The 54,530-nt window shown below is 63.2% G+C and carries 56 protein-coding genes and 2 pseudogenes (1 of these 58 only partly in view); 30 read left to right on the top strand and 28 right to left on the bottom strand.

Annotated elements, in window-relative coordinates:
* Positions 1-168, bottom strand: partial view of a putative monovalent cation/H+ antiporter subunit A gene (locus ACT53S_RS06010; protein WP_476066278.1) — the 5' end (the start) only. The gene continues 2,235 nt to the left of window position 1, outside the view; only the first 168 of its 2,403 coding nucleotides appear in the window; the start codon lies at positions 166-168; its stop codon lies beyond the left edge, outside the window.
* Positions 169-462: 294 nt separating this feature from the next.
* Here ACT53S_RS06010 and msrB point away from each other — a divergent pair, with 294 nt between their 5' ends.
* Positions 463-876 carry a peptide-methionine (R)-S-oxide reductase MsrB gene (gene msrB / locus ACT53S_RS06005; RefSeq protein ID WP_113378778.1) on the top strand — a complete coding sequence of 138 codons (414 nt, stop codon included), beginning with the start codon at positions 463-465 and terminating at the stop codon, positions 874-876.
* A 141-nt stretch (positions 877-1,017) separates the two neighbouring features.
* On the opposite strand, the gene ACT53S_RS06000 is transcribed toward msrB, so the two are convergent.
* Entirely contained in the window at positions 1,018-2,307 is a 1,290-nt protein-coding gene (locus tag ACT53S_RS06000; RefSeq protein WP_476066277.1) for an MFS transporter, read from the bottom strand.
* 153 nt (positions 2,308-2,460) lie between these two features.
* Positions 2,461-3,033: a nucleoside 2-deoxyribosyltransferase gene (locus ACT53S_RS05995; protein WP_476066276.1), complete on the bottom strand. Its 573-nt coding sequence runs from the start codon at positions 3,031-3,033 to the stop codon at positions 2,461-2,463.
* 173 nt (positions 3,034-3,206) lie between these two features.
* On the opposite strand from ACT53S_RS05995, the gene ACT53S_RS05990 reads away from it, so the two are divergent.
* The 3 genes from ACT53S_RS05990 to recQ all read left to right on the top strand — a co-directional run bounded on the left by ACT53S_RS05990 (position 3,207) and on the right by recQ (position 5,977).
* The gene (locus ACT53S_RS05990; RefSeq protein ID WP_476066275.1) at positions 3,207-3,509 is read left to right on the top strand and encodes a type II toxin-antitoxin system MqsR family toxin; all 303 of its coding nucleotides are present in this window, start codon (positions 3,207-3,209) and stop codon (positions 3,507-3,509) included.
* A gap of 1 nt (position 3,510) precedes the next feature.
* Positions 3,511-3,918, top strand: a complete 408-nt coding sequence (locus ACT53S_RS05985; protein WP_476066274.1) for a type II toxin-antitoxin system MqsA family antitoxin — start codon at positions 3,511-3,513, stop codon at positions 3,916-3,918.
* Positions 3,919-4,108: 190 nt separating this feature from the next.
* On the top strand, positions 4,109-5,977 hold the full coding sequence (gene recQ, locus ACT53S_RS05980) for a DNA helicase RecQ (protein ID WP_476066273.1): 1,869 nt from the start codon (positions 4,109-4,111) through the stop codon (positions 5,975-5,977).
* Positions 5,978-6,112: 135 nt separating this feature from the next.
* Here the strand turns inward: recQ and ACT53S_RS05975 are convergent, their stop codons facing one another.
* A complete protein-coding gene (locus ACT53S_RS05975; protein WP_476066272.1) occupies positions 6,113-7,429 on the bottom strand; it encodes a helix-turn-helix domain-containing protein in 1,317 nt (438 codons plus the stop codon).
* Positions 7,430-7,446: 17 nt separating this feature from the next.
* Here ACT53S_RS05975 and ACT53S_RS05970 point away from each other — a divergent pair, with 17 nt between their 5' ends.
* The 3 genes from ACT53S_RS05970 (at position 7,447) to ACT53S_RS05960 (ending at position 10,382) form a co-directional block, all read left to right on the top strand.
* Complete coding sequence (locus ACT53S_RS05970; RefSeq protein WP_476066271.1) at positions 7,447-8,193, top strand: hypothetical protein; 747 nt, start codon at positions 7,447-7,449, stop codon at positions 8,191-8,193.
* A 432-nt stretch (positions 8,194-8,625) separates the two neighbouring features.
* A complete protein-coding gene (locus tag ACT53S_RS05965; RefSeq protein ID WP_476066270.1) occupies positions 8,626-9,663 on the top strand; it encodes an NADP-dependent oxidoreductase in 1,038 nt (345 codons plus the stop codon).
* A 44-nt stretch (positions 9,664-9,707) separates the two neighbouring features.
* Positions 9,708-10,382, top strand: coding sequence for a type 1 glutamine amidotransferase domain-containing protein (locus ACT53S_RS05960; protein ID WP_476066269.1), 675 nt, complete (start codon positions 9,708-9,710; stop codon positions 10,380-10,382).
* 66 nt (positions 10,383-10,448) lie between these two features.
* Here the strand turns inward: ACT53S_RS05960 and rhtA are convergent, their stop codons facing one another.
* Entirely contained in the window at positions 10,449-12,752 is a 2,304-nt protein-coding gene (gene rhtA / locus ACT53S_RS05955) for a TonB-dependent siderophore receptor RhtA (RefSeq protein WP_476066268.1), read from the bottom strand.
* Positions 12,753-12,920: 168 nt separating this feature from the next.
* Here rhtA and ACT53S_RS05950 point away from each other — a divergent pair, with 168 nt between their 5' ends.
* Positions 12,921-13,868 carry a helix-turn-helix transcriptional regulator gene (locus ACT53S_RS05950; protein WP_476066267.1) on the top strand — a complete coding sequence of 316 codons (948 nt, stop codon included), beginning with the start codon at positions 12,921-12,923 and terminating at the stop codon, positions 13,866-13,868.
* On the opposite strand, the gene ACT53S_RS05945 is transcribed toward ACT53S_RS05950, so the two are convergent.
* The 3 genes from ACT53S_RS05945 to ACT53S_RS05935 all read right to left on the bottom strand — a co-directional run bounded on the left by ACT53S_RS05945 (position 13,795) and on the right by ACT53S_RS05935 (position 16,679).
* On the bottom strand, positions 13,795-15,045 hold the full coding sequence (locus ACT53S_RS05945; RefSeq protein ID WP_476066651.1) for a RhtX/FptX family siderophore transporter: 1,251 nt from the start codon (positions 15,043-15,045) through the stop codon (positions 13,795-13,797). The genes ACT53S_RS05950 and ACT53S_RS05945 overlap by 74 nt on opposite strands.
* 207 nt (positions 15,046-15,252) lie before the next feature.
* Positions 15,253-15,876 (bottom strand): LysE family translocator, encoded by a 624-nt coding sequence (locus tag ACT53S_RS05940; protein WP_476066266.1) that lies wholly within the window; start codon positions 15,874-15,876, stop codon positions 15,253-15,255.
* Positions 15,877-16,175: 299 nt separating this feature from the next.
* Complete coding sequence (locus ACT53S_RS05935) at positions 16,176-16,679, bottom strand: N-acetyltransferase family protein (RefSeq protein ID WP_476066265.1); 504 nt, start codon at positions 16,677-16,679, stop codon at positions 16,176-16,178.
* Between the two features lie 141 nt (positions 16,680-16,820).
* On the opposite strand from ACT53S_RS05935, the gene ACT53S_RS05930 reads away from it, so the two are divergent.
* Positions 16,821-17,279, top strand: coding sequence for an ABZJ_00895 family protein (locus ACT53S_RS05930; RefSeq protein WP_142070078.1), 459 nt, complete (start codon positions 16,821-16,823; stop codon positions 17,277-17,279).
* A gap of 249 nt (positions 17,280-17,528) precedes the next feature.
* Here the strand turns inward: ACT53S_RS05930 and trhA are convergent, their stop codons facing one another.
* Positions 17,529-18,188, bottom strand: coding sequence for a PAQR family membrane homeostasis protein TrhA (gene trhA, locus ACT53S_RS05925; RefSeq protein WP_113379163.1), 660 nt, complete (start codon positions 18,186-18,188; stop codon positions 17,529-17,531).
* Between the two features lie 199 nt (positions 18,189-18,387).
* On the opposite strand from trhA, the gene ACT53S_RS05920 reads away from it, so the two are divergent.
* The gene (locus ACT53S_RS05920; protein ID WP_142070080.1) at positions 18,388-18,771 is read left to right on the top strand and encodes an MAPEG family protein; all 384 of its coding nucleotides are present in this window, start codon (positions 18,388-18,390) and stop codon (positions 18,769-18,771) included.
* Between the two features lie 361 nt (positions 18,772-19,132).
* Entirely contained in the window at positions 19,133-20,938 is a 1,806-nt protein-coding gene (locus tag ACT53S_RS05915; protein WP_476066264.1) for a HAMP domain-containing methyl-accepting chemotaxis protein, read from the top strand.
* 84 nt (positions 20,939-21,022) lie between these two features.
* Here ACT53S_RS05915 and ACT53S_RS05910 read toward each other — a convergent pair whose 3' ends face one another.
* Entirely contained in the window at positions 21,023-21,391 is a 369-nt protein-coding gene (locus ACT53S_RS05910; protein WP_476066263.1) for a DUF305 domain-containing protein, read from the bottom strand.
* Between the two features lie 10 nt (positions 21,392-21,401).
* Complete coding sequence (locus tag ACT53S_RS05905; RefSeq protein ID WP_476066262.1) at positions 21,402-21,530, bottom strand: hypothetical protein; 129 nt, start codon at positions 21,528-21,530, stop codon at positions 21,402-21,404.
* Here ACT53S_RS05905 and ACT53S_RS05900 point away from each other — a divergent pair.
* A complete protein-coding gene (locus tag ACT53S_RS05900; protein WP_476066261.1) occupies positions 21,529-22,362 on the top strand; it encodes a hypothetical protein in 834 nt (277 codons plus the stop codon). The two genes, ACT53S_RS05905 and ACT53S_RS05900, sit on opposite strands and share 2 nt — an antisense overlap.
* 126 nt (positions 22,363-22,488) lie before the next feature.
* On the opposite strand, the gene ACT53S_RS05895 is transcribed toward ACT53S_RS05900, so the two are convergent.
* The 4 genes from ACT53S_RS05895 to xylF form a co-directional block, all read right to left on the bottom strand.
* Positions 22,489-23,064: a hypothetical protein gene (locus ACT53S_RS05895; protein ID WP_476066260.1), complete on the bottom strand. Its 576-nt coding sequence runs from the start codon at positions 23,062-23,064 to the stop codon at positions 22,489-22,491.
* 282 nt (positions 23,065-23,346) lie between these two features.
* Positions 23,347-24,132, bottom strand: coding sequence for an ATP-binding cassette domain-containing protein (locus ACT53S_RS05890; protein ID WP_113379160.1), 786 nt, complete (start codon positions 24,130-24,132; stop codon positions 23,347-23,349).
* 15 nt (positions 24,133-24,147) lie between these two features.
* The gene (locus tag ACT53S_RS05885; protein WP_142070086.1) at positions 24,148-25,461 is read right to left on the bottom strand and encodes a sugar ABC transporter permease; all 1,314 of its coding nucleotides are present in this window, start codon (positions 25,459-25,461) and stop codon (positions 24,148-24,150) included.
* A gap of 238 nt (positions 25,462-25,699) precedes the next feature.
* Positions 25,700-26,740, bottom strand: coding sequence for a D-xylose ABC transporter substrate-binding protein (gene xylF / locus ACT53S_RS05880; RefSeq protein ID WP_113379158.1), 1,041 nt, complete (start codon positions 26,738-26,740; stop codon positions 25,700-25,702).
* A gap of 238 nt (positions 26,741-26,978) precedes the next feature.
* On the opposite strand from xylF, the gene ACT53S_RS05875 reads away from it, so the two are divergent.
* Positions 26,979-28,190, top strand: coding sequence for an ROK family protein (locus tag ACT53S_RS05875; protein WP_476066650.1), 1,212 nt, complete (start codon positions 26,979-26,981; stop codon positions 28,188-28,190).
* 459 nt (positions 28,191-28,649) lie between these two features.
* Positions 28,650-29,006, top strand: coding sequence for an endonuclease domain-containing protein (locus ACT53S_RS05870; RefSeq protein ID WP_476066259.1), 357 nt, complete (start codon positions 28,650-28,652; stop codon positions 29,004-29,006).
* A gap of 135 nt (positions 29,007-29,141) precedes the next feature.
* On the opposite strand, the gene ACT53S_RS05865 is transcribed toward ACT53S_RS05870, so the two are convergent.
* Positions 29,142-29,909 carry an SDR family oxidoreductase gene (locus ACT53S_RS05865; RefSeq protein ID WP_476066258.1) on the bottom strand — a complete coding sequence of 256 codons (768 nt, stop codon included), beginning with the start codon at positions 29,907-29,909 and terminating at the stop codon, positions 29,142-29,144.
* A 105-nt stretch (positions 29,910-30,014) separates the two neighbouring features.
* Between ACT53S_RS05865 and ACT53S_RS05860 the strand changes: the two genes are divergently transcribed.
* From ACT53S_RS05860 to tam, 3 genes are read left to right on the top strand one after another with little or no spacing between them, the layout of a single operon-like run.
* Complete coding sequence (locus ACT53S_RS05860; protein WP_476066257.1) at positions 30,015-30,446, top strand: winged helix-turn-helix transcriptional regulator; 432 nt, start codon at positions 30,015-30,017, stop codon at positions 30,444-30,446.
* A 46-nt stretch (positions 30,447-30,492) separates the two neighbouring features.
* Complete coding sequence (locus ACT53S_RS05855; protein ID WP_476066256.1) at positions 30,493-31,164, top strand: haloacid dehalogenase type II; 672 nt, start codon at positions 30,493-30,495, stop codon at positions 31,162-31,164.
* Positions 31,161-31,940 carry a trans-aconitate 2-methyltransferase gene (tam, locus tag ACT53S_RS05850; RefSeq protein ID WP_476066255.1) on the top strand — a complete coding sequence of 260 codons (780 nt, stop codon included), beginning with the start codon at positions 31,161-31,163 and terminating at the stop codon, positions 31,938-31,940. Before ACT53S_RS05855 ends, tam begins: the two co-directional genes overlap by 4 nt.
* Positions 31,941-32,211: 271 nt before the next feature.
* Here the strand turns inward: tam and ACT53S_RS05845 are convergent, their stop codons facing one another.
* A complete protein-coding gene (locus tag ACT53S_RS05845) occupies positions 32,212-32,817 on the bottom strand; it encodes a YceI family protein (RefSeq protein ID WP_476066254.1) in 606 nt (201 codons plus the stop codon).
* An 11-nt stretch (positions 32,818-32,828) separates the two neighbouring features.
* Positions 32,829-33,539, bottom strand: a complete 711-nt coding sequence (locus tag ACT53S_RS05840; RefSeq protein ID WP_476066253.1) for a hemerythrin domain-containing protein — start codon at positions 33,537-33,539, stop codon at positions 32,829-32,831.
* A gap of 165 nt (positions 33,540-33,704) precedes the next feature.
* On the opposite strand from ACT53S_RS05840, the gene ACT53S_RS05835 reads away from it, so the two are divergent.
* The gene (locus ACT53S_RS05835; protein ID WP_113379562.1) at positions 33,705-34,187 is read left to right on the top strand and encodes a hypothetical protein; all 483 of its coding nucleotides are present in this window, start codon (positions 33,705-33,707) and stop codon (positions 34,185-34,187) included.
* On the top strand, positions 34,184-35,518 hold the full coding sequence (locus ACT53S_RS05830) for a GAF domain-containing protein (RefSeq protein ID WP_476066252.1): 1,335 nt from the start codon (positions 34,184-34,186) through the stop codon (positions 35,516-35,518). The genes ACT53S_RS05835 and ACT53S_RS05830 overlap by 4 nt, the downstream gene beginning before the upstream one ends.
* 45 nt (positions 35,519-35,563) lie before the next feature.
* Here the strand turns inward: ACT53S_RS05830 and ACT53S_RS05825 are convergent, their stop codons facing one another.
* Positions 35,564-36,625 carry a magnesium transporter CorA family protein gene (locus ACT53S_RS05825; RefSeq protein WP_476066251.1) on the bottom strand — a complete coding sequence of 354 codons (1,062 nt, stop codon included), beginning with the start codon at positions 36,623-36,625 and terminating at the stop codon, positions 35,564-35,566.
* A 775-nt stretch (positions 36,626-37,400) separates the two neighbouring features.
* Between ACT53S_RS05825 and ACT53S_RS05820 the strand changes: the two are divergent.
* The 3 genes and pseudogenes from ACT53S_RS05820 to ACT53S_RS05810 all read left to right on the top strand — a co-directional run.
* Positions 37,401-37,874: pseudogene (locus tag ACT53S_RS05820) on the top strand (cache domain-containing protein); the annotation flags it as partial.
* 405 nt (positions 37,875-38,279) lie between these two features.
* A pseudogene (locus ACT53S_RS05815) lies at positions 38,280-39,590 on the top strand (methyl-accepting chemotaxis protein); the annotation flags it as partial.
* Positions 39,591-39,729: 139 nt separating this feature from the next.
* On the top strand, positions 39,730-39,951 hold the full coding sequence (locus ACT53S_RS05810; RefSeq protein WP_476066250.1) for a hypothetical protein: 222 nt from the start codon (positions 39,730-39,732) through the stop codon (positions 39,949-39,951).
* Between the two features lie 57 nt (positions 39,952-40,008).
* On the opposite strand, the gene ACT53S_RS05805 is transcribed toward ACT53S_RS05810, so the two are convergent.
* The gene (locus ACT53S_RS05805) at positions 40,009-41,199 is read right to left on the bottom strand and encodes a TCR/Tet family MFS transporter (RefSeq protein WP_476066249.1); all 1,191 of its coding nucleotides are present in this window, start codon (positions 41,197-41,199) and stop codon (positions 40,009-40,011) included.
* A 459-nt stretch (positions 41,200-41,658) separates the two neighbouring features.
* On the opposite strand from ACT53S_RS05805, the gene ACT53S_RS05800 reads away from it, so the two are divergent.
* A complete protein-coding gene (locus ACT53S_RS05800) occupies positions 41,659-41,907 on the top strand; it encodes a DUF982 domain-containing protein (RefSeq protein ID WP_113379583.1) in 249 nt (82 codons plus the stop codon).
* Between the two features lie 88 nt (positions 41,908-41,995).
* Here the strand turns inward: ACT53S_RS05800 and ACT53S_RS05795 are convergent, their stop codons facing one another.
* From ACT53S_RS05795 to ACT53S_RS05775, 5 genes are all read right to left on the bottom strand, one after another.
* Positions 41,996-42,433, bottom strand: coding sequence for a YqaA family protein (locus ACT53S_RS05795; protein ID WP_476066649.1), 438 nt, complete (start codon positions 42,431-42,433; stop codon positions 41,996-41,998).
* 235 nt (positions 42,434-42,668) lie between these two features.
* Entirely contained in the window at positions 42,669-42,962 is a 294-nt protein-coding gene (locus ACT53S_RS05790; protein WP_186347775.1) for a hypothetical protein, read from the bottom strand.
* 256 nt (positions 42,963-43,218) lie between these two features.
* Entirely contained in the window at positions 43,219-43,611 is a 393-nt protein-coding gene (locus ACT53S_RS05785) for a hypothetical protein (protein WP_476066248.1), read from the bottom strand.
* Between the two features lie 140 nt (positions 43,612-43,751).
* A complete protein-coding gene (locus tag ACT53S_RS05780) occupies positions 43,752-45,554 on the bottom strand; it encodes a hypothetical protein (protein WP_476066247.1) in 1,803 nt (600 codons plus the stop codon).
* Between the two features lie 179 nt (positions 45,555-45,733).
* Positions 45,734-46,126, bottom strand: a complete 393-nt coding sequence (locus tag ACT53S_RS05775; protein ID WP_113379548.1) for a DUF2780 domain-containing protein — start codon at positions 46,124-46,126, stop codon at positions 45,734-45,736.
* 408 nt (positions 46,127-46,534) lie between these two features.
* Between ACT53S_RS05775 and ACT53S_RS05770 the strand changes: the two genes are divergently transcribed.
* From ACT53S_RS05770 to ACT53S_RS05745, 6 genes are all read left to right on the top strand, one after another.
* A complete protein-coding gene (locus tag ACT53S_RS05770; protein ID WP_476066246.1) occupies positions 46,535-48,097 on the top strand; it encodes a helicase HerA-like C-terminal domain-containing protein in 1,563 nt (520 codons plus the stop codon).
* A gap of 200 nt (positions 48,098-48,297) precedes the next feature.
* A complete protein-coding gene (locus tag ACT53S_RS05765) occupies positions 48,298-49,104 on the top strand; it encodes an EAL domain-containing protein (protein ID WP_476066245.1) in 807 nt (268 codons plus the stop codon).
* Positions 49,105-49,153: 49 nt separating this feature from the next.
* Positions 49,154-49,474, top strand: a complete 321-nt coding sequence (locus tag ACT53S_RS05760) for a YnfA family protein (RefSeq protein WP_142070120.1) — start codon at positions 49,154-49,156, stop codon at positions 49,472-49,474.
* Positions 49,475-49,534: 60 nt separating this feature from the next.
* Positions 49,535-49,783 (top strand): BrnT family toxin, encoded by a 249-nt coding sequence (locus tag ACT53S_RS05755; RefSeq protein WP_476066244.1) that lies wholly within the window; start codon positions 49,535-49,537, stop codon positions 49,781-49,783.
* Positions 49,780-50,088 (top strand): BrnA antitoxin family protein, encoded by a 309-nt coding sequence (locus tag ACT53S_RS05750; RefSeq protein ID WP_476066243.1) that lies wholly within the window; start codon positions 49,780-49,782, stop codon positions 50,086-50,088. The genes ACT53S_RS05755 and ACT53S_RS05750 overlap by 4 nt, the downstream gene beginning before the upstream one ends.
* Before the next feature lie 62 nt (positions 50,089-50,150).
* Positions 50,151-50,639: a GNAT family N-acetyltransferase gene (locus ACT53S_RS05745; protein WP_476066242.1), complete on the top strand. Its 489-nt coding sequence runs from the start codon at positions 50,151-50,153 to the stop codon at positions 50,637-50,639.
* Here ACT53S_RS05745 and ACT53S_RS05740 read toward each other — a convergent pair.
* Positions 50,617-51,252, bottom strand: a complete 636-nt coding sequence (locus ACT53S_RS05740) for a LysE family translocator (RefSeq protein WP_476066241.1) — start codon at positions 51,250-51,252, stop codon at positions 50,617-50,619. The genes ACT53S_RS05745 and ACT53S_RS05740 overlap by 23 nt on opposite strands.
* A gap of 123 nt (positions 51,253-51,375) precedes the next feature.
* Here ACT53S_RS05740 and ACT53S_RS05735 point away from each other — a divergent pair, with 123 nt between their 5' ends.
* On the top strand, positions 51,376-52,092 hold the full coding sequence (locus ACT53S_RS05735) for a helix-turn-helix transcriptional regulator (RefSeq protein ID WP_476066240.1): 717 nt from the start codon (positions 51,376-51,378) through the stop codon (positions 52,090-52,092).
* 88 nt (positions 52,093-52,180) lie between these two features.
* Here the strand turns inward: ACT53S_RS05735 and ACT53S_RS05730 are convergent, their stop codons facing one another.
* Entirely contained in the window at positions 52,181-53,233 is a 1,053-nt protein-coding gene (locus ACT53S_RS05730) for a fatty acid desaturase (protein WP_476066239.1), read from the bottom strand.
* 507 nt (positions 53,234-53,740) lie between these two features.
* A complete protein-coding gene (locus ACT53S_RS05725; RefSeq protein ID WP_113379508.1) occupies positions 53,741-54,232 on the bottom strand; it encodes a histidine kinase in 492 nt (163 codons plus the stop codon).
* Positions 54,233-54,530 lie beyond the last annotated feature (298 nt).

Below are 54,530 nucleotides of genomic sequence, written 5' to 3'. Positions count from 1 at the left end.
AATCTCCGGCAGGAAGCCCAGGAAATGCACGAAGGCGAACGCGGGAAACAGCGCGATGAGCCAGGCGGCAGCGGCGCCCAGACGGGCGGTCAGCACGGGGGCGACAAGCGCCGCGACGAAGGGCAGCAATAGGGCGAGCCAGGTCAGGCCGCTCGGCAGGTCAGGCATTCCACCTCCTCGTGGGCGTACGACCGCGGGTGTCGGGACGATCAAGGAGGCTCCGTGTTAGGACATGGGTCCCGGCATTCCAAGCAAAAACGGCAAAAAACTCGATCACGGACGCGTCAGACGGCGATTAGCTGGGGATTTCGGAGGTATTTCGGCGTTGGCTTGAAAGGCCGGAAGATCAGAGGCGACCAAGGCAAAGTCAGGCGCAATTGCAGCAGCCACAGAGGCGCCCTATCTATAGTCCCAAACGGTCCCGGCGATGCTTGGGCTGTGTCATCCCCCAAGGAGAAAACCATGAGCTCCACACCCACCCTGCCGAAAGTTGTCAAATCGGATGCCGAATGGCGCGAACAGCTGACGCCGGAGCAATACCGCATTCTGCGCGAACACGGCACCGAGCGCGCCTTCACCGGCCCCTATTGGGACACGTTCCAGAAGGGCCTCTATCGCTGTGCGGCCTGCGACGAACCGCTGTTCGTCTCGGACACCAAGTTCGACGCCGGCTGCGGCTGGCCGAGCTATTTCGAACCGGTGAAGCCGGATGCCGTCACCGAGCATCGCGACATGTCCTTCGGCATGGTGCGGACCGAAATCCGCTGCGCCAATTGCGGCGGGCATCTCGGCCACGTGTTTCCGGATGGCCCAAAGCCGACGGGCCTGCGTTACTGCATCAACGGGCATTCGATGGTGTTTGAACCGATCGAGTGAGAGGATCGCTCTCGCCTTGAGGAGAAGGGTCGGACCGAAGGTCCGGGGTGGGGTGACGGGTGGCGGCACGCTGGTCGCCTGGCTCACCCCCACCCGCCGCTTTGCGGCGACCTCCCCCCTCAAGGGGGAGGTGGGAGGTGCTCACCGCCCGTCAAATGCCGCAAGTGCCTTGGGCGAAACGCGGGTCCAGAGGCCGGCGAGTAGCAAGACGGAGAGGATGGCGGCGAGGATGAAGGGCATGCCGAGGGCCTGGGGGCGCGGCATGACGTGTTCGGCCAGCGTGACGCTGACGCCCGCCAGGAAGACGCCGAGCGGCATGGTGCCGAGGCCGAAGAAGCGGTAGACGCTGTTGACCCGCCCGAGCAGATGCGGCGGGATGAGGCGCTGGCGCAGCGATACCGTGATGATGTTCCAGACCATGCCAGTCACGGCCGAGAGGGCGAGCGCTGCCCAGACCAGAATGGGCACGGGGACCAGGAGCACGACCAGCGCCCAGACGATGCAACAGGCGATGGTGGCGCGCAGGCAGGCAGATGCACCGAAGCGGCGGATGATCGGCTCGCCGAGCAGGCCCCCGATGACGCCGCCGACGGCAAGCCCTGTTAACAGCAAGCCATATTCGGCCGAATTCAGGCCCATGACCTCCTGCGCGTAGAGCACCAGCCCCATCAGCAGCATGACCTCAATGGCGTTGAGCACGCCGAGGCCCAGCGCCAGATCGCGCAGCAGCGGACGGGCGAAGAGATAGGCGGTGCCCTCGCGGATTTCCGCGATCCAATGGCGCGGCTCCGGCCGCTCCGTGCGGAATTCTCCCGGGATCGAGAGGATCAGCAGTCCGGCAAAGGCGAAGGCCAGGCCGTAGAGCCCGAAGGCGAGCGGCAGCGCCAGCCCGATGACGAGGCCGGCGAGCGGCGGGCCGATCATCATGTTCATCACCGTTTCCAGGCTGCCCATGCGGCCATTGGCGGTTTCGAGCCGCGCATGGGGGACGATCGAGGGCAGCAGCGTGACGGCAGAATTGTCGCGCAGGACTTCGGCGAAGCCGACGATGAGGGCGGACAGCAGCAACAGGGCGTAAAGCAGGTCGCGCGGGAAATCCTCAACCGGACTATCGGGCAGCATGCCGGGTGCCAGCATGACGAGGGAGAGCGTCATCAGGGTGATGAAACGCAAAAAATCCATCGCGATCACCAGACGGCGGCGATCGAAGCGATCGGTGATCACGCCCGAGGGAAGCGCGAAGAGGAACCAGGGCAGTTTTTGCGCCACGCCAACGAGCGCGATCGCTAGGGGATCGCGGGTGATCAGCGAGGCGAGCCACGGCCAGGCGACCACACCGATGCCATCGGCGAGATTGGCAAGGCCACTCGAGAGCAGAAGGCGGTGGAAACGGGAACCGAGGGCGGGCCGGTCGGCAATCGACTGAGTCATAGGGGAGCCTCTTTTGCGGCCCAAGAAGCACTGCCGTCTGCGAACCACAAGCCCCCGGTTTTGACAGGGTCATGCGGACGCGTCCCGAGAACGGTTGGTCCGCTGATCACCGCCGGGCGCGGGATCTGAGCTTTTCACGCCAAAGCGCTGAATTCAGACTCTTTCCGAGAGCGACTTCAAGCAAAACTCGAAGGCGGTGAGATCGGTCCAGAGGGTTTCAGACGTCGCGGCATGCACGGCCACCGGGCCACCACGGCGCTCGACGCCGCCATGCAGCATGAGGTTTTCGATCATCTCGAAGTCTTCCAGCATCGTGCCGTCGGGCGCGCGCTTGCGGCCGTCTTCGGCGATGTGGATTTCGCCGGCATAATAGTCGGCGGTGCGGTCATAGTGGCTGGCTGCGACATTGGTGTAGCAGGCGACCAGCTTGCCGGCGCCGCACATATAGCCGAGTTCGAAGACCGTGCCGGGATCGGCGGCAATGCCGCGAAACGGCGTCAGATTGGCGATGACGCCATCGGCGCGGTTCATGAAGCCCTCGTCGACCTCGGAGATGTTGAGGCCGAACTGGTGTTTGGTCGGGGCCGGCGGGATGGCGAGATCGCCGGGGCAGATGGGCTCGAAGCCGTAGGTGCGGGTGAGCGCCGCCTTGGCATCAAGGATGGCGCGGGCGTTAGGGAGGAAGACTTCGGGGCCGGCGAGATAAAGTTTGAGGGGGGTGGGCATGCGGGAGGCGATCCTTAGAGACTTGGGCGTGGGATCGATGAGGAGCAGCCAGCGGGCAGCAAGGCAATAGGGGATTGTTGCGGTGCACAGGGATTGCGGACCATAAAAGTGAACGGATCTAGGTATAGGAAGGACAGGCCTTGAATTTTTACCCCTTAAGGGTAATTTAGGTCATGGAGAAACGGATCGCGCATCATGATCTGGCCGCTGTCATCCTCTTGGTGCGGGCGCGCAAGGCTGCCGCTTTCACCAAGACCGCGATCGACGGCGGAAGGCAGATGGGACTGACCATGGCAGAGATGATCGATGCCGTCTGTACGCTCACGCCACGGCACTTCTTCAAGTCGATGACGACCTATGCCGACAGTCGCGTGTGGCAGGACGTCTACCATGCCGACACGCCGGTCGGGAAAGCCTATGTGAAGGTGACGATGCGCACGGATGGCGCGCCCGTCATTCAGTTCAAGGAGTTGTAAAATGGGCACGGATTGCATCAGTTGTGGTTCGGGCAGAGGGATGGTTCGCTTCGAGAACGAGGCGCATGATGTGGTGTTCCGCGATTCGAAGACGACGGTCGAAGGGCTGTCGGGATGGCGCTGCGAGAGCTGCAGCGAGATCGAATTCGACGCTGACAGCGCTGAGCGTTATGCCGCCGCCGGGGACGCGCTTGTGCTGCATGCGAGACGCAGCGTCGGTGAGGAATTGCGGCGTATCAGGAAGAAGCTTGGGCTGAATCAGGCCCAGGCTTCGGCGCTGACGGGCGGTGGGCACAATGCGTTTTCCCGGTATGAAACCGGCAAGGTGATCCCCTCTCCTGCGGTGATCAATCTCTTTCGTCTGCTGGATCGGTACCCCGAGGAGGCGCGGGTGCTCGAGCGGGCGTGACAGGTTGGAATTGGCCGGAGCATGTGGGGTCTCGCAGCTTGAAGCCACTCCCAGCGAGGCGAGCCGGCTGAGGGCAATCGGAGGAGAGTTGTCTTCCTCCCGATCCCCACTCCCCAAGCTGGCGACAGCGCTCGCAAGACACCAGATTTGCGCTGTGGCCAGCCCCCTCCCCTTCGGCTACACCTTGCCCATGTCGACTCAACCCCTTACCGATCCGCTTTTCTCCGCCAGTGACCGAGATGGCCGCGAGGGCCCGCTTGCCGTCTTGAAGCGCGTCTATGGTTATCCGGCCTTTCGCGGGCGGCAGGCGGAGGTGGTGAACCATGTGGTCTCGGGCGGCGATGCGGTGGTACTGTTTCCGACGGGGGCCGGCAAGTCGTTGTGCTTCCAGGTGCCGGCGCTCTGCCGGCCGGGGGTCGGCGTCGTGGTTTCGCCGTTGATTGCGCTGATGCGCGATCAGGTGGAGGCGCTGAAGGGCCTCGGAGTGCGGGCAGCGGCGCTGAATTCGACCTTATCCAAGGAGGACTATGTCGATATCCGCCGGGCGCTCGACCGGGGCGAACTCGACTTTCTTTATGTGACACCCGAGCGGACGGCCACAGCCGGTTTCGTCGAGATGATGCAGGGCGTGAAGATCGCGCTGTTTGCCATTGATGAAGCGCATTGCGTGTCGCAATGGGGGCATGATTTCCGGCCGGAATATCGCGAACTGGGCAAGCTCGCCGATCTCTTTCCCGGCGTGCCGCGCCTGGCACTGACTGCGACTGCCGATCCGCATACGCGGGACGATATCATCGAGCGGCTGGGGCTTCAGGATGCGGCCGTCTTCACCACCTCCTTTGATCGGCCGAACATCGCCTATGAGATCGTCGAGCGCGACCAGCCGCGCCAGCAACTCCTGCGCTTCCTCTCCCGCCACAAGGGATCGAGCGGCATCGTCTATTGCCTGTCGCGGGCCAAGGTGGAGGAGATCGCCAACTGGTTGGACGATCAGGGCATCCGGGCGCTGCCCTATCATGCCGGCATGGACCGGGCGATCCGCGACGCCAACCAGGATGCGTTTCTGAAAGAGGAAGAGCTCTGCCTCGTCGCCACCGTCGCCTTCGGGATGGGCATCGACAAGCCGAATGTGCGTTACGTCGCCCATCTCGACCTGCCGGGTTCGGTCGAGGCCTATTACCAGGAGACGGGGCGCGCGGGGCGCGACGGGCTGCCGTCGGAGGTGTGGATGACCTATGGCATGGCAGATGTCATCCAGCGCGGGCGGATGATCGATGAGGGCGGTGCGGCCGACGAGATCAAGCGGGTGGAGCGGGCGAAGCTCAACGCGCTGCTTGCGATCTGCGAGACGCCGGGCTGCCGGCGACAGGCGATCCTCAAGCATTTCGGCGAGAGCCACGTGGGCGGCTGCGGCAATTGCGACACCTGCCTGAAACCGGTCGAGACCTGGGACGGACTGGATGCTGCAATCAAGGCGCTGGCAGCGATCTATCGCACCGGCGAGCGTTTCGGCACCGGGCATCTGATCGATGTGCTCATGGGAACGGAGAACGACAAAACCATCCGTTTCGGCCATACGGATATGCCGGTTTTCGGCGCGGGCAAGGACTTGTCCTCGAAGACCTGGCAATCGGTGTTCCGCCAGTTGCTCGCGGCCGGTTACATCCGGGTTGACCACACGGCTTTCGGGGCGCTGAAGCTCGAGGATACGGCGCGGGCCGTGTTCAAGCGCGAGGTCGACGTTCGCTTTCGCAAGGACCGGCCGACGACGGGCAAGGCCGCACGCGGGGCAAGTGCATCGCGCACCGCCCATGCCAAGGCAGGGCTCGATCAGGCCGATCAGGAGCTGTTCGAGGCGCTGCGGGCGAAGCGCATGGAACTCGCCCGCGAACAGGGGGTGCCGCCCTATGTGGTTTTCCCCGATACGACGCTCATTGCGCTCGCCACCGAACGGCCGATGGACGACGACGAAATGCTGGGGATTTCCGGGATCGGACAATCCAAGCTGGAACGGTATGGCGATGCGTTTCTCGAGGTGATTACCGCCTATTCGCGGTGATCTGCGACCTCTCTCTTCGAGGGAGGGTTGGAATGCAGCCCCGAATGGGATGAGCGGTCGCAACCTGCATCGCCTTGATGGGGCGAACCTACCACCTGGATCCCCGCCACCCGCCGCTTTGCGGCGATCTCCCCCTCAAGCGGCAGGTGTGAGAACTCGTCGCCGCCAGTCGCTCGGACTGTCTCCCGTCACGCGTAAGAATTCCCGGTTGAAATTGGACTTGGTCATGAAGCCCGCTTCGAAGAGGATGCGGGTCACGGGCCAGTCGGTCGCGGCGAGCAGGCTGCATGCCTCGGCGATGCGATGGTCGTTGACGTAGTGTGAAACGCTGACGCCATGCACGCGGTTGACCGCTTCTGACACCAGACGGGCAGGTGCACCGAGGCGTCGAGCCAGACGGGCAAGGTTGAGATCCGGATCGGCCCAGAGACGCTTCTCCGCCATCAGGCGATCGAGGTCGGCGGCAAGACTGTGATGGTCTTCGGTCGCGGCTTTCGCAGCGGGGGCAGCGGGCGCGGTGGCAGCGGCTGTCCCGGCGCTCGATACGCCGCCGGGCGCGAACCGGAGCGGCAGATCCGCGGCTCCGGCATCGCCCTCCTCACTTCGCTCCTCCCGCCCCTCCTCGCCGGCGGTCACGGCACCGAGACCGAGAAGAAGCAGGATCAGCGTTGTCGTGGCCGAGACGACCAGCGGCGAATACCGCCCGCCGGACCACAGCATGTCGAAGCTGATCGCGACATCCGTCAGCGCCGAGGTGATCAGCGCCAGACCGGTGAGTTGCAGGCCGCGCAGCGAGCGCAGCGTGCCGTCGAGCCTCGAGGCGACGAGGCCGTCCGGCCCGTGGCGGGCGAGCCAGAAGAGGGACAGACCATAACCGAGAAATTCGCCGATGAGGACGACATCGACCGGGATTCGCCAGAGCGACGGGGCACCATAGCCGGCCGGCAGGTGTGCGCTCACCAGCATGATGACGACCAGCAGGGTGGGCACGAGATGGGGCCAGTCGGCACGCGACAGCCCCGGCCGCTCGCGGGCGAGATCGCGGAAAGCGAGATAGGAGAGCGCCGGAATGAGGCTCGCCAGAACGGGCAAGACCAGAAGGACATCGATCAGGCCATAGCCCCAGCGCAGGCCGACCAGCAGGCTCTGGACAATGTAGAGCACGATCAGCGGCAGGAAGAGGCCATGCGACGCCCAGCTTTCCCGTCCCTCCTCACGCAGCAGGCGGAGAAGGAAGATGGCGAGGAACAGGGCGACGAGAAAAGACAGAGGGACAAAAAGCATGGAGCGGGATTTCGAAAGTCGCGGGGTGTGATGGCGGCCAAGATGACCGAAAGCGCGATCCCGGTCGACCTGAAACGCAATCGAGGTCGCCTCTGACAGTGCGTCTTCGCCAGATGGGGCATCGAAACCGCCCGAGTACCGATCGCAATGGATCGCTGCCAGGGCCATGCGAAAGGACGCCTCTCATGCGCACACGAACCATCATTCTCTCCATCCTCGGCGGCATCGTCGCCCTTGCCGTCATCGACGGCAGCATCCAGATGATCCAGGCGAGCGAAACTGTGTCAGGCCCCATCGATCTGACTGGCGTGACCCGGCTCGAGGTGACGGGGACTGCCAGCGATATCCACATTTCAACGCGCGGGGGAGGCGCGCCCCAGGCTCTGCTGTCGGGTACGCGACGCGGCTGGGGCGCCCTCTTCCGCTCCGCCTGGTTCGCCTCGGACTGCGGCGGACAGGGCCACATGCGGCGCGACGGTGACACGCTGAAGATCGACATGGGCGACCGCGGCGGTTTCTTTGGCTGGAACGACTGGGACGACTGCACCCTCTTGCTGGAGGCGCGGCTTCAGCCGGAAGCGACCGTGTCGATCACTCAGAATGCCGCACGGATGCGCCTCGACGGCGATTTCTCCGCCATCGACGTTGCCAGCGATGCAGGCGATTTTGCGCTTGCCGGCCACGCCACGCGGGTGGCGCTGGCTGGTGCGGCGCTGCGCGCCCGGCTCACCTTCGAGCGGGTGACACAGACCGAGGCTGTGCTCGTGTCCGGTGCCATGCTGGACGCCTCGATCCGTTTTCTGGTGCCGACCGCCATCTCTTACGGCGTGGAGGCCGTCGCCTCCTATATCGACAGCGCCCTGCCGAACACGCCGGGGGCAAAGCCCGCGATCACCATCCGGGGCGAGATGGTGCATGCGACGATCCGGTGACGGGTCTTTTGGGCGGGCGCAACGGGGGGTGAAAGCAGCCTCTCTCTGAAGCTCTTTGCAGCTCACCCTGCCCTCTTCGCGCATCCGCGGAGAGGGCTACAAGCGTTGATACAGGCGCCTTTCCCCGCAACCAAGGGAGAGGTGCCTACGCGGCCGAAGGGGGGCGTCGTTGGCTGCCATCTGCCTGTCCGCGGAGGAGATGACTTCACGGACCGGTCAGCTCGATTTCATCGCCATATGACAATGCGCCGATGGAACTTTCAGGGAGGTGAACTATTGTTGTCGCAGGAACCGGTCGGCCAGCTCGCCTGGCGTCCTCCGGCAATTGCCGCGCTCTCGCGCATCAGGCTCGCGACCCGAACGCACGGCTGCGAACCCGCGGGACGGACCGCGTTCATGCCAAGCTTCGGTCTATACACCAGGAGATCATCCATGCCGCAATCAACCACGACCAATCGCCGTTTTGTTCTGGCCGAACGCCCGCGCGGCGAACCGAACGAACAGACACTCCGGCTGGAAACGGGCGAGATCCCGACACCTGTTGACGGCCAGATGTTACTGCGGACGGTTTTCCTCTCCCTCGATCCCTATATGCGTGGCCGAATGAGCGATGCGCCGTCTTATGCGGCACCGGTCGAGATTGGCCAGACGATGGTCGGAGGCACGGTTTCGCGGGTGGTCAGCTCCAAGCTGGACGGCTTTGCGGAAGGCGACTGGGTGGTCGGCTTTTCCGGCTGGCAGGATTATGCGCTGTCGGACGGCAAAGGCGTGACCCGGCTCGGCGCCAACCCGACGCATCCCTCCTGGGCACTCGGCGTCACCGGCATGCCGGGGCTGACGGCCTGGGCGGGACTGACGCAGATCGGCCAGCCGAAAGAGGGCGAGACGCTGGTGGTGGGCGGTGCGACCGGCCCGGTCGGCGCGACCGTCGGACAGATCGGCAAGATCCTGGGGCTCCGCGTGGTCGGCATTGCCGGCGGTCGGGAGAAGTGCAGCCATGCGGTCGAGGTGCTCGGTTTCGATGCCTGCGTCGACTACAAGTCGGACGGCTTCACCGGGCAGCTTGAACTCGCCACGCCCGATGGCATCGACATCTATTTCGAAAATGTCGGCGGGGCAGTGTTCGACGCGGTTGCGCCGCGGCTCAACACACGGGCACGCATCCCGCTCTGCGGGTTGATCTCGCAATACAATGCGACCTCCTTGCCCGACGGCCCGGATCGCATGGGCTGGCTGATGGGCATGTTCCTGAAGAAGCGGATCACCCTGCGCGGCTTCATCGTATTTGACGATTTCGGCCATCTCTATCCCGAATTTGCCCGGGAGATGGACGGATGGGTCGAGGCCGGCAAGATCAAATATCGCGAGGAGATGATCGACGGGCTAGAAGAGGCGCCACGCGCCTTTATCGGGCTGTTGCGCGGCGAGGCCTTCGGCAAGCGCGTCATTCGCGTCGGGCCGGACGCCTGAGTGTATCTCCATTCTCATCCCCCGAAGAAAAGGACAGATAACCCATGAAGATTTTGATGGTGCTCACGTCGCACGACCAGCTTGGCGACACAGGCAAGAAGACCGGCTTCTGGCTGGAGGAATTCGCCGCCCCCTATTACGTGCTCAAGGATGCGGGTGCCGAGATCACGCTCGCCTCGCCCAAGGGCGGCCAGCCGCCGCTCGATCCGAAGAGCGACGCACCGGATGCGCAAACGGAAGCAACGGAGCGCTTCAAGGCCGACCAGACGGCGCAGCAGTTGCTCGCATCGACGACGCCGCTGTCGCAGATCGACCCCGATGGTTTCGACGCTGTCTTCTATCCCGGCGGCCATGGCCCGCTCTGGGATCTTGCCGAAGACAAGAACAGCATTGCTCTGATCGAGGCCTTTGCCGCCAAGGATCGGCCGATCGGTGCGGTCTGCCATGCGCCGGGCGTACTGCGGCATGTCAAGGGCGTCGACGGCCAGCCGCTGGTGAACGGGCGGAAGGTGACGGGCTTCACCAATTCGGAAGAGGAGGCCGTGGGCCTCACGCAGGTGGTGCCGTTTCTCGTCGAAAACATGCTGCAGGAGCGCGGCGGTCTTTACGAGAAGGGCGCCGACTGGGGCGTGCACGTGGTGACCGACGGCAAGCTCGTCACCGGCCAGAACCCGGCCTCTTCGGAAGAGGCGGCCAAGGCACTGTTGACGCTGCTCTGAACAGGCTTTGCGTAGCAATCGGAAAACAGACGGCGCGGGACCAAACCCGCGCCGTCTGTTTTTGTGTCAGAACACCTTGGTGACGGAGACCGCAAAGGTGCGACCGCGGCCGTGGTAATCGAAGACCGATTCATCGACCAGTCCGCCATAGAGCGCCTTGGCGCGAGAGCCCCAGACCGAGGTGTAATCGGTGTCGAACAGGTTCTGGATGCCGAAATTGATCGTGGTCGCCTGTTCGGCAAAGGTGTAACGACCGCCGAGATTGAAGAGGTTGTAGCCTTCGATCTCGTAGCCGGCATCGTCTTCCAGGCTGAAGATGTGTTCGCCGGTCAGGCGGACGGAAAAGGCGTCGTTGCTCCAGCCGATGTGACCGCCTGCCTTCGACGTGCTCGCCGTGCCGACCGATTCCTGATACCAGCCGTCAGCGCCCTTCTTCTCCGACTTCACCCAGTGGGCGAGCAGGCCGACATCGAAGCCGTTGTCGAACTTGTAACCAGCCTCGGCCTCGATGCCGTAGACGCGGCGCTTCTCGTCCTTCATCTCGATCGTCAAGGTCGTGCGATCCAGGCTGATCGAGCGGTCCGAGGTCGAGTAATAGGCGGCGGCGGCGAAATTGAAGGTGCCGTCGTCATGGCGGAAGCCGAGTTCGACGCTGTCGGTCTTGATCGCTTCCAGCGCCGACGTCGCGACATTGACGCTGTCGTTCAGGACGTAGTGACCATTGGTCAGGGTGTAGGTGCCGACGCCGTAATACTTGGCCGGGTCGGGCAGCTCGAAGCCCTGCGAGAAGTTGGCATAGACCTGCTGGTCCGGGGTGACGTCATAGGTCGCGCCGGCATTGAAGAGCAGCGCATCGTAATCGACCTCGCCGCCGGGGATGGCGTCGGCCGAAGTGGCGGCGCCGTTCAAGATCGCCACCTGCTGGGCCGCACCGACGAAATCGCCGACTTCCGTGTTTGTGTATTGGTAGCGCAGGCCACCGCTGACCGTCAGCCGATCGGTCGCCTCCCAGGCGGCTTCGGCGAAACCGGCAAAGGTCGTGACATCGATGTCCGGATAGAGGCCGGTGATGCCGATCGTGTCGAAGTTCAGCCCGCCGGACGTGACGGCCGTGGTCAGGTCGAAGATCGACTGGGTGGCCGAGAAGCTGTCACGGTCGGTATCGACGCCATAGGTCAATTTCACCGTATCGGTCAGTTCCGACACCATGGCGGCCTTGAAGCTGTAGTAATCGGTCGTCTGCTGGCTCGCGCCGAAATAGGTGCCGGCCTGCGTTCCCGTGGAGGGGAAGGGATTGAAGACGATATCTTCCGAGCGCAGCGCCCCCTGCAGCAACAGCTGCTGCCCTAGGAAATCGGCATCGGTGTAGCTGAGCGTCAGCATCTTGCGGCGGGTCTGCGGCTCGACATCCGACTGATAGCCGGAACGGGGCTCGAACAGGCTCGGATTGGAGAGACCGGACAGATAGGGACCGTAATAGAGGCCGTAGTCGCTGTCCTGCGCACTGTCAAAATACTGCATGGTCGCATCGAGCCGGCGATCTTCGTCGATCTGTACGCCGACGGAGCCCATGACGTCGATGCGCTCGTTGAACGCGGTCGAGGATTGGGTGATGTCGGGCATGACCATCTCGCCGGCACCGTCGTAATAGGCGCCGCTGCGATTGCCGGAGACCGAGAGGCGGGCGTCCCAGTTGCCGCTGTTATAGGTGACGGCGCCGGCGGCGTTGCGATCGAAATCCTGGCTGCCCTGGAAGCCGCTGGCAACACCGACCTGGGTTTCGGCATGCAGGCCGTCGCCTGCATCCCTGCCCTTCTTGGTGATGATGTTGATGATGCCGCCGGTGGCATTGCCGCCGTAAAGGGCGGTGGCACCGGACAGCACCTCGACGCGGGCGATGTTGAACGGGTCGATCGAATCGAACTGGCGGCTGAGGCCGCGGGCGGAATTGAGCGAGACGCCGTCAATCAGCACGAGTGCGGTTCGCCCGCGCAGGTTCTGGCCGTAACTGGTGCGGGAGCCTTCGCTCGCGGCATCGAAGCTCGGCACGGTCTCGGCGAGGATCTGCTGCAGGTTCTTGCCCTGAAGGGCGGCGGCCTTGATCTCGGCTTCATCGACCACCTTGATGGTGCGGGCGATCTCGGAGATCTTTTCCGGGGCGCGACTGCCGGTGACGACGATGTCGCCGAGTACGGTTTCACCGGACGCTTCTGCTGTTGTTGCCGCCTCTTCAGCGGCGGCGTCCTGGGCAAGACCCGCATCCGCTGCGCCGAGAAATGCCGCGACAGCCAGTGCCGTCAGCGCCGTGGTCGAGCGTGCCAGATCTGAGGTCCCGCTCAGTCCACGCCCCTGTTGCCCAAAGAATTTCATAGATCCCCTCATCACACTCGCATTTTCACGCCGCCCGAGACTTGAGCGACGCGAGATAAAACATTACCAGTGCGGTCATGTTTAAAACATAACGGTGCGGCCCGCTTGGATGGAGGCGAACGTGGCTTGGACCAGCGCGAAGTTCCCCAAGGAAAGTTGACCGTCCGAATGAGCTTGATCCGCCCTCTGAAATTCGGCTCCGCCGCCCTCTCCGATGCCGAGGCCCGCGCGCTCTGTGGCAGTATCCTGATCGACATGATGGGGGGGCTGAGCGTCGGTCTCGAGGGCGGCGACTTCAGCGGGTCCAGCGGGCTTTACTGGCACGACCCGTCTTTGTCGCTCGCGACCGTCTATTTCCCGAAGACGCTTGTCCGCCTCGCCTGCGAGGGGAGCGGCGATCGCGGCGTGGTCCTGCTGCGGTCGGTCGGCCAGCCGATGACGGTGGAGCATGGACGGTCGCGGATCGAGGCGGTGAGCGGCGACGTCGTCTTTCTGCCGGCGCAGAGCGGATTGCGGATTACCCTTGCGGAGGGCGGGCGCCTGGATTGTGCGCATCTGCCGGAACAGGTGGTGGACCGCCACCGGGCCTCGCTCGACGGGCTGATGCTGAAGACCGTGCCGGCTGCCTGCCTGCCTCTGCACATGCTGACCAGCTATGCGGGCTATCTGCTGCAACGCGAGCAGCAGACCGCCGAAGACGTTGCGTTGATGGTCAGTCACTTCTACGACTTCCTGCCCCAGCTCTCGCAGGCACTCGGCGGGACGGCGGCAAAAGCAGCACCCGACGACCGCATAGCGCGTATTCGCGCGCTGATCGAGGACCGCCTGGCCGATGGGACCTTTTCCATCAACGATGTTGCCGACGCCGAAGGCATCACGCCGCGCGCCATCCAGAAGCTGTTTTCGCGCGATGGCACGACCTTTTCCCGCCATGTGCTGGAACGTCGGCTGGAGCGGGCAAAGGCGATGATGCTGGCTTCCGGCGAGCGCATGTCGATCGCCGAGGTGGCCTATCAATGCGGCTTCAACGACCTCTCCTATTTCAACCGGTCGTTCCGGACACGATACCAGATCCGGCCTTCGGACCTGAAACGGCAGGTTCGGCCGGTGACTTGAGCCGACGCAGCATGATCAGGGACAGGGCGATGCCGAAGACGGAAATGACCGTCGCCAGCGAGAAGAGCCAGGCATAACCGACGCGATCGGCGATGATGCCGGCGATGGACGTTCCGATGATGTAGACCACCAGTTCGGCGCAGGCGAGAAGCGTGAAATCCGTGCCCGGCTGGTCGTCGGAGGCGGATTTCATGAAGAAGGAATAGATCGCCACCAGTTCCATGTAGCGGATCAGCGTCTGGAAACCGGATGCGGCGAGCGCCACGGCGATGCCGGGGGTCAAACCGAAGGCATTGAGCGAGAAGGCGAGGAAACACAGGCTGCGCAACCCGCCGAGCAAAAGCAGCGTGGCGCTCAGGCCGAGTTTGCGGATGAGGACGGCGGCGAGCAGCGCACCGGCGAGCCCCGCCGTCGCCGCCGCCGTGCCGGAGAGATAGCCGATCCAGGCGGTCGGCACCTGGATATCCACGAGATAGGCGCCTTCCATGCCGCGCACGAGGCCTTCGCTTGCGCGGTAGCTGAGCGCAAAGCCGAGGATCAGCCAGGCCTGGGGACGGCGGAAGAAGGCCGCGAGGCTGGGCTTAACCCGCGTGGGACCGACTTCGGCATTCTCCTGATCTTCCGTCATGTAAAGCGTGGCGACGAGCGGCAGAAGTGACAGGGCAGCCACGAGCAGGATGGTCGGGACCCAACCGATCTGTTGCACAAGCACCAGAACCAGCGTGCCGCCGATGATGACGCCGAGCGCGACAGCCCCTGCCTGCACGGCATTGCCGACGGCGCGCGCACCGCCCTTCAGATGACGCACGGCATAACCGTCTGTGGCGATATCCTGCACCGACGACAAAAGCGTGATGAAGAGGCCGAGGCCGAAGAGCGGCAGTGCCTGGGATGGATCGAACAGGGCCATGGCGGCGATGGCGAGCGACACCAGCGCCTGGGTCGGCACGATCCAGCCCCGGCGATGGCCGAAGCGGGGCAGAAGCTTGTGGCGGTCGATATAGGGCGCGACGGCGAATTTGAGCACCAGCGGCAGCATCAACAGCGAAAACAGGCCAATCGCCGTGCGCGAGGCACCGGCTTCACGCATCAGCGGCGGAAGCGCCACGAGCAGCAGATAGGTCGGAATGCCCTGGGCGAGATAAAGGCCGGCCAGCATGGCATAGAGCCTGGTCATGGCACCGCGCGGTTCGGCATCCGTGAAGGGCGCTGCGGTCGGATTCGATGGCGAGAATTCGGAGCGTGACATGGGGTTTTCGGCGGCTGCCCTTGAGAGAAAAGCGGAGTTCTTCGCTCTTCTTTAGCCGCCAGATGCATTTCACGCTTGGACTGAGGCGAACAGGGTATGGACAGCGGCGAACCGCCGGAAGCGGACGGAGTGCCCTTAGCTGGCCGACCGCATGGACGCGGTGGCGATGCCCGCACCGATGAGCATGGTTCCGCCGACCTTGTTGAACAGGCCGATGGCCCGCGGGCTGCGGACCATGCCGCGGGCGCGCGAAGCGACCAGCGCATAACCTGCGGCATTGGCGAAAGCCAGGACGAGGAAGGTCGTTTCGAAGATCAGCATCTGGGTGGCGAAGTCACCGTGCTTGTCGAGAAACTGAGGAAGAAAGGCGACGAAGAAGGTGATGCTCTTCGGGTTGAGCGCGGTCACCACCCAGGCATGGCCGATCATCTTGGTGGTGGACACCGCATCCGTGCGCGGCGCGACATCCATCGTGCCGCCCGAGCGGAAGAGTTTTATGCCGAGATAGATCAAGTAACCCGCCCCGAGGAGCTTCAGCACCGTAAAGACGGTGGCGGATGCCGCGAGGATGGCGCCGACACCGAGCATGGACAGCGTCATGGCGGTGAAATCGCCCAAGGCCACGCCGATCGAGACCGGCAGCGCGCTGCGCCAACCCTGGCCGAGCGCATAGGATACAACCAGAAGAATGGTCGGTCCGGGGATGATCAGAAGCACCGCAGAGGCGGCGGCGAAAGCGAGCCAGGTTTCAATGGTCATGGGGTTCTCCTGCCAAAGAACAGGATAAATCCCGAGGCGCGGACAGTTGTAAAGAGGGTTTCGGTTTTTGGTGGTCATCCACCCTCCCCCTGAGGGTAGGGCAATTGCATATGGAACAAAACCCCCTCTGGCCTGCCGGCCATCTCCCCCACAAGGGGGGAGAGGACGTGGCGCAAAACGCCCGTTTCCAACAACGCGACGGCGCGGCCGGGTTAAGCCCTCCCCCTTGTGGGGAGGGTGGGGAGGGGTCTTCTCTTCCATATGCAATTGCCCTGCCCCCTCAAGGGGGAGGTGGAGTGTCACGCCCCGAGCTTCAATTCCATCATCGTCAGGTCCAGCCAGCGGCCGAACTTCTTGCCGACCTCGTGATGCGTGCCGACGAGGCGGAAGCCGAGGCTTTTGTGGAGGGCGATGGAGCCCGCGTTGCCCGCTTCGATCGCGGCGACCATGACGTGGATGTCGCCTGCCCTTGCCCGCTCGATCAGGGCGCTCATCAGGGCCTTTCCGAGGCCGCGGCCATAAAAGTCCTTCTCGACATAGACCGAATGCTCGACCGACTGGCGAAAACCGTCGAAGGGGCGCCAGTCGCCGTAGGAGGCATAACCCGCGATCCTGCCCCCGACATCGGCGACCAGGATCGGAAAGCCTCTCGCCTGGCGCAGATCGAACCAGGCCTTGCGGTTGTCGAGATCGACGAGCGTCTCGTTCCAGATCGCGGTCGTGTGTTCGACGGCGTGATTGTAAATGTAGCGGATGGCGGGCAGATCGGCTTCGGTGGCGTCGCGGAGGATGAGGTCGGTCATGGGGGCTCGTGGCGTGAGAGCCGGGCAAGCGGCTGTTTCGTCTGGGTAAAGCTATAGGGCCGGTTGTGCCGAGAGAAAAGGGAGGCCTATAGTGCCGCTGTGTATTGATGGCCAAAGATTTTGCAGGGGGAGTCTCACTCAATGCCCAATTTCATCGTGCCGATGGCAATTCGCTTCTTTTTCGTCAACCTCGGCATCGTGGTCGCGATCCACGTCGTGGTCGGCATTCTTGCCTTCTATGGCTATGTAGACGTTGTTTCCCGGACTGGTACGTCCGTCGTGCTGATCCTGGCCGCAGGATATTGGGCGGGACACTATTTTTATCGCCAGACGGGGCGTCCCGCAGAATGGGCAGAAGCATGGCCCATCGGCGCCGTGCTGGCGCTGATCCAGGCTGCCACTGATTGGCTGCAAATCGGCCTTCTTATGCTTCTGGACGTACCTGACAAAAACCTGGCGATCCTGTGGAAGGCGGATCCCGCCATTCTGGTTCCAGCGATCATCTTTGGATATCTCCTGAGCCTGGTCGGCATGTCCTTGTCGATGCGCTCTTTCTCCAAGGTTCTTCTGAATGCCGAGAAAAAGAAGCGCCAAGGTTGACCACCAGAGGCTGGCCAAATGTCCTCTGCTGAAGCAGACTGTGCCTTTGCCAGTCCAAGAGGGGAATACATGACAGGCGGAGGAGCCGTGACCGGCTTCTCCCATTTGTTATGCTCGGGCTTGTCCCGAGCATCTGCTGCGGTTGTCCGGCGTGCAAACGATGGTGGAGACGTCCTGCCCTTGTCCAGCCTCGGCAGATCCTCGGCACGAGGCCGAGGATGACGATCCTTCGACCGAAGCGCGCACCCCTCAGCCGAGGCTGATCGCGGTGAAGACTGCCGAATAATGCACGATCGCGGCGGTCACGACGAAGGCATGCCAGATGGCATTCTGGAAGCGCAGGCGTTCCCAGACATGGAAGACGACGCCGGCGGAATAGATGCAGCCGCCGATGATGATCAGCGTCAGGGTCACGCCCGGGATGATCTCCGAGAGCGGGCCCATGGCGAGCGCGCCGCTCCAGCCCATGGCGAGATAAAGCAGGATGGCGAGCCTGTCGTAGCGGCCGGGGAAACGGAATTTCAGCCAGATGCCGGTGAAGGCGGTGATCCAGATGCCCAAAAGGAGAGCGAGGATCAACGGACGGTCGGCCCCCTGCACGAGGAAGGGCGTGTAGGTGGAGGCGATCAGGATGAAGATCGCGGAATGATCGAAGCGGCGCAGCCACCATTTGACCCGGGAATGCGGCCACATGTTGTAGGTAAAGGAGATGCCGAGCGCGATGATCAGGCCGAGGCCATAGATCCAGCTGGCGGCGATGTTCGCATAGTCGGAATAGACCGTTGCGTAAAAGATCAGCGCGGTCGCACCGACGAGCGCGAAGACGACACCGATGCCATGAATGATCCCGTCGGCGACCAGTTCGTAGAGGTCGTAGGCGCGGCCAAACTTGAAATGCTCGGTGTTCATGTGGTCTGTTCGTCTTTCTCTGTCGGCGGTGATTGCTTCGCCGCGAACCATGGCACGGGATGATGGCGGAAAAGCCACCAGCGGACAAGCAGGGCCGCCATCACGAAGACTGACCGACGGTAACCTTGCTTGCTTGCGTTCTGATGACACGCCGCCTACCAATCCTTCGTTAACCATGCTCTCATCGCCGGATATTTTCATGCGTTTCACCATTCTCGCCACCTTTGCCGCCCTGCTTGCCTATTGCTGGTTCCTGCTGAAGGTCGGCCAGGCGCGAAAGAAATTCGGCGTGGAGGCGCCGAAGACGACGGGCCATGCCGACTTCGAGCGGATCTTTCGGGTGCAGCAGAACACCGTCGAGCAACTGGTGCTGTTCCTGCCCTCGCTCTGGATCTTCGGCTTCTACGTCTCCGACATTTTGGCCGGGCTGCTTGGTCTCGGCTGGACGGCGGCGCGGGCGCTTTATGCCGCAGAGTACTATGCGGATGCGCGCAAGCGCGGACCCGGCGCGGCCCTGACCTTCCTGATCGGGATCGTGCTGCTTGTCGGCGGGACCATCGGGGCGCTGATCAGGGGCGTGTGACGACGGAATTACATCGTTCCATCTTGCCTCGTCGCTATGCCGTCCACACTCTGCAAAAACGCCTAGTTGCCGCAGGTCGCGGGCTCCGTGCGCGCGTCGGTTGCCGCATTAACGGCTTATTGTTCTGAATCTGCGCAAATACTCATGTACGCACTGCATTTGAGCGCACAGTTTAGCGAAGCGTAAACGGACAATCCCTCAATCTTGCAGGGGCGTGCATGCGACTTCAGACGCTGGTTTTGCGTGGATCGACGCATCGGCACTCATAAGGGGACAGGATAGCGGCTTTGGCCGAGGATACCCCCTCATTCGGATGCTTGCGCCGCCGTGACGTCAACCCGCCTACCCTTCCGAGGCTCTTATGACCATTCGCTTGAAACTGCTGGCCTGCATCTCACTTTTGACAATCGTCATCGTGGTGATCTCGGGCTTTTCATTCTATGCGATGAACGAGCAATCCAAACTCGCCAACACGATCGTCGCCGATCGCGTCATTCCGATGGAACAGCTGAAGGTCATCGCCGACGCCTATGCGGTCGACATCGTCGATGCCGTGCACAAGGTGCGCTCGGGCGCGTTCAGCTTCGAACAGGGGCAAAAGAGCGTCGATGCGGCGATGGGCAAAATCGAAGAGAAGTGGGGCGAGTATATCGTCACCTATCTGACGCCGGAGGAAAAGGGCATTGCCGACGAGTTCCTGATGGTTCGTCAGGGTGCCGATGCCGGCGTCAAGGAATTGCAGGCACTGTTGAAGTCCAAGGATATGGCGGGACTGGCGAGCTTTGCCGACACGAAGCTTTATCCGACAATCGATCCGCTGGGCACCGAGATTTCCCGGCTGATCGATCTGCAGATCCGGGTGGCGAAGGAAAACCTCGAGATCGGAAATCTCCTCAAAACTATGCTGACGGCGCTGATGGTGGGTCTGTCCGTGGTGGCGGCCGGTATTGCTGGCTTCTCGATCTGGACCGTGATTTTGGGCGTCATCCGTCCGGTCAATTCGATCACCACGGCGATGGACCGATTGGCGCATGGCGATCTCGATGTCACGATCTATGGCGAAGGCCGCCGTGACGAAATCGGTGTGATGGCATCCACCGTTGCCGTGTTCCGCGACAATGCTCGCGAGCGGGTGCGCCTGGAGGCCGAGGCGGAAACGAACCGCAACCTTGCGGAACAGCAGCGACAGGAGCGGGAACGGCTGGCGGCACAGGATGCCGCCGAGGTGCGATTTGCCGTCGACAGCATCGGCCATGCCCTGGGACAGCTTTCCGAAGGCCGGCTGACGCATCGGATCACGGACGCCTTTGCCGAGCGACTGGACGCGATCCGCGTGAATTTCAACGATGCCGTCGGCAAGCTCGAAGACGCGATGCGCCGGGTCGGCCAGAATGCCCAGGCGATCGCTGCCGGCTCCAGCGAGATCCATTCCGCCGCCGACGATCTGTCGAAGCGTACCGAGCGGCAGGCGGCGTCTGTCGAGGAAACGGCAGCGGCCCTCGAGCAGATCACCACCACGATCGGCGAAACCAGCCATCGCGCCCGCGAGGCCGGGCGGCAGGTGGACGAGACACGCGGAGCGGCAGAACGGTCCGGCTCGATCGTCGAGCGGGCCATCACGGCCATGCAGGAGATCGAAGGATCATCTCAGGAAATCACCACGATCATCAGCGTGATCGACGAGATCGCCTTCCAGACCAATCTTCTGGCGCTCAATGCCGGTGTCGAGGCGGCGCGTGCCGGGGAAGCGGGCAAGGGCTTTGCCGTGGTGGCACAAGAGGTGCGCGAGCTTGCGCAGCGCTCGGGAAGTGCGGCCAAGGAAATCCGCGCCCTGATCGGCAAGTCCGGCAACCAAGTGAAGAACGGCGTAGACCTTGTGGTGGCGACGGGCAAGGCATTGGAGGACATCGTCGCGCAGATTCAGGCGGTCAGCGTCAACGTGAACGCCATTGTCGAAGCCTCCGGCGACCAGGCGATGGGGCTCAAGGAAATCAATACGGCCGTTGCGATCATGGACCAGGGCACGCAGCAGAATGCCGCCATGGTAGAGGAATCGACCGCCGCCAGCCACTCGCTGGCCAGGGAGGCTGACGCGCTGTTCCAGTTGATTGCGAAGTTCGAGATCGGCGGGCGAAGCAGCGCCGGTGAGATGCGCCGGGCGGCCTGAGTTCTCGGCCGCAGGGGAACAACGAGAGGCCGGGGCAAACGATGCCCCGACCGCTTCCGTTCCGGGCCATGCGCGAGAGGGTGATCAGGGCGTGGCGGCGGTTTCGGAGGACATCTTCGGCGGCAGGTCCTCGGCGTCCTCGGCCGGCGGATTGGATTCGAGGTCTGCAATCAGCGACTTCATCTCGCCGATCTCGCGCACTTGCGCTGCGATGATCTCATCGGCCAGCTTGCGTACGCGCGGATCACGGACATGAGCCCGCTCGCTGGTCATGATGGCGATCGAATGGTGCTGGATCATCGCCTTCATGTAGCGGACGTCGGACACAGTCTCCTGGCTGCGCACCAGCCAGAGGGAGAAGGCGAAGACGACGACGCTGCCGGCGATGATGGCCGCGTTGAGACGCGGGTTCCGATACATCGAGGCCATGAAGTCCATCATGATCATCGCCATCACCCCCCCATCATCGCGCCATCCAGGTCCGTGTCTGGCTGTAGGTGACATGGTCGAGCGCATAGGTGTTGAGATACATCAGCGCGAACATGACAACGGTGGAGGTGGCGATCATCGCGGCGAAGCGGGTGTAGGACATGGCGGCCTCCGAAGTTCGGCTGCGCGGAGATGTCATCCGAGGCGCGCGCCGGCAGATAGGAGCCGAACAGCGCGGGCGACGGATTGTTCCGTGGGTCGACTTCGCGTCGACTGTGTCTCTGGTGTGCTGTATTGTGACGTCAGACACCACGACGACAGGTCATCGCTTGAGCCGCTCTTCCAATTTCGTTTTGCAAGGCTTTGATGACGTCACCAAGACCGTCAGCGCAGAATGGCGCGTCCGCATCGAGGATTTGGAGCAATTGAAGGCGGTTCTGGCGCCGGAAAGCGACTCGGATCCCGATCTCGACAACCTCTATGCCGGATTGTCACAATCTCAAATGCAGAAAATCGGCGCCTTGTGCATGCCGCCGATCGTTCCGGATGCCATTCTGACGGGCATCGCTCGACCGCACCCCGCCCTCAGCGGCACTCCCTATCTCATCCATACGCGTTTTGAACTTCCGCTGATGTTGGACGGACGAAAGCCATTGGCTGCGTTCAGGGATGTCTATCCATCCGATTGGTTCGACGACCTTCTCGCGCCATTCGAACCCTTTGTGGCCTCCGGCAAAATCCTGCGCCGTATCATCGACACACCGGTGCCTGCGCTCAAGCAACACCATCCAGGTCTTGAAGGCATGCGGGATGTGCTCTTTGCACTTCCCGATCAGGCGTGGCGGATCGATGCCTATGTCGAAGATATCTTGAACCGAACCCGCGACTGGGACGACGACCTTGAGCGCCGGCAAGGGGCGTTGCTCGGATATGAGGACTGGCAGAACGACTGGTGGATCGAGCACCGGTCGAAACGGTTGCCGGGAGCGAGGTAGAGCGGCTTTATACTGGCTGACCGAAACGATGCCGCCTCTGCCGTCCTTGTGTCTTCCGCACCTCGGCAAGGGATTGCGACGGCGCGGCTCCCTGGGAAACCGTCGCCTTACTGATCACTGCACGATTCACCTCTTGGCTCGTGCCGCCTGGTTAGTCTTTTGGAAATCGCAGCGCTCCCGCCATTCATATGGCACGACATTTACGACGCTGCCGGGCGGGAGAACGTAAAACGACATAGATCTGTAACTCCAATTGTATGCCACGCAATCCTTCAGGGCGACAGCGTGATACACAAAATTCAGCTCGGTGGCCGCGAAACGAACCGAGGAGTAAAAAGAGACCTTGCGGAGCTCATCCGGCTTGAACTGCCTGACCGCTTCGCTCCGCCGCCATTCCGCATAAACGCCTAGCGGCACGATCGAAAAAACAACCCACAGCGCAAACACAACGGACGGACCCGCCCATTCGGGTATCGACTTCAGCTGCTCCAGTGACATGCACTTCCGGGCGAGGACAAATGCAGCGCCAGGGATGGCTACAAGATATATCTTTGAAAAAGAGGATATGAATGCCAAGGCAACATTCAAACCCTGGAAAAAACTGCCAAAGAACAGCCCCAGAACCAAGTAAACAGTCAATGCCAGCATCATCGCAGATTTCAGCCAACGAATAAACGACGACGAACTCACACCTTTCTTCATGCTCGACAATGTATCCTAATTATTTGAACATAAAAACTATTTTACGATATTGACACCATGACCGCGCGACTAAACCATAGGCTGCATACCGCATATCTGCGCCATCAATCAGGCGAGCTTGCCTCCACGCCAGACTTGAAATCCTTTGGTTACCGCGTCAGGCTCGGCATCCTGAACTGCTACATAGCCAGTAGCGCTGGCCCCAATATACGCGCGCGCTCGTCAAACAAAAACGAGGGAGCGTAACGCCCCCTCGCCTGTCTCACGTTGATGCCCTCCGGCTCACGCCGTCTGCATGGCGCCCGGTCCCGGCACGGCCCCCGGAGGGCACTTGCCGAGGATGATCATGCCAAGCACTTCGTCCTTGGTGACATCCTCGGTGCGGGCGTGGCCCACGACGCGACCGTTCTTCATGACGAAGACGCGGTCGGCGAGGTCGAAGACGTCGTGGATGTCGTGGCTGATCAGGAAGATGCCAATGCCGTCCTTCTTCAGCTGCTGGATCAATTCGCCAACCTGGGCGGTTTCCTGCGGGCCCAAGGCGGCCGTCGGTTCGTCCATGATCAGGATCTGGGCGTCGAAGAGGATTGCGCGCGCGATCGCCACCGACTGGCGCTGACCACCGGAGAGGGCTTTGACCGGCTCCTTGAAGCGCTGGAAGTTGGGGTTCAGGCGACCCATGACTTCGCGGGCCTTCGCTTCCATCGCGACGTCGTCGAGCGTGCCCCAGGGGGTGCGCAGCTCGCGGCCGAGATAGAGGTTGGCGGCGGCATCGACGTTATCGGCGACGGCGAGCGTCTGGTAGATCGTCTCGATGCCGTATTTCTTGGCGTCGCGCGGGTTGTTGATCTCGGCGAAGTCGCCACGGACCAGGATGTCGCCGTTGTCGCGCTTGTAGGCGCCCGACAGGATCTTGATCAGGGTGGACTTGCCGGCACCGTTGTGGCCGAGCAGTGCGACGACTTCACCGGGGAAGAGGTCGACGGATGCATCGTCCACGGCATGAATGCCGCCGAAGGAGATGGAAATGTTGCGCATTTCCACGAGTGGGGTGCGGTTTTCCGACATGAGTTTCAACTCCCCTTACTTCGCACGGGCGCGGTAGACGGTGTCGAGCCAGACCGCGATCACGAGCACGATACCGATGACGATGCTCTGCAGCGGCGTGTCGAGACCGAGCAGAACCATGCCCGAATTCAAGGATTGCATGACGACGGCGCCGAGCATGGCACCGGCGATGGTGCCGACACCGCCGGCGAGCGAGGTGCCGCCGATGACGGCAGCCGCGATGGTGTAGAGCTCGTCGAGCGTGCCCTGCGCATTGGTCGCGGCGTTCAGGCGGGCCGTCGAGATCGCGGCGGCGACGGCGCAGAGCGCCCCCATCAGCGCGAACATGCGGACGGTCACCCACTTCACCTTGATGCCGGCGAGTTCGGCGGCCTCAGGGTTTCCGCCGATGGCGAAGACGTAACGGCCGAAGCGTGTGCGATTGGTGATGAAGGCCATGACCATGGCGATGCCGATGGCGATCAGAACCGGGATGGCGATGCCGAGACCGATCTGCAGACCGCCTTCCGGCCAGTCGATGCCATTGGCGGCGGCGTATTTCTTCGCGAGGTTGACCGGCATGTAATAGCTGTTGGCCACCCAGACGGCGCTGAGGATCGCCACGCAGCCGGCGGCCACGAGGAAATACTCCGCCCAGACCGGACGCAGCGGGAAGCCGAAGCGGCGGCGCTGTTTGCGGGTGTTGAGGATCGACGCGACGACCAGAAGGCAGGCGACGAGGCCGACGATCCAGCTGGCGGTCGAGCCGATGGACCCGTCCGCACCACCGCCCATCAGGCGGTAGGTGGTGTCCATCGGGGCAACGGTCGCGCCCGAGGTGACCATCCAGGCGGCACCGCGCCAGACGAGCAGGCCGCCGAGGGTGACGATGAAGGCGGGCACGCCGAGGAAGGCAATGATCGCGCCGTGGAAGGCGCCGATGGCGGTACCGACGGCAATGCCGGCGCCCAGCGCGATGATCCACATGAGCGGATGTTCGAAACCGATGATCGGCGGCAGGATGCGGGCCTGCAGGACGCCCATGATCATGCCGACGAAGCCGAGAATCGAGCCGACCGAGAGGTCGATGTTGCGGGTGACGATGACCAGCACCATGCCCGTCGCCATGACCGAGACGGAGGCGGCCTGGACCGAGAGGTTCCACAGGTTGCGCGGTGTCAGGAACAGGCCGCCCGACAGGAAGTCGAAGCCGATCCAGATGATCGCGAGTGCGATCACCATGCCGAGCAGGCGCGTATCGATCTCGGTGGCTTGAAAGAAGCGCTTGAGCGCTGAAACATTGGATGCCCGGGCGCCGGGCGCGGGCGTGGCAAGGCTGTGATCCGCCATACGATTTATTCTCCCCAGTCGGTTGTCGGCTTGCGAAGGGCGCGTGGGACACACGCGACCGCGGGCATTGGACCCGCCATGCGGATCGAGGCATCTTTCATTGTCTGCGGTCCGGACTTCGCCGGGTGCGGCCCCTTAAAGCCGACCGGGTTTCCAGCCGCGATGCTCCCGACCAGTCGAAACGCCGCAGCGCAAGGGCTGCGGCGTTCCGGCTCAAGCTACGAGGTCAGTCACTCGATCAGTTGCAGGCGGCAACCGAGCCGGCAGCAACGCCCTGGCATGCTTCTTCCTTGGAGATCCAGCCAGCGTCGATGACGGTGTTCAGGTTTTCCTTGGTGATCGGCAGCGGAGCGATGAAGTAGGAGTTCATTTCGACGCCCTTCGGGCCGCCGGAGAACTTCACGGTGCCTTCGATTTCGTCCATGGACTTGCCAGCGGCGAGTTCAGAGGCGATTTCGCCGGCCTTCTTGCCAAGTTCGCGGCTGTCCTTCCAGACAGACACGGTCTGGGTGCCGAGTGCGACGCGGTTCAGAGCGGCCTTGTCGCCGTCCTGACCGGAGACCGGGACGGAACCGGCGAGACCCTGGGCTTCGAGAGCGGCAACAACACCACCGGCCATGCCGTCGTTCGACGAAACGACTGCGTCAACCTTGTTGTTGTTGGCGGTCAGGAACTGCTCCATGTTCTTCTGGGCAGCTTCCGGCTTCCAGCCGTCGGTGTAGGCTTCGCCGACGTTCTTGATCTTGCCCGAGTCGATGGCTTCCTTCAGGACTTCGATCTGACCGGAATAGAGGAAGTCGGAGTTCGGGTCGGTCGATGCGCCCTTGATGAAGACGTAATTGCCTTCCGGCTTTGCCTTGAAGACTTCACGCGCCTGCATGCGGCCTACTTCCTTGTTGTCGAAGGTGATGTAGTAGGCGTCGGGGTTTTCGATCAGACGGTCGTAGCCGACGACCGGGATGCCTTCAGCGGTGGCCTTTTCGATGGCCGGGCCGATGGCTTCCGAATCTTGGGCCAGAACGATCAGAGCGTTTGCGCCCTGGGCAATCAGGCTTTCGATGTCGGTGAGCTGCTTGGCGGCAGACGTCTGGGCGTCGGCCGAGATGTACTTGTTGCCGGCGGCTTCGAGGGCTGCCTTGATCGCGGCTTCGTCGGTCTTCCAACGCTCTTCCTGGAAGTTCGACCAGGAGACGCCGACGGTCAGACCTTCGGCATTGGCGACAGAATGCAGGCTCACGATGACGGCAGTCGCTGCCATCAGCTTCAATACGGATTTCATTTTAAACCTCCCAAGGTGATAGCGGACCGACGGAAGACCTCCCCACCGAAACGGCCCGCTGCGAAACTGCCCTTACCCCACGGACCCCCGTCCAATGGTTTTTCTCGACAGTCGAGAAAATAACTGTCAGAAGATTCTCACGCTGTCAACACGGGCGGAGGAGGCTTGCAAAGACAGTGACCAAATGCTTTGGGAGGAGCATGCGGTGGACCACTCAAAAGCGGGCGACAAGCCCATCATGACTGCCAGTCCGAGGGCGAGCACGGAGGCCGTTCGTCACCAGAACAGCGGACTCGTGTTAAGCGTGCTCAAACGGGAAGGACCGCTGGCACACACCGATCTGTCTGCCGCGACGGGACTGTCCTCGGCGACCGTTTCGGCGATCACCGCCCAGCTGGAGAAGAACGGCCTGCTCGAGCGGCGCGAGGTGCTCAATCCCGGGCAGCGCGGGCGCCCGCGCGTGCTCTTTGCAAGGCGCCGGAGCGCAGCCTATGTGATCGCCGTGCGCATTTCCTCGCATGCGGTGCAGTATTCGCTCGCCGACTATCGCGGCACCATGATCGACAGATTCGAAGAGGCCCGCGATCAGGGCCCACAGTCGCCCGGCGCCTTTCTTGCGGCCTTCCGGTCCGCACTGGACCGGCTGGTCGGGCGTTCGCGACTTTCGATCAGCGATATCGCTACCATTTCCATCAGCAGCAAGGGTCTGGCCGATCGCGAGGGGGCGAAGCTCCTGTGGTCGCCGATCTTCGGCTATCAGGCGCTCGATTTCGAAGAGGCGCTCTCCGGCTTCGGCACGACCCGTGTTCATCTGTTCAACGAGAGCCTGCTGGTCACCCATGCGCTTCTGCTCAGGCTGGAGAAGTCGCGAATGCAACCGGTTCAGTCGCTCGCCACCCTGTCGCTCGGTCATTCCATCGGGCTGGGCGTGGCGCTGCGTGATCCCCAGGGGCAGATCGAAGTGCGGGCTCCCAATTTCGGCCATATGCTGCATGCCGACGACGGCAAGCGCTGTCGCTGCGGCGCCTATGGCTGCATCGAAGCCTCGGCCGGCTTCTACGGGATCCTGCGCACCGCGTTCGAAGTGCCGCCGGACACGATCCCGGCGACCTTCGTGCCGCTGTCGGAGATGGAAAAGATCGCCGGCCGCGCCCGCCAGGGGCACCGTGCCTCCGAATATGCCTTCCGCCAGGCGGGGCTTGCGCTCGGCCAGGGACTGTCGCGGATGCTCAGTCTGGCCGAGGAGACCATGCCGATCGCGATTACCGGTCCCGGCACGCGCTTCATGGACCTGCTGACCCGCGGGCTGGACGAGGGGCTGGCGCAATCGCAGCATGTCAGGGTGCGCGGGGCGCCGGAAATCCTGATCATCACGGAAGAGGAGACGCTGGTGTTCGAGGGGCATGTGGATCGGGCACTAAGCGAGATCGACAGGGTGCTGGGGGGATAGTGCCAGTGCCACGGATCCCCTCACCCACAAAATCTGAGGTTTAGCCCTGATCGGGCTAAGCCCTCGATTTGTAACCTCTTCCACAAGGGGGCGAGGCATTCTGGCAATTCTCTGCCACGACATCCGCGTATCTTCTCGGAAAGAACGCGTTATGATAGTATATTCATTCAACGCAACTCTACCTGTATTTCCTTTAGAAACAGATCAGGTGATGACCGCAAAAAACCAAAGGCCTGTTTTGCCGGAGGATCTGGACGAGGCTCCCGACTTGTCCAATCCCCAATGGGTTGAGAGGCTGAGTTTGGCGCCAGTGCGCCGAGGCCGGCCGGCTCCCCCTCTCCCCCCTGTGGGAGAGGTTACAAAATCGAAGGCTTAGGCCAGCGCAAGCGGCCTAAACTTCAGATTTTGTTGGTGAGGGGATCGGCTCAGCGGGCAGGGAATTTATCGCGGAGGGACCCTATGCGCCACCAGCCGCCGCCAATTGCGAGAGTGCGTGCCCGCAAGATGAGGGTCGATCCGACGGAGCCCGAGGCTGTGCTTTGGCAGGTGTTGAAGGATCGCAAACTCGGCGGGGCGAAGTTTCGCCGGCAGGTGCCGCTCAAGGGTTACATCCTCGACTTCGTGTGTTTCGAGCGACGGCTGATCATTGAAGTCGACGGCGGGCAACATAGCGAGAATAGCGGCGACGTTCGGCGGGACGCGATCTTTGCAGAAGACGGCTTCGAGGTCCTGCGCTTCTGGAACGACGAGGTGCTGGAGGGATTGGACGAGGTTTGTTTGCGGATACTGGCGGCTTTGCGGAATGTCGGGGGGTGATGATGTTGATCCCATCACGGATCCCCTCACCAACAAAATCTGAAGGTTAGGCGGCTTGCGCGCGCCTAACGCTTCGATTTTGTAACCTCTCCCACAAGGGGGAGAGGAGGTGGCTGCGGGGGACCGCCCCCTCCTCTACTTCCCTTCGCGCGCCTTGCGGGCGAATTCGTTGATTGCCGCAAAGGTCTGGTCGAAGCGGTTTTCGGCTTCGGCGTTGCGCAGGAAACCGACGCGTTCGACGAGGATTTCGGCCGGCGTCGGGTCCTTGGCGAAGAGCGCCATCACCTCGTCGATGAAATCCTTGAGCGGCAGATAGCCCTCGCGGCTGGACTGGCCGGGGGTGAGTTCCGTCTGCACGGCGGGCGGGGCGAGTTCGATGACCTCGATCTTGCTGGAAAGCGCGTCGCGCAGGCTCTGGGTGTAGCTGTGGATCGCGGCCTTGGTGGCCGAATAGGTGGGGGTGGCGACCAGCGGCACGAAGGCGAGGCCGGAGGAGACGTTGACGATCGCGGCGTTGGGCTTGGCCGACAGGTGCTCGACGAGCGCGTCGATGAGGCGGATGGGCCCAAGCAGGTTGGTGGTGATGGTCGCTTCGGCGTCGGTCAGATCACGGGCACGGTCGAGCGGCTCGAAGCGCATGATGCCGGCATTGTTGATCACGACGTTCACATCGGGGAAGCGGTCGACCAGCGTTTCGGCAAAGGCGGTGATGGCCGTGGGGTCTTCGATGTCGAGGGCGAGCGCGTGCATGTTCGGCCGGTCGCCAATGGTCGCCTGAAGGCTTTCGAGCCGCCGGCCGGCGATGATGACGGTATTGCCGAGATCGTGGAAACGATGGGCAAGGGCCGCGCCGATGCCGGAGCCGCCGCCGGTGATGAGGATGGTGTTGCCTGTCATCTGCATGGGAATGATCCTCTTTGCTGTTGTGCTTCTCCTAACTAGGCCTCATACTCTCTCAAACGAAGTAGGCACCGAAAAGATTTATACACACCGAAAGGAGAGTGTCTGATGAGCAAGGGATCCGGGTCGACCATGCGGGTTGAAGACGCGGCCGATGGCGCACCGGACACGGTCGATCCGGCCGTGGAAGCGCTGGTACAGGACATCATCGGCAAGGTGGCAGACCGCTGGACCATGCTGGTGCTCGAAGCGCTGGAGGAGCACGGCACGCTGCGGTTCACCCAGCTCGGGCGGATCGTGTGCGGCATCAGCCAGAAGATGCTGACCCAGACCGTGCGGCGCATGGAGGAGGACGGGCTGGTGACGCGCACGGTGCATCCGGTCATCCCGCCGCATGTCGACTACGCATTGACACCACTCGGCAGCAGCCTGTCGGAAGCCTTTTGCGGGGTGTGGGTCTGGGCGGAGAAACATCGGGACGAGATCGAGCAGGCGCGGCGGCGCTTTGCCGAGGCAAGCGGCAGGACACGCCCGGCTTGATCGGCAGGCTGCAGCGCCCTACCCTTCCACAGCGGAGGAGATCGCCATGACGGACGAGACGACGCGTTTCGAAGCTTACGTCTTCGATGCCTATGGCACGTTGTTCGACGTGCATTCAGCGGTTTACCGGCATGCCGGCGTGATCGGGCCGCAGCACCAGGCCTTTTCCGATCTGTGGCGGGTGAAACAGCTCGAATATACCTGGGTCAGGAGCCTTGCCGGGCGCTACCGCGATTTCGACGTGTTGACCGAGGCGGCGCTGGACTTCTGTTTCGCGCGGTTCCCGTCTGTCGATCGGGGGCTGAAGGGCGCTCTGCTTGAGGCCTACCGCCGCCTCGACTGCTTTCCGGAGGTGCCGGCGGTGCTCGCCGCGCTGAAGCAGAAGGGCGCGCGGGTCGCGATCCTCTCGAACGGGACGCCCGCCATGCTGGCCGAAGCGATCTCGGCTGCGGGCATCGGCCCGCTGATCGACGCGGTGTTTTGCGTCGATGCACTGCACGTCTACAAGACGGCACCGGCCGCCTATGCCATGGCGGCCGAGGCGCTGGGGCTCGCCCCCGCAGAGATCGCCTTTCAGTCGTCCAACCGCTGGGACATTGCCGGCGCGAAGGCCTTCGGCTTCACCTGCCACTGGATCAACCGCAGCGGCGCGCCGGAGGAATATCCGGATCTTGCACCGGACGCAGTCTACACAACATTGGAGGGCCTGACGGCATGACCCAACTCGCATGGTCGGCAAAGCAGTATCTCGTTTTCGAGGACGAGCGCACACGACCGGCGCGGGACCTGCTCGCCCGGGTGCCACTCGATCGGGCCGGTCGCGTCATCGATCTCGGCTGCGGGCCGGGCAATTCGACGGAACTGCTGGTGGAGCGTTTTGGCGCGGAGGCGGTGAGCGGGCTCGACAGCGACGACGACATGCTGGCGAAGGCCCGGGCGCGGCTGCCCGGCATCCCGTTCACCAAAGCGGACATTGCCGGCTGGCGGCCGGACGGGCCGGTCGACCTGCTTTACGCCAATGCCGTGTTCCAGTGGCTGCCCGATCATCTCGAGACCTTGGCCCGGCTGATGGAATGCCTGAGCCCTGGCGGCGTGCTCGCCGTGCAGATGCCGGACAATCTGGGGGAACCGAGCCACGTGGCGATGGAGGAGACGGGGGCGGACGGGCCGTGGTCTGCGGCGTTTGCCGGCGGCCGCATCCGCCGCGCAAGGCTGCCCTCCCCGGCCGATTATCTGCAGAGGCTGCAGGGGGTGTCGGCGTCGGTCGAGGTCTGGCACACGGTCTATTACCATCCGATGGCGGATGCGCAGGCGATCGTCGACTGGGTCGAAGGCACGGGGCTTCGGCCCTATCTCGCGGCGGTCGCGCCGGAACAGCGAGATGCGTTTCGTGCCGAATATCTCAAACGCATCGACGCCGCCTATCCGCCGATGGCGGACGGACGGCGGCTGCTGGCGTTTCCGCGGTTGTTCGTCGTGGCGGTCAGGGGGTGAGGCTCGCGCCCTGTCCCTTTCGACACGAGGGAGAGGCATCGGGTGTGATCCCTCTTTCACTGCGTGGCATATGCACCACCAGGAGCATACAATCGGATTAGGAACTAGACCCCCTCTGGCCTGCTGGCCATCTCCCCCACAAGGGGGGAGAAGACCAGGCGGAAACCGCCCGTTTCCCGCACAAGACGGCTCGGCCGGGTTAAGCCCTCCCCCTTGTGGGGAGGGTTTGGGAGGGGATCTTTGCAAATCCCGTTTCCCTCACCTCGAACAATCACGACTTCGGCGGAACGAATTCCGCCTCGATGACGAGATCGACGTCCTCACCGAGGGCGGGAACCGCAAAGCCGAGGCCCCAGTCGGTGCGGTGGACCACGCCGGTGGCGGAAAAGCCGAGGCGGGGTTTCTTGTCCATCGGGTGTTCGGCGACCGAGCCGTTGAAGTGCACCACGAGACTTGCCGGATGGGTCTCACCCCGGAAGGTGAGGTCGCCGGTCACGGTCGCCTGTCCCTCTCCCGTGACCTTGATGGCGCGGGCCTCGAAGGCGATCGGTTTCGCGGCGAGGAAATCCGCGCCACCTCCGATCTTGCCGTCGAAATCCTCGACGTCCGGAAACGGGAAGTCAGTCTTCACCGAGTGGGGATCGACGCTCACCGTCAGGTGAGAAGTCTCCGGCTTCTCGGCGTTCCAGTCGAGCTGCGCCTCGATCCCGGTGAAGCGGGCGGTGTAGCTGGAAAGGCCAAAATGGCTGATCTTCCAGGTGAGGCTGGTATGGGCAGGATCCGTCACATAGACCCCGGTCGGTGCAGTTGCGGCCGGGGCGGCCAGCACAGGCGGAACCGGGGCGAGAAGAAAAAAAGCAAGTGCGAGCCTTTGCATCGTTCGTCTCCTTACGCGGCGAGTTTCAGCCGGCCGGCGAGGTCGCCGAAGGCTTTGGGGTTGAGAGAGGGCCGGACGGCAAACTCGATGACGGCATCGAAAATTTCCGGGGGCGCGCCCTTCTGCATGGCGCCGAGCATCTGCGCCCGTTCCAGCGGGTTCATCGCCGGGATCATGATGCGCATGAAGGCCATGTTCTTTTCCGGCGACAGCGAGGCGACGATGTTGAGTTCGATCGCCAGGAGTTCGTCGTCTGTGAAGCGGTTCCACAGTGCGCGCGCCGTCACTGTTTCCTCCTCGTGCATATGCGCAAGGTCTTCGGCCAGGTAGGCCGCGAAAGCGAGGTAAAGCTTCCGGCCCGTGGCGCGGCGATGCAGCGGCCAGGCCGTTTCGACGGCGCGGGCGAGTGCTTCGAGCTGGTCGAAGGCCTCGCGGTGGTCGTCGTGCTGGTGGTCGACGGTATCGGTGGCCACGCCGCGAGCGGCGAGTGCCGCGTGGATGTGCTCGTCCTCATGGCCGACATGGGCGGCTGCCAGCATCAGATAGGTGCGGAGCAGGGCGAGCGTCTCTTCCGTGTCTTCCGGCTGGTCGAAATCGGTGGCGCCGAGGCGAACCAGAAGTTCGCAGCCGGCCTTGCGCAGGCCCTTGTGGACGGCGCCGTAGAGATCGTAGCGGCCGTTCAGATCCGGAACGGCGGTGATTGGTGCATGCGCATGTGTCATGGTCTTGTCCCTCTCGTTTGTCCGCCGAACCCCCGTCCGGCGCGAATGAGCGCGGCATAGACCAGCGCGAAAAGAGGGGCTTCCTAAATCCATCCTAAGGACATGCGCCGATTGCTAAGACTATCCTAAGCTCATATCTTCAGCTGTATTTCAGGAGGACGGGGATTGCTGGCAGCCGAGGTCGCGGCCTTTATCGAGGGGCAAGTGATGATGCTTGTGGCGACCCGCGACGCGGGTCATCGGCCGATGATCGGGCGTGGTTCAGGCGCCCGGCACGACCGCGCCACGGGGCTGGTGCATGTTCTGGTGTCGCAAAGCCAGTGGCCGCTGGCGGTGGCCGAGGCCCTGCCCGGCCGGCCGATCGCGACCACCTTCGTGCAGCCGGACAATTACCGCTCGTTCCAGATCAAGGGCGTGATTACCGACAGCGGGCCGGCGGACGGGACAGCCGCGGCCTGGGGGCGGCACTATGTGCAGGCGCAGCTGTCGATGATGCACCGGTTGGGGGTGACCCGGCTGCAACTGTCGAGCACGCTCAGCGACCACGACCTCTGGCATATCGCGCTGCGGCCGACCGACATATTCGAGCAGACACCGGGCCCCGGGGCCGGACGACGGTTTCCCGCGGCAGCGGAGGATGTCCTGTGATCCCGCTCAGTCGAATTCGCGACAGTTTCGAGGGCGTCATTCCCTCGGTCATCGCCACGACCGATGCCGATGGCCTGCCGAACATCTCCTATCTCAGCCATGTGCACATGGTCGACGAAACCCATGTGGCGCTGTCCAACCAGTTCCTGTCGAAGACTGCCGGCAATGTCGCTGCCAACGGGCTGGCGACGGTGATGGTGGTGGATGGGCTGACCGGCGCACAGCATATTCTCGACCTCATCTTCGATCGGTCGGAGACGGAGGGAGCGCTGTTTGACCGCCTCGCCGCGCATCTTTCCATTCTCGAACAGGGCATGGCCGGGATCATGCGGCTGAGGGCCGCCGATATCTACCGGGTGCTCGACTGCGTGGCGGTGCCGACCCCCTACCCGCTGGAGACCGCGCCCCGCACCGAACCTGTCGATCTGATCGAGCCCACGGCGCAGCTGTCGCGTCTGCTGACCCAGGCGGGCGATCCGGAAAGCCTGCTCGACACCACGCTGGACGGGCTTGCCCGGCTCTTCGGCATTCGCCATGCCATGGTGCTGGTGCAGGACGAGAGCGGACAGCGGATGATCACCATTGCAAGCCTCGGCTATGAGCGTTTCGGCTTCGGCGCCGAAGTGGCGTTCGGCGACGGTATCATCGGGACGGCCGCGGCAACGCGGCAAACGGTGCGGATCACCGATCTCAGTCGCGGGCGACGGTATGTCGACGCCGTACGCTCGATGGCGGGGCTGGAGCAGACGGCGAGCATTCCGCTGCCGGCGCTCGATCTGCCGTTCAGCCAGATTGCTCTGCCGCTTCTCGCGCAGGGACGGCTTCTGGGCGTGCTGTTTGCCGAATCCGAGGAGCGTTTCGCCTTTCGCCATCGCGACGAGCAGGCACTGGCGATCATTGCCGTCCAGCTTGCCCAGGCGCTGCATCTGGCCGAACAGGAGCGCGAACGGCCGGAGCCGCGCGCGGCAGCGCCTTCCCGCCCCGCGGCGCCCGTCTCACCGGCGGCCCGCTTCGCGCTGCGCTTTTATCCGCGCGACGGTTCGCTGTTCCTCGACGACGACTATCTGATCCGCGGCGTGCCAGGGCGGCTGTTGAAGCATCTGGTCGAGGAATATCTGAAGAGCGGCAAGCAGGATTTCCTCAATCGCGAGATCCGCCGCGAGGGCAGCCTGATGCTGCCCGACTTCAAGGACAATCTGGAGACACGGCTGATCCTGCTGCGGCGCAGGCTTTCCGAAAAAGGCGGACCGATCCGGCTTTCCAGCACCGAACGGGGACGGTTGCGGCTGGAGATCGACGGCCAGCCGGAGCTTGTCATCGTCGACGAGTAGAAAACGGGACGCCGCAAACATTGCGACGCCCCGGATCGTTTGCCCTTACAGCCAGCCGCGCCGGCGGAAATAGAGGAAGGGCAGCAGGGCCGAGAGCACCATGAAGGCGAGCGCCATCGGATAGCCGATCGCCCAGTTGAGTTCCGGCATGGATTGAAAATTCATGCCGTAGATCGAGGCGACGAGCGTCGGCGGCAGGAAGGCGACCGAGGCGACCGTGAAGATCTTGATGATCTGGTTCTGCTCCAGATTGATCAGGCCCAGCGTCGCATCGAGCAGGAAGTTGATCTTGCCCTGGAGGAACTGGGCGTGATCGCCGAGCGAAGTCGCATCACGCTGCAGGAGCTTGATGCGCTGACGGGTGTCCTTGGCCACCTTGCGCGAGGGGGCTTCAAGCGCTGCATGATAGGCGACGAGGCGGGAGATCGAGACCAGGCTTTCGCGGGTCGCGGTCAACAGGTCACCCTTGCGGCCGATCTGTTCGATCAGGCCTTCGAGGTCGCGCGACGTCTTCTCCTTGTCACCGGCCTTGCCCACAGTCTTGCCGTTTGCCTTGCGGGTGCGGAACACCTCGCGGGAGACCGCGTCGATCTCGTTGCCGCAGCGTTCCAGGACATCGGCCATGCGGTCGATGATGGCTTCGAGCAGACCGAGCATGACAGTTTCGCCGGTCGAGCAGACGAGGCCGTTGCCGCGCCGGGCGCGGGCGAGGAAGGCGGCGAAGGGTTTCGGGTCGGCATAACGCACGGTGACCAGCGTGTCGCCCTTCAGGATGAAGGTGACAGGGGTCTTCACCGGATCGTCGCCATCGAGGCCGGCGAGCGCTGTCATGGTCATGAATTCGGCGCCGTCTTCCTGGTAGAGCCGGGCGGAGAGTTCGATCTCCTCCATCTCGTCGCGGGTCGGCAGGGCAATGCCGAGGCTCGCCTCGACCTCATTCGTCTCGCGCAGCTCGGGGCTGACGAGATCGAACCAGACGGGGCGGACGGGGGTCGGTGCCGGCAGGGCATTGGCCCCATCGACGGTGGCGACGGCAACGGGTGTGACGACGCGCAGGGCGTCAGCGGGCACCAGGTGATCGGCTTCGCGGGAAAACGAGCGCAGCATGGGCATCTCCTTCGGCAGCCGATCGGCCGCCGCAGCCCCTGCACATTGAAGGACTAGAGACGGGCCGTCGGCCGGATATGTGACGTCGAACTTCGACTGTCGGGGTTCATCTTTCTGTCCTCTTGTCTGGCGCGATTTCAGGGTCGCGCCTCACCCTCGTTAGATGTGCTTGTTGGGCCCGAAAGTCAAGCGGGGGCAGCCGCTTGCCGCAGGTGCGAAGACGCCGGGTTTTCAACTTCACGGACCGGAGATGTGTGCTTTTTCTGTTGAAGCGCACCAGCCTTTTGCGCGTTCGTGATTCGCAGCTACGGCCCTTCACTTCCCCTCGCTTTTTTAGCGACCGTCAATTCTCCGAGGGATTTCTCTGGAGCGGAATGGCGCCCTCACCCCGGCCTTTGTTATCGGCCGGGCGATCTGTCGCATTTATGAGACGTTTCCGTTTTAGTACATCCGTATTTACGGAAACAATTAATAAGGAGGGTCGAGGCTCCAGGCTCTCAGGCGGGTGATCGCCAGCAACAAGGAGCCCAATCACGTGCGCATACAATCCATTCAACTGAAAATCGCCTTGCTCGCCGGCGTTTGCGTGGTGGCGGCAAGTACGGCGCTGGTCGGATACAGCATCGTATCTGCCGCGAAATCGAAGACCTTCGTCGGTGACAATCTTGCGCATCTGACCGAGGACGCAACGAAGACGCAGCTGAAGACACTGGCGCTGGCCCAGGCTTCGCTGATCGAGGCGCCGCTTGATGCGGCCTTCGACGCAGCGCGCAACATGGCGCGCATGTTCGAGGTTTCGGCGGTCAATGACGGTGGCGGCACGCCTGCTGTCGGCCAGCAGCGGGCTCGCTTCAATGCCATCCTGCTCAACGTGCTCAAGGACAATCCCGGCTTCAACGGCACCTACAGTGCCTGGGAACCGGACGCGCTGGACGGCCAGGACCGGCTGTTTCGCGGCCGCAACGACATCGGCTCGGATGCGACCGGACGGTTCCTGCCCTATTGGACACGCAGCGCCGACGGGAAACTCGCGGTGCAGCCACTGGTCGAATATGACAGCAGAGAGCTTCATCCGAACGGGGTGATGAAGGGCGGCTGGTATATCGGCCCGCAAAGCGGCGGCGGCGAGAGCATCCTCGATCCCCTGCCCTATATCGTGCAGGGAAAGCCGGTCTATCTCGCCACCATGTCGGTGCCGATCATGGTCGAGGGAAGGTTCGTGGGCGTGGCCGGCGCCGATTTCGACCTGACCTTCGTGCAGAAGCTCGCGACCGATGTGAAGGCTTCCATCTATGGGGGCAAGGCAAGCGTCGACATTGTCAGCCACATGGGGCTTGTCGTCGCCTCCAGCGACCATCCGGAAGCAATCGGCAGCGGGTATGACAAGGTCAATACCGACGCGTCGACCCTGTTGTCGACGATCCAGGCCGGCCGCGCGGATGTCGCCGGAACGGCCGAGAGCTTCACGGCCCTCTCGCCGATCGTCATTGGTCGGACGAAGACGCCATGGTCCGTGGTCATCGAGGTGCCGCGTGCCGTCGCCATGGCAGAGGCCACGGCGCTCACCGCATCGCTTGCTGAGCGCAATACAGCCGATACGCAGTTCCAGGTCCTTGTCGGGCTGGTCATTGCCGCCGGCGGCATTGCCGGGATGTGGTTCGTTGCCCGCAGTATCGCGACCCCGATCCGGCAGATGACCGGCGCCATGGGGCGGCTGGCCGAGAACGACACGTCCATCGAGGTGCCGGGACTTGGCCGCATCGACGAAATCGGCGCCATGGCGGCGGCGGTGTCGGTGTTCCGTGAGAATGCCATAGAGAAGGCGGTCATGGAGCGGGAGGCCGAGGCCAATCGGACCATGAGCGAGCGCGAGAGATTGCAGCGCGAGGCCGACAAGGCCCGCGAGGCGGCGGAATCGCAATTCGTCGTCGATTCGCTTGCGACCGGTCTGCAGAAACTCGCCGACGGTGACGTCGCCTATCGGATCGAGACGCCCTTTGCCGCCCATCTCGACCGGCTGCGGCTCGATTTCAACAATTCCCTGACCAAGCTGCACCAGGCCCTGCAGGCCGTAATGGACAACGCCCGCGGCATCGACAACGGCGCCAACGAGATCCGCGCCGCAGCCGATGATCTGTCCAAACGCACCGAGCAACAGGCCGCCTCCGTCGAGGAGACCGCAGCAGCGCTGGAAGAGATCACCACGACCATGCGGGATTCGACCCGCCGCGCCGAAGAGGCGGGCCATCTGGTGGCGCAGACCAAAGCCGGCGCGGAGAAGGCCGGACAGGTGGTGCGCAACGCCGTCGATGCGATGCAGCAGATCGAAAAGTCTTCCGGCGAGATCTCCAACATCATCGGCGTGATCGACGAGATTGCCTTCCAGACGAACCTGCTGGCGCTGAATGCCGGTGTCGAAGCCGCCCGTGCCGGTGAAGCCGGCAAGGGTTTTGCCGTCGTCGCCCAGGAGGTGCGCGAACTTGCCCAGCGTTCGGCAAACGCTGCCAAGGAGATCAAGGCTCTGATCATCACCTCGGGAGAGCAGGTGCGCACGGGTGTGACCCTGGTCGGGGAGACGGGCCGGTCGCTTCAAGTCATGGTCGGCGAGGTGCAGCAGATCAATGCCCATGTGAGCGCCATTGTCGAAGCGGCGCGCGAACAGTCGGTCGGCATCCAGGAAATCAACACCGCCGTCAACACGATCGACCAGAGCACGCAGCAGAACGCGGCCATGGTCGAGCAGACGACGGCGGCCAGCCACAGCCTCGCCGGCGAAGCCGATGCCTTGAATGCGCTGATCGCGCAGTTCAATCTCGGTCAAAGGGGGGCCGCGCAATCGCCGGTACGGCTGGTCAGCCCGTCGGCCCGCCCCGCTGCCTCGCCTGCTTCCTCTCCGGCAAAGGCGCTGGGGCAGAAGGTGGCCAATGCCTTCGGTGCCGTCGCGCATTCCTGGAAGGAGTTTTGAGCGGGACAGCGTATCGAGCACATCATGATTGAAGGGGGCGCCGGACAGACGCCCCCTTGTCTCTTCCCGTCAAAGCGTGGCAGAGACCGTCTTCATTTCTGCGACCCGGCCCGTCCGGCATCACATCCGGAGAGACCCGATGATCAAGATCATGGTCCTGTTGCATGCGGCCCAGGGCACCGACTGGCAGACGCCGCCCAAGGGCACCAGCCTGAAGACGCTCTTCGAGGCCGAAGCACAGGGCTTCGTCCAGGTCCGCGGCGAATTCCAGAAACGGCAGATGCGCCTGACGAAGCTCGGCATCGACACGGTGGAACGCGACCGGCGCCGGCTTGCGGCACGGCGGCAGACGGGGGAGTGAGGGCGAGGCCCCTCCAACGCCGGAAGTCGACGCGGGAGCGGACCAAAATCCGTCAACTCAGCTTTCAGCCTGTGGCTTTTCGAACCGCAGGCGTAAGACCAGAACAGCCCCGATGCCGTGAAGCACGGCGACGGCGAGCCAGATTGCGCCTGGCCAGATTGATCTCGCGGACAGATACAGGTTCGAAAAACCGAGCGGAGCAAGGACCGAAGCGAGACTGACTGTCGACTGCAGGAGACCCTGGAACTTGCCTTGGTCGGCATCGCGCACCTGACGGGTTGCTAGCGATTGCAGCGCCGGCACGCCTATGCCCCCGAGCGCCAGGACGGGCATGGCGGCAAAGACCATCCAGCCCTGCCAGGCGATGGCGAAGATCGTGAGGGCGGCGCAGGCGCAGGCGATGCCAACGAGAATTGCCGTGCGTTCGCCAAGGCGCTTCGTCGCGGGACCCGGCAGAAACGCCTGAGCGAGCGTCTGGCAGGTGCCATAGGCGCCGAGCGAAAGACCGATCCACAGACCGTTCCACTGGAAGACGTCGTTGCCCCACAGCGCCCAGCAGGTGCCGTACGCTTCGCCGAGACCACTGAATAAAAAGAAGATCAGCACCAACGGCAGGACGCCCTTCATCGTGAAGAGCCAACGAAAGGGGCGGAGCGGGTTGAGGGCGCCAAGATCGATTGCCTGGTGACCCACCGTGCGGGTCTCCGGCAGGACAAAGAGACAAAGCAGTAGGTTGGCGCCCGTCAGAACGGCTGCGGCCAGAAAGGGCAGCCTGACCCAGAGATCGCCAAGCACTCCGCCGAGCACCGGTCCGATGATGAATCCGATGCCGAACATGGCGTTCATGAGGCCGAATCGACGGGCGCGCTCGTCTTCGGCGGAGAGATCGGAGATGTAGGCGGCGGCCACGGCGGTGTTGGCGCCAGTGATGCCCGCCAGAGCCCGGCCGAGCAGCAGCAGCAAAAGGCTGGGTGCGAAGGCCAGGACGAGATAGTTGAGCATAGCGCCGGCGAGCGAGATCAGCAGCACCGGACGGCGGCCGCGGCTGTCGCTGAGGGCGCCGAGCACGGGCGCAAAGAGGAATTGCATGGCCGCATAAAGCGCCATCATGAGCCCGATGTAGGGCGTTCCATCGCCTGCATGGGTCACGTCCTTCAGCAACGAAGGCAGGATAGGGAAAATAAGTCCGATGCCCATGGCATCAAGGACGACAGTCATCAGAATGAGACTCATGGGTCTTCTGGTCATAGCGCTGGCTCCGGACGTCGGCCGGCGACGCGCACAGGCGCGGTCGGAACGACGTTTCATGCCCGAGATGTCTCGGGGGAAAGGTTTCAGGGAGTCGCTGATCGGACCACGGATCGTGGTTCGATGTGTGCTTGACCGCATGGACGTCTATTCGTCCACCTGCTTACTCACGCCATGATCGGATCACTGGCGGATCAAGGTAAGCGGTCGCTTTTCGCGATGACGAATATCTAGATTGCGCGAAGGAGTTTCGTCAAGTGCTGGCAAGGCGCGCATATTCTCCTGCGGATGGCGGCTTCGGAGGAGTGGCAGGGCGGGCCGCAAGGCCGTATAGAAGGGCCGAAGCCGGCGCAGGTGCTGTCCTTGGCCAGAGTTGGTCTCGCCTCACGCCTGCCCGTCCGTCACCCGATGCGGGTGCCAATACCCCGCCGCCTGCCGGCACCGACAAGAGAGACGATGATGCGCACCACCTGGAGCAAACCCGTGATCCTGCACGCCATCGGCGAAGAGGGCGAGGATGTCGTGGTCGAGAACTCGCTGGGCGCGTCCTGGGCGCTGATCGAGGACTGGCCGGAAGAGGATGGCGAGGCGCTGGACAAGGCGCTTCTGGTGCTGGCCGCCGTCGCGCAGGGCAAGGCCAAGGAAGAGGACGGCCGCAAGGCGCTGATCTCGGCGGCCATCGAGGCAGGCGTGAAGTATACGGCCTGAGGCAAAAGCTTGCACGACGGCGCGAAACGAGCGCTGTCCGTCAAGCCGCACCCGAGCGCAGCGGTCCTTCACGCGCGATCTCGCAATCTCACATCAGCCCGAGCGTCAGGGCGGCCAGCACGGCATAGCGGCCGAATTTTGCGAGCGTAACCAGGATCACGAAGGGCAGGAACGGAACACGCAGGACGCCGGCGGCGAGCGTGATCGGATCGCCGATCACCGGCATCCAGGACAGAAGCAGCGACCAGAGGCCGAAGCGGCGATACCAGCCGGAGGCGCTGTCGAGCGCGCGCGGCGACACGGGAAACCAGGGCCTGTCGCGAAAACGCTCGACGAAGCGGCCGAGCAGCCAGTTGACTACGGAGCCCAGCACATTGCCTGCGGTCGCGACGAGGAGAAGGGCCGCGAGCGGATGGCGCCCGGTCATCAAGAGGCCGACCAGCAGCGCTTCCGACTGGGCGGGCAGAAGCGTGGCGGCGAGAAAAGCGGCGGAGAAGAGGCCGAGATAGCTGGCGAGATCGGTCAACACCGGCGCTGTCTATCGCGCGCGGCGGCCGGTGGCAATCGGAAGCCTTTCCGCCGTCGGCCTGACAGCGTTTTGGCTGCGGATTGATCCCGTCTCAGGGGTCAACTTTGCGGTTGGCCCGGCCCCTCTTCGGTCCGCGTTCTCCAAGGCGAAAAAGCCGCCATGCTCGGGAGGGGGCGAGAGCATGGCGGCTTTCATGGCCGACCCTTGAGGGGCGGTCGAAGGTTCACCGTCTTCAGACGACCCGCCGGGCCGCCTGTTCGACGCGCGACTGTGCGTCCCGTTCGCCGTCGCCATAGCCCTGATCGGCGTCCTCGTCGGGCGCATGATCGCGAACGGCATGGGGCGTCGGCGTGGTGATCGCACCATGGTTCGGATCGTTCACATCCTGGCCCATGCTGCCGTTTTCATCGGGCATGCGCTCCCGCGCACTTTCGACACGACGGCGGTTGCGCTCCATATTGGCGGCCTCGATGAGGTCGGTGAGTTCAGTTTCCGATAGAGCGGAGAGGTCGAAGGGGCTGGCCATGGGGTACTCCTCGGTTGGAAAGGCGGCCTTGAAAGCGGCCGCCCGGTCGATCGGATAATGCGCGACAGACCAAAAGGTGCCGTTCCATTCGGGCAGAGCCCGTCCAGACGGACCCGATATCAGCCCCCGCTTGGGCTCTCGCCATGCTCGAAGGGGACGTCACCCTTTCGGGGCAGAAATCGGCATAGGCTATCCGCCCGCATGGCTGCCGTTGGGCCACCCCGACGCTCGCCGCAAGGCCGGACTTTTGGCTGGATCAGCGTTCGGGATTGTCGGCATTCGCCATGGGCGACGGGCGGCCGTCTTCCCCGTCCTCACCCAGACGCTGGTCGAGGTCTTCCATGTCGGAATCCACCAGATAGGTGTCGGTGCCGCCGAGGCGGTTTGCCTCGCGAACGGCATCGAGGTTGGTGTTGTCGACCTGCGGGTCCAGCCCGTCCTCGACGCGTTCGGGACCCTCCCCCAAGACCGAAAGGTTCTCGTCGGCGCTTTTCTGGCCGATCAGATCGGCGTTGCTGTCAGGGCGGGTCTCGCGCGCCTCGCGATACCCCTCCTCGCCGAAATCGGCTTCCCGGCCGCCCTGCCCTGTAGGTAGATCCAGTAGCTTTCGCACGCCGCTCTCGCGGCGGTTCATATCGTTGTCGCTCATCGTTCTGGCTCCGTTCTTTTGCTAAGTCCGAGGGATGAACGAGGCGGAAGCCGGCTTCGTTCCCCGCGGTTATGCAAGGAGCCGGGCGGAGCGCTGGGCCGGGTGTGTCGAGCGGCAGGGAAGTGTTTGCGTGCGACGGCTCAGTCGTCGCGACGGATCATGCCGGAGATGGCGGCAGCGGCAATGGCGGTGACGACCCAGCCGAGAACGACGAACATCTTTTGGGCGTAGAACATCCAATAGCCCCATCCACCGCGCGCAGGCGACGGCGCCCAGGCATCGGTCTGGCCAAGATCGAGGACGGGGACGACGACGTCGAGGGCGTAAGCGAAGGCGTAGAAGGTTTCGTAGTCCTTGCCGGGGGCGTGGGTGTCAGACCACAAGTGCGCCGGTGTCATGTCCTCCACTATCATCCGCTTCGCGTCGTCAGAGAGGGATGTGTAGATCTCGGGCAGATCTGCCAGGGCTTTCCACTCGGAAGATGTCAGGACGATCGCAGAGTTGGGTGCAAAGTCGCCGGCATTCCAGGTAAAGCAGGCAATGACCATCATGGCTACGACCAAGCCGCAGAGCCACCAAAGGGAAAACCAGGGTTTGTAGCCATAGCCGGCGATGTATCGGATGAGGATATCCCAGAGCCAGTTCCAGCCGATCCTGAGCCAACGCCCCACATTAAAACTTACCCAGGGCCTAGCAACATTCCACGACCAGGACAATGCGGTTTTCACCGAGAATGGATCATTGCGTTCAGCCTTGCGTCTGGCTTTGCGGATTGACGCCCGTACGGCCTTCCGCTGTTCCCTTTCCTTCTCGATCAGGATTTCGCGGGCCTCATGCCGATGGCCAGTTTCGCGGTAAAACTTGGCGAGTTGCTGGTAGGGTTGGGGGTGGAATTTGCCGTTCCTTGCGGCGCCTTTGCGCAGCCAGATTTTGCGAAAAGAGAGGCCGAGGGGGTCTACAAGATTGTCGTAGGTAACCCCTACAAGGATTAGATCAGATACCAATGTCCAGCTTGCTTCGTCATCCGCGAGATTTTCGAGGTGGGCAGCAGCAAGCGTAACTATGCCAACCACGTCCTGCACATCACGCCACAGAAGGCTTCCCTTGATGATCATGCGTTCACCATTTAGCGCCTTGCCACCGCCGCCGTTCAGGTTGGCAAACTTAGAGACGAATTGATTACCGATTTCGGCACCGGAAAAGGACAACTCGCCTTTAGTTTTTACTCGTTCAAGGAACACACCGCCTCCAATCTTGGCACCTTGAGCATCGAGAGCCTTACCGCCCTCCCCATTTAAGTCAGCTCCTTTACACGTCAGCTGACCGCCAATTTCAGCACCGGAAAGCGACACCTCACCTAGGCTCTTCAGCCCTCGGAGAAATACTCCGTCGCTGATCGAGGCGCGCTGCGCTACAAGTGCGCGCTTCCCGTTGCCATTTAAAATAGCTCCCATACAGGAGAGCTGCCCGCCAATCTGTGCGCCGCCAAACGAGACTTCACCACTACTTCTAAGGCCGCGCAGCATCACATCGCCCTTAATTGTGGCTCCCTCAGCATCAAGAGCAGGCACAGAACAATCGTCGAGTCGCAAGAATTCAAGACGTGCCTGCCTCGCCATGATTGCAGAACCAAAACCACATCGGACAAAATTGATTGATCCCTTTGCCTTCGCAAAACGAAGGTCAAGCTCACCATCGATCCACGCGCCGCGTAACACCACGCCCCTCCCATGCAGCTCGTAGCTGCGACAGCCGCCAAGGATCAGATAGCGCAGCAGCCCGGCACGAATGGAACGCTCTGGGCTTGGACCTTCCGGCAAGTCGCCGTTGCCGAGTTCGGTAACTCCACCAATCCTGCAATTGTCGACAAGCAACTGCTCTATGGCAGTGAGCTTATCTTCTTCAGCCAACTTCTCGATGTCGGCAATCGATAGGATCAGCATCTGTGCACCCCTCTGACACAATACTGAAACAATGAGGCAAAACGCACAAAGCGCAACCATACCGAGCCCCCTCACCGGACCTTTTGTGGGCAATTACTTTTCGCTTCGCGCAGGGATTGCACACGAAAAAGCCGCCGGGTTGCCCCGACGGCTTTGTGATTTCAAACCTGCTGCTCGTCTCAGACGAACTGGCTCAGGCCCGGAACCGAGGCGACAACCTCGTCCACCACGTCGGCGCCGGCATATTCGCGGGCGACCGCCATGGTTTCCTTGGCGAGCGTGGAGATTTCGCCCATGCCGAGGCCTTGCGACATCAGCTGCTGGCCCAGCCCCATGATGCCGCCGCCGCCGATGGCGCTCATCAGGCCGCCGAGCAGGCCGCCGCCGCCCGAGCCTTCGCCATTGTGCTTGGCGACGAGTTCGGCGGCACCCGGGATGGCTTCGATCATCTTGGCGACCGGGCCGTCTGCGGCTTCGCGCTGCAGGAAGCCGAGCATCATGCCAAGCGCCGTTTCAGCTTTTTCCGGGGAAATGCCGACATTGTCGGCGATGCGGGTGACGAGTTCGCTCATGGGTATCCTCCTGCAGGAAATTTGACGTTAACGTCAACGTAATAGAAGTTTCTGCCGAACTCAAGCGGCCTCCGATCAGCCTATGAAAAATGCCGGGGATCGGCCGTTCCCGCAGCATCCGAAAGCGACCGCTCGGCGATCGGATCGGGACCTCGACCCGCGCGGCGACCGCCCTCCCCCGTCTCGCCCGATCGGCGTCGCCGGATCCGAAGCGACCGCTCGGACGCACTGCGCCGCATCAGACCGGGTCGAGGCTCACCGGCCTTCCGGCCGCGTCTTCTGCCCCTGTGACCGCCCCTGCCCATGCGCGCCGATGTTTCGCAATGCGACATCCGACCGTTGTCGATGTTCCACACTCCTCTTATAAGAGCAAGCTGAAGTCTCGGCGACGATGGGAGAAACGTCCGCATGCTGCAAGAAGGTTCGCTCTATCTCGGCACCAGCCGCAATCCGGACGACAGCCTGAACAAGGCGGAATATCTGGCGCTGAAATACGGCAACCGCCATGGCATCGTGACCGGGGCGACCGGCACCGGCAAGACGGTGACGCTGCAGGTGCTGGCCGAAAGTTTCTCCGAGGCGGGGGTTCCGGTCTTTGCTGCGGATATCAAGGGCGATCTCTCCGGCATTGCCGCCATGGGCGAGCCGAAGGACTGGATCACCCAGCGCGCCGAACAGATCGGCTTCAAGGACTACGCGCCGGCGGAATTCCCCGTCATCTTCTGGGATATCTACGGCGAGAAGGGCCACCGGGTGCGCACCACGGTCGCCGAGATGGGGCCGCTCCTGCTCTCGCGGCTGATGAATGCCTCGGAAGCGCAGGAAGGCGCGCTCAACATTGCCTTCAAGATTGCCGATGAAGGCGGGTTTCCGCTGATGGATCTGAAGGATCTGCAGGCGCTGCTCACCTATATGGCCGAGCATGCAACCGAGCTGTCCAGCCAGTTCGGCCTGATCTCGAAGGCCTCGATTGCCACGCTGCAGCGGGGTCTGCTGATCCTCGAGCAGCAGGGTGCGCAAAATTTCTTCGGCGAGCCGGCGCTCAAGGTGACCGACATCATGCGCACGACCCATGACGGGCGTGGCGCGATCTCGATCCTGGCTGCCGACAAGCTGATGATGAACCCGCGTCTTTACGCGACCTTCCTGCTTTGGCTCTTGTCCGAGCTGTTCGAGGAGCTGCCGGAAGTGGGCGATCTCGACAAGCCGAAGCTCGTCTTCTTCTTCGACGAGGCGCATCTCCTGTTCAATGATGCACCGAAGGTGCTGATCGAGCGGGTCGAGCAGGTGGTGCGGCTCATCCGCTCCAAGGGGGTCGGCGTCTATTTCGTCACGCAGAACCCGCTCGATGTGCCGGAGACCGTGCTCGCCCAGCTCGGCAACCGGGTGCAGCATGCGCTGCGCGCCTATACGCCCAGGGAGCAGAAGGCGGTGAAGACGGCGGCCGACACTTTCCGCCCGAACCCGGCCTTCGATTGCGCCACCGCGATCACCCAGCTCGGCATCGGCGAGGCGCTGGTTTCGACGCTGGAGGCCAAGGGCATCCCTTCCATGGTCGAACGCACGCTGATCCGCCCGCCATCGGGCCGGGTCGGGCCGCTCAGTGACGCCGAACGGCAGAAGGTGATGAGTCTGAGCCCCGTAGCCGGACAGTATGACATGGATCTCGATTCGGAATCGGCCTACGAGATCCTGACCGCCCGCGCGCAGAAGGCAGCGGAGGCGGAAGCGGCGAAGCGCGCGGCGGAAGACAAGGCCGCCGGAGGCGATAGCGCCGCCGGCCGCTGGACGCTGCCCGGCTTTGGTGATGCGCCGCAGGAGGAAAGTGATGGCGGGCGTGCGACCAAGCGCAGCTCCGGCTATCAGCGTGAAACGGTGATCGAGGCGGCGATGAAGAGCGCGGCGCGCTCGGTGGCAACCTCCGTGGGTCGGGCGCTGGTGCGGGGGATCCTGGGCAGTCTCCGGCGCTGAGGGTGTCCTTAAAACGGCTTCATGGCAGCTGTGCCAGGGCGATGCAGGTCAATTTTCAGGACCAAAAAGTGAAAGATGAAAGCTTATCCTCATGTTTTGTGTTTTGTTCATCTCCGAGCAACCCTTCTTCGCGTAAAGTTCGGGGATGAATTCGCGCGGGCCTGGTCTTCTTCCGGGCCCGGTGCGGCGTGAGGTGGGGCGTGGACAGCAGTCTGGATCAACTCGTTCTGGTGAACAACGCGAAGCGGGCGCTGGATCGCGGCCACTTCGAATTGATCTATCAACCGGTCTACTCCGTGGACCACCGCGAGGTGGACAGCCTGGAAACCTTGCTGCGCTGGCGCACACGGCCGAACATGCTGGCCGCCGCGCAGGAATTCCGCGCCATCTTCCGCGATCCGGCCCTGTCGCTGTCGATCCGGGATTTCGTTTTGGAAAAGACCCTGTCGCAGGCTGCGCAATGGCGGGCGCAGGGCCATGATTTCGGCCGCATCGCCGTCAACACCACGGCCTTCGACCTTTGCTCCGGCGATTTTGCGCTGTGGCTGTCGGAGATGATGGACGCTCACCACTTGACGCCGGATATGCTGGAAATCGAAGTGCCGGAGACCGCCTTCTACGGGCCGCAGGCCAAGAAGGTGGGATTGGCGCTGGAGGGCCTGCATTACTGCGGCTTCTCGCTGGCACTCGACAATTTCGGCGCCACCCATGCCGGGCTTGCGGCGCTCAGGCATCATCCCTTCCGGCGCCTGAAGATCGATCACGCGCTGATGCGCAGCGCACTGGTCAACCCGGTCGACAAGGCGATCGTCAAGCATGTGATTTCGCTCGGCCACGATCTCGGCCTGATCGTCACGGCCGCCGGCGTCGAGAACGAGGCGCAGATGGAAACCGCCGTGCAGCTCGGCTTCGACAGCGTGCAGGGCTTCTTCGTCTGCTTCCCCAAGGAGGCGGAGATGGTGCCGCGGGTCTGCCAGATCCTCAATCTGCAGGGCCGTTCGGCCTGAGGGCTGACGTGGGCTTTCACCTGAACCGCCGGCGTGGCAAGATCGGGCGATGACCTTGCTGATCTATCCGCTCGCAGCCCTTGCCGAAATTTCCGGCTGTTTTGCATTCTGGGCCTGGTTGAAGCTCGACCGCTCACCCCTCTGGCTGGCACCTGGACTGTTATCTCTCGCTGTGTTTGCCTGGCTGCTGACGCTCGTCCCGTCGGAGGCGGCGGGGCGTGCCTATGCCGCCTATGGCGGGGTCTATATCGCCGCCTCGCTTCTCTGGCTGTGGCTGGTCGAGGGGCAGCGGCCCGACAGGTTCGACCTTGTCGGCGCGGCGATCTGCCTTGTCGGGGCGGCGGTCATCCTGTTGCCGCAGCGGGGGTGAGCGGATTTCCCCTCAATCGTCAGGATACTGGCTTGCGGAATTTCCGTATATACATAAACTATGATCATCGTCTGGGATGAACCGAAGCGGCTTGCCAATATCGAGAAGCATGGTCTGGACTTTGCCGACCTGTCGCTCGACTTCTTCGACCGCGCGCTGATCCGTCCAGCAAAACGGGGACGACTGCAGGCGATCGGACGGCTGGAGAACGGCGTTATTGCCGTCATCTTCGTTCATCTCGGCACGCAGGGCCTGTCGATCATCTCGATGCGGACGGCTCATGCCAAAGAAAGGACGTGGTTCCGATGACCGTGCAAAAGCCGAAGACCGATGGTTTCGTCGAAGGACGCGGTTATACCCGCGCGGACTGGGACGAGGTGAGCGACAACCCTGAAATGACCGAGGCGGAACTCAGGGAATTGCGCCCATTCCGCGAAGTGTTCCCGGATCTCGCGGCCTCGATCGACCGCAAGCTCGGGCGCCCCAAGGCGGACAATCCGAAGAAGGCGATCAGCCTGAGGCTCGATGCGGAGGTGATCGAGCGGTTCAAGGCGACCGGCGACGGCTGGCAATCGCGGATGAACGAGGCGCTGCGCAAGGCTGTGGGGCTCTGAGCGCGTCGCCCCTCCGCTCCCCTCCCCCTCCCCCTCCCCCTTTCACTAACATCGTCAGACCCATGCAGAACGATCTCCTCATCACACGGGAACCGCCACGCCAGGAAGGCGTGATCCGGTTGCTGGAAAAGTCGAACGCCTATGCGGCCTCGCTCTATCCAGCGGACAGCAACCATATGCTGCCGCTCGACGAACTGGAGCAGGACAGCGTCTCCTTTTTCATCGCGAGGGTCGGCGACGCGGTGCTCGGTTGCGCGGCGCTCGTCGGCCATCCCGACGGGACGGGCGAGATCAAGCGGATGTTCGTCGATGAGACGGCCCGGGGCCTGAAGCTCGGCAAGCAGTTGCTGGCATGCCTTGAGGAAGAGGCCCTGCGGCGGAAGATCACCACCGTCAGGCTGGAGACGGGCATCTACCAGCCGGAGGCGATCGGGCTTTATCGCAAGGCGGGTTACGTCGAGATCCCGCCCTTCGGCGACTACACGGCCGATCCGCTCAGCCTGTTCATGGAAAAGCGCCTAGACGCCATCACCAGCCCTGCCAGCTCCTGACCAGCATATAGGCGGCGACCGCGACCAGCAGCCAGCCGGCGGCGCGGCCGATGGCGATGGTGAGGGCGGGGTTTGAAATCAGGGCTTCGCGGCCACGGGCGGCGGCGAGGGCAAGGCCGCCGTAGACGATCAACTGGATGGCCATGGTGAGCGCGCCCATGACAAGCGCCTGGCGCCAGAACGGGCCGAAGGCCGGCTTCATGAATTGCGGATAGACGGCGAGGATGAAGGTCCAGGCCTTGGGGTTGAGCAGGCAGGTGAGCAGGCCCTGTCCGAAGATCTTGATCGTGGCGCGCCGCGTTCCGCCTTCGACATGGTCAACCGTGATGCTGCTGCGGGCGAGCGTGAAGCCAATCCAGATCATATAGGCTGCGCCGAGGATGAGCATCACGGGCGTGAACGTCGGGATCAGCGTGCTCAAGGCGGCCACCGCGACCGTGCCGAAGACCGTGTGGCAGGCGCCGCCGGCCATCATGCCCGATGTGGCGGCCAAGCCCGCCCGCCTTCCGCCGGTCAGCGCATTGGCGAGCACGAAGAGCATGTCCATGCCGGGCACGACGATGATGCCGGTGAGAAGCAAGGTGAAGAGCCAGAGATTTTCGGTATAGGTCATGTCAGTTGCCTGTCGTGTGTGGTGAGCCATCAATCGCGTTTCGCGCCGGTTTTTCAGCGTGTTGGGCCGTGCTATAGAGGAGGCCAACTGACAAAGGTGTGTCAGGAGTGACGAGGTGACCGCATGCGAAAGGCCTCCCGGCTGTTCGAGATCATCCAGATCCTGAGGCTCTCAAGCCACCCGATAACAGCACTGCAGATGGCCGAGCGACTGGAGGTCAGCGAGCGGTCGATCTACCGGGACATCGGAGCCCTGCAGGCGATGCGAGTGCCGATCGAGGGCGAGCGCGGCATCGGCTATATCCTGCGCCCCGGCTTCCACCTGCCACCGCTGATGTTTTCCGCCGAGGAGACCGAAGCGATCGTGCTCGGCATGGCGCTCAACAAACGCACCGGCGACCGGGAGCTTGGCGCGGCATCGACGCGGGTGCTCGACAAGATCGCGGCGGCGCTTCCCGCGCCGCTCCGCCAGGCTCTATCGTCGCGGGCGCTGCATGCGTGGGGAAGCGCGATCCCCACGGCAGACGCCGTCGATCTCGGTCTGGTGCGCCGGGCGATCCGCGACGAGGAGAAACTCGCGATCGACTATCGCGACGAGCAGGCCAAGGTGACCCAAAGAACCATCCGGCCGATTGCGCTCATCTATTATTCGGAGGCGGCCGTGATGGTCGGCTGGTGCGAACTGCGCCAGGCGATCCGCAATTTCCGCATCGACCGGACGCTCACCTGCGCGCCGACGGGACAGGGGTTTCGTGGCGAGGGCGATGCGCTCAGGCGGCAATGGATTGCGGGATGGCAGGTGAATGGGGCCGCGGCCGTCACACCTACGGGCCTGACCTGAAATGGCAGAGAATGGCCCGCTGCACCGGCGAGTGCAGCGGGCCCATTTCTGTCAGTCATTTTGCAGGGCGGAAGGATCCGGACCTGGATCAGGCGACGACCGTCAGCCGATTTGCCTCCCGGAAGGACACGAGACGCCCGAGCTTTTCGTCCCAGAGGACGAGTTTCACGCAGGCGAGGCTTTCCTTCAGCGTGATGCGGCTGATGGTCTTTAGCTCCGGATGGTCGCGCAGGACCTCCGGCAGACGATAGAAGGGGATCTTGCTCGACAGGTGATGCACATGGTGCACGCCGATATGGCCGGTCAGCCAGCGCAGGCCCCAGGGCAGGTCGTAATGGGATGCGCCGTGCAGGGCGGCGTGCTGGAACTGCCATTCCGGCGGGGCCGACCAGTGGGTGTCCTCGAACTGGTGCTGGACATAGAAGAGCCAGATGCCGGCGGCACCGGCCAAGAGCACGATCGGCAGATGCACGACGAGGAAGGGCCAGAGGCCGACGGCCCAGATCATCAAGGCGGCGAAGAGCGCCATGCCGAGATTGGTCGCCATGGTCGAGACCCAGGGCAGAGCGCCGTCCTTCATCATGCCGATCGGCAGGCGCTGCTTCAGGAGGAAGACCCAGGCGGGGCCGACGCCGAACAGGATGATCGGGTGGCGATAGAGGCGATAGCCAAGCCGGCCCCAAGCGGACAGCGCCTTGTATTCGGCAACCGTCAGCGTGGTGATGTCGCCGACGCCGCGTTCATCGAGATTGCCGGCGGTGGCGTGGTGTTCGGCATGGGCGCGGCGCCAGTAGTCGTAAGGGGTGAAGGTCAACACACCCAGAATGCGGCCGGTCCAGTCGTCGACGCTGCGGCGGGCGAAGAAGGCGCCGTGGCCGCAATCGTGCTGGATGATGAAGAGGCGCAGCAGGAAAGCCGCCGCCGGCACGACAAGCACGAGACCCGGCCAGAAGGCGAAATGATAGCTCACGAGCGCGCCGACCCAGAGCAGCACGAAGGGCACGATGGTCACGGCAAGTTCGAACGTGCTGCGCGCGAGGCGCGGCTTTCGATAGGCATTGACGATCTTCAGCCAGGTCTTGGCGTCGGGTGTTTCGTCGACGACGGAGACGTCATTGCGGTAGTCGATGGCGGCGCTCATGGGCGGGCCTCCGTCGGCTCTCTGTGAACGGGCAGGACGGAGAAACGGTTTGACGCGTCCGGCATCGCGGCGCGCGGCATGGGGCTTCCGAAGGAGAGGCCCGCAGCAATGGTCATGGTCGGCTGGCTTTCGTGACGGGAGAAATCGGCCCGTCCATGCATGAACGGGTGCGCCCTCCTAGCAGGTCGCTGCAGCCTTGTCGCCATGGAACTCCAAACCATGTTTGGCTGCGGCATTTGGTCGACCTGGGATCACCCAGGTCGCCGGGAAAATACCAAAGGGGGCCGCCGGGGTGATTGGCGACCCAGCCGGCTCCGCCGTAAGGTCCAGACGGATTGTGGGCGGGCACTGCCCGTCAAGATGATCTATGGCCGCGGTTATGCCTTTACGGCGCCGGTTCTGTCGACCGCCGCCTGAAACGCACACGCCCCGCGTCGACGACGCGGGGCGAGCAGATTGGTCACAACACACTGCACGTCGCCTTCGCCACGTGCAAATACCTGTCGATCAGCCGGCGGGCTTGATCGAGGACAGGATCTTGTTGACTTCCGGGATGTTCTTTTCTTCGGTCTCGGCCGAGGCCCAGTAGGTGACGATCGCGATCTTCTCGGGCGAGAGGGTCACGATGCCCACGCCGATGGTGACCGGACCTTCCTTGTCCGTGCCCTTCCAGGACAGAGTCTCGTAGGGCATGCCGTTCTGCTCACCCTTCGCTTCGGTCTGGCTGGCCGGGTCCGGGGTCACGCCGTTTTCTTCGAGGAAGGCGAAGACGTCGCTGATGACCTTCTCCATGTCTTCGGCGCCGGCGACGTCGAAGGAGATGTAGGTGCCGTTGTCGGGCGAGTTGCCTTCGACGCCGTAGTCGGTCTCGGTCGGCTGCCAGTCATCCGGGATTTCGACGGTGGCGGCCGGCTCGTCCGAGGGGAAGGTAAAGGTGCCGGCGAGCGAGGTGCCGGCCGTCAGGAGGATGATTGCCGTGGTGGCAAGAAACTTGTTCATCGGATGTGCCCGTTGGTGAGAGATGGTCCAGCGCAGCCGCCTGCGGCCCTTCGGCCTCCAGACGCGTGCGCAGGCGGCTTCATAGCAGGTGTGTATGAAGAATCGTCGTACTCTTTTTGTAGAGACTCACAGTATTTGCAAAGTTATCGCGATAAGGTGAAGAAAAGACATATCCCGCAGAAACCTGCGGGTGAGGCGCATGTCATGGGCGCAACCGACTTTGCGCGGCAGGCTCATTGTGCTGGCGTATCAACGGTAAAGCCCTGATAACCGGCCGATTGGCTGCACCCTTTCCGTG

This window comes from Allorhizobium sp. DMC15, from assembly GCF_056314065.1.
Note: the sequence above shows the minus strand (reverse complement) of the source record. Positions and strands in the feature narration are given on the sequence as shown.

What these genes read in the sequence shown, in the direction of transcription:
- ACT53S_RS05945 (WP_476066651.1), bottom strand. Translation starts at nt 15,045, where the DNA reads ATGACCAGGCTCTATGCCATGCTGGCCGGCCTTTATCTCGCCCAGGGC.
- rhtA (WP_476066268.1), bottom strand. Translation starts at nt 12,752, where the DNA reads ATGAAATTCTTTGGGCAACAGGGGCGTGGACTGAGCGGGACCTCAGAT.
- ACT53S_RS05875 (WP_476066650.1), top strand. Translation starts at nt 26,979, where the DNA reads ATGACTGCCAGTCCGAGGGCGAGCACGGAGGCCGTTCGTCACCAGAAC.
- ACT53S_RS05790 (WP_186347775.1), bottom strand. Translation starts at nt 42,962, where the DNA reads ATGGCCAGCCCCTTCGACCTCTCCGCTCTATCGGAAACTGAACTCACC.
- ACT53S_RS05785 (WP_476066248.1), bottom strand. Translation starts at nt 43,611, where the DNA reads ATGAGCGACAACGATATGAACCGCCGCGAGAGCGGCGTGCGAAAGCTA.
- ACT53S_RS05910 (WP_476066263.1), bottom strand. Translation starts at nt 21,391, where the DNA reads ATGGCGATGATCATGATGGACTTCATGGCCTCGATGTATCGGAACCCG.
- ACT53S_RS05990 (WP_476066275.1), top strand. Translation starts at nt 3,207, where the DNA reads ATGGAGAAACGGATCGCGCATCATGATCTGGCCGCTGTCATCCTCTTG.
- ACT53S_RS05965 (WP_476066270.1), top strand. Translation starts at nt 8,626, where the DNA reads ATGCCGCAATCAACCACGACCAATCGCCGTTTTGTTCTGGCCGAACGC.
- ACT53S_RS05805 (WP_476066249.1), bottom strand. Translation starts at nt 41,199, where the DNA reads ATGACCAGAAGACCCATGAGTCTCATTCTGATGACTGTCGTCCTTGAT.
- ACT53S_RS05890 (WP_113379160.1), bottom strand. Translation starts at nt 24,132, where the DNA reads ATGTCGGAAAACCGCACCCCACTCGTGGAAATGCGCAACATTTCCATC.
- ACT53S_RS05935 (WP_476066265.1), bottom strand. Translation starts at nt 16,679, where the DNA reads ATGACCGACCTCATCCTCCGCGACGCCACCGAAGCCGATCTGCCCGCC.
- ACT53S_RS05900 (WP_476066261.1), top strand. Translation starts at nt 21,529, where the DNA reads ATGGCGGCCTCCGAAGTTCGGCTGCGCGGAGATGTCATCCGAGGCGCG.
- ACT53S_RS05905 (WP_476066262.1), bottom strand. Translation starts at nt 21,530, where the DNA reads ATGTCCTACACCCGCTTCGCCGCGATGATCGCCACCTCCACCGTTGTC.
- ACT53S_RS05860 (WP_476066257.1), top strand. Translation starts at nt 30,015, where the DNA reads ATGAGCAAGGGATCCGGGTCGACCATGCGGGTTGAAGACGCGGCCGAT.
- ACT53S_RS05780 (WP_476066247.1), bottom strand. Translation starts at nt 45,554, where the DNA reads ATGCTGATCCTATCGATTGCCGACATCGAGAAGTTGGCTGAAGAAGAT.
- xylF (WP_113379158.1), bottom strand. Translation starts at nt 26,740, where the DNA reads ATGAAATCCGTATTGAAGCTGATGGCAGCGACTGCCGTCATCGTGAGC.
- ACT53S_RS05800 (WP_113379583.1), top strand. Translation starts at nt 41,659, where the DNA reads ATGCGCACCACCTGGAGCAAACCCGTGATCCTGCACGCCATCGGCGAA.
- ACT53S_RS05730 (WP_476066239.1), bottom strand. Translation starts at nt 53,233, where the DNA reads ATGAGCGCCGCCATCGACTACCGCAATGACGTCTCCGTCGTCGACGAA.
- ACT53S_RS05740 (WP_476066241.1), bottom strand. Translation starts at nt 51,252, where the DNA reads ATGACCTATACCGAAAATCTCTGGCTCTTCACCTTGCTTCTCACCGGC.
- ACT53S_RS05840 (WP_476066253.1), bottom strand. Translation starts at nt 33,539, where the DNA reads ATGACACATGCGCATGCACCAATCACCGCCGTTCCGGATCTGAACGGC.
- ACT53S_RS05960 (WP_476066269.1), top strand. Translation starts at nt 9,708, where the DNA reads ATGAAGATTTTGATGGTGCTCACGTCGCACGACCAGCTTGGCGACACA.
- ACT53S_RS05775 (WP_113379548.1), bottom strand. Translation starts at nt 46,126, where the DNA reads ATGAGCGAACTCGTCACCCGCATCGCCGACAATGTCGGCATTTCCCCG.
- ACT53S_RS05745 (WP_476066242.1), top strand. Translation starts at nt 50,151, where the DNA reads ATGCAGAACGATCTCCTCATCACACGGGAACCGCCACGCCAGGAAGGC.
- ACT53S_RS05865 (WP_476066258.1), bottom strand. Translation starts at nt 29,909, where the DNA reads ATGCAGATGACAGGCAACACCATCCTCATCACCGGCGGCGGCTCCGGC.
- ACT53S_RS05725 (WP_113379508.1), bottom strand. Translation starts at nt 54,232, where the DNA reads ATGAACAAGTTTCTTGCCACCACGGCAATCATCCTCCTGACGGCCGGC.
- trhA (WP_113379163.1), bottom strand. Translation starts at nt 18,188, where the DNA reads ATGAACACCGAGCATTTCAAGTTTGGCCGCGCCTACGACCTCTACGAA.
- ACT53S_RS05770 (WP_476066246.1), top strand. Translation starts at nt 46,535, where the DNA reads ATGCTGCAAGAAGGTTCGCTCTATCTCGGCACCAGCCGCAATCCGGAC.
- ACT53S_RS05810 (WP_476066250.1), top strand. Translation starts at nt 39,730, where the DNA reads ATGATCAAGATCATGGTCCTGTTGCATGCGGCCCAGGGCACCGACTGG.
- ACT53S_RS05970 (WP_476066271.1), top strand. Translation starts at nt 7,447, where the DNA reads ATGCGCACACGAACCATCATTCTCTCCATCCTCGGCGGCATCGTCGCC.
- ACT53S_RS06000 (WP_476066277.1), bottom strand. Translation starts at nt 2,307, where the DNA reads ATGACTCAGTCGATTGCCGACCGGCCCGCCCTCGGTTCCCGTTTCCAC.
- ACT53S_RS05845 (WP_476066254.1), bottom strand. Translation starts at nt 32,817, where the DNA reads ATGCAAAGGCTCGCACTTGCTTTTTTTCTTCTCGCCCCGGTTCCGCCT.
- ACT53S_RS05760 (WP_142070120.1), top strand. Translation starts at nt 49,154, where the DNA reads ATGACCTTGCTGATCTATCCGCTCGCAGCCCTTGCCGAAATTTCCGGC.
- ACT53S_RS05870 (WP_476066259.1), top strand. Translation starts at nt 28,650, where the DNA reads ATGCGCCACCAGCCGCCGCCAATTGCGAGAGTGCGTGCCCGCAAGATG.
- recQ (WP_476066273.1), top strand. Translation starts at nt 4,109, where the DNA reads ATGTCGACTCAACCCCTTACCGATCCGCTTTTCTCCGCCAGTGACCGA.
- ACT53S_RS05735 (WP_476066240.1), top strand. Translation starts at nt 51,376, where the DNA reads ATGCGAAAGGCCTCCCGGCTGTTCGAGATCATCCAGATCCTGAGGCTC.
- tam (WP_476066255.1), top strand. Translation starts at nt 31,161, where the DNA reads ATGACCCAACTCGCATGGTCGGCAAAGCAGTATCTCGTTTTCGAGGAC.
- ACT53S_RS05755 (WP_476066244.1), top strand. Translation starts at nt 49,535, where the DNA reads ATGATCATCGTCTGGGATGAACCGAAGCGGCTTGCCAATATCGAGAAG.
- ACT53S_RS05985 (WP_476066274.1), top strand. Translation starts at nt 3,511, where the DNA reads ATGGGCACGGATTGCATCAGTTGTGGTTCGGGCAGAGGGATGGTTCGC.
- ACT53S_RS05885 (WP_142070086.1), bottom strand. Translation starts at nt 25,461, where the DNA reads ATGGCGGATCACAGCCTTGCCACGCCCGCGCCCGGCGCCCGGGCATCC.
- ACT53S_RS05940 (WP_476066266.1), bottom strand. Translation starts at nt 15,876, where the DNA reads ATGACCATTGAAACCTGGCTCGCTTTCGCCGCCGCCTCTGCGGTGCTT.
- ACT53S_RS05995 (WP_476066276.1), bottom strand. Translation starts at nt 3,033, where the DNA reads ATGCCCACCCCCCTCAAACTTTATCTCGCCGGCCCCGAAGTCTTCCTC.
- ACT53S_RS05825 (WP_476066251.1), bottom strand. Translation starts at nt 36,625, where the DNA reads ATGCTGCGCTCGTTTTCCCGCGAAGCCGATCACCTGGTGCCCGCTGAC.
- ACT53S_RS05975 (WP_476066272.1), bottom strand. Translation starts at nt 7,429, where the DNA reads ATGGCCCTGGCAGCGATCCATTGCGATCGGTACTCGGGCGGTTTCGAT.
- ACT53S_RS05915 (WP_476066264.1), top strand. Translation starts at nt 19,133, where the DNA reads ATGACCATTCGCTTGAAACTGCTGGCCTGCATCTCACTTTTGACAATC.
- ACT53S_RS05895 (WP_476066260.1), bottom strand. Translation starts at nt 23,064, where the DNA reads ATGAAGAAAGGTGTGAGTTCGTCGTCGTTTATTCGTTGGCTGAAATCT.
- ACT53S_RS05750 (WP_476066243.1), top strand. Translation starts at nt 49,780, where the DNA reads ATGACCGTGCAAAAGCCGAAGACCGATGGTTTCGTCGAAGGACGCGGT.
- ACT53S_RS05930 (WP_142070078.1), top strand. Translation starts at nt 16,821, where the DNA reads ATGCCCAATTTCATCGTGCCGATGGCAATTCGCTTCTTTTTCGTCAAC.
- ACT53S_RS05950 (WP_476066267.1), top strand. Translation starts at nt 12,921, where the DNA reads ATGAGCTTGATCCGCCCTCTGAAATTCGGCTCCGCCGCCCTCTCCGAT.
- msrB (WP_113378778.1), top strand. Translation starts at nt 463, where the DNA reads ATGAGCTCCACACCCACCCTGCCGAAAGTTGTCAAATCGGATGCCGAA.
- ACT53S_RS05855 (WP_476066256.1), top strand. Translation starts at nt 30,493, where the DNA reads ATGACGGACGAGACGACGCGTTTCGAAGCTTACGTCTTCGATGCCTAT.
- ACT53S_RS05920 (WP_142070080.1), top strand. Translation starts at nt 18,388, where the DNA reads ATGCGTTTCACCATTCTCGCCACCTTTGCCGCCCTGCTTGCCTATTGC.